Origin of the sequence: Alkalihalobacterium elongatum (assembly GCF_019024285.1) — a bacterium.
In the GTDB taxonomy this organism is placed as follows: Bacteria; Bacillota; Bacilli; order Bacillales; family Bacillaceae_F; genus Alkalihalobacterium; species Alkalihalobacterium elongatum.
This window is the reverse complement of the sequence record NZ_WMKZ01000005.1, coordinates 115123-158772: the sequence shown is the minus strand read 5'-3', so window position 1 is coordinate 158772 and position 43650 is coordinate 115123. Positions and strand designations below refer to the sequence as shown.

The window sequence follows — 43650 nt, the reverse complement described above, 5'->3', positions numbered from 1 at the left end:
TTCCATATATGAATTCAAGTATATAAAAAAATACCTGTAGATAAAACACTCTTTTTCAAGTGTCCTAACTACAGGTACCAGTTTATATAGCTGTCTCTTTTTTTATTGGAGAAATGTAAGGATGTTGTTAAAAAAATGAAGTCAAAAAGTAAATTTTTTATTTATTTAACATTGTACTTAATGCAGATCAATTACAAGTGAAGTTAATGCTCATTTGCTCGCACAAACATTGATAAATATTTGAAATAAAAGCCCTTGTTTTTACTTCTTTTCCTACATATTAACAGACTAAAAGTGATCTCAAAATGCCACTATAAGTGGTGAAAGGAGGAGATCAAATGCGAAAATTCGCGATTACAATAACTGCAGCAACAATGATTATAGGTGGTTTAGCTGGATGTGGCGTCGATAACCAAGCTAGAGATATGGGTGGCGCTGGAGCAGCTAACAGAGAAATTGGCTATACTGATGCAGGTAGACAAGGTGCTGCTGGAGCAGGAGCACGAGGGGAAGTTGGTTTATTTGGTCAAGGACGTGGCGCTGGTATGGCTGGACATGGAGCAGCTGGTGCTGGGGCTCATGGTGGAGCAGGTACTGGACTGTTCGGCGGTGCTGGATTTGGTGGCGCTGGAGCAGGAACTGGCGGTGGTCATGGAATGACTGGAGCTGGAGCAGCTGGTGGCCGTGGAGTAACTGGTGCCAGATGGACAGGTGAAGGTCCGATAACTGATATGTTCACACCAAATAATCGTGCTGGACGTCAAGGTATTACTGGTTATGGAGTTGAACAACGTCAAGGTCAAGGTATCCGTGGTGGTCAATTAGGTGTTAATGACCGAGGTGCTGGCCTAAGAGGTACAGGTAGAACGATGAACCAACGTATGACAGGTCCTAACTATGATATGCGCGGTACTGGAATCGGTGGAGCTGGTTTCACTGGTCGTGGCATGGCAGGTAGAACTGGGATGACTGGAACTGCAGTACCACACGGAACATTAGATGATGCTAATACAGGAATGGGTGGAGCTGCAACACGTGGAGCTGGCATTCAAGGTCAAGCTGGAACACGTGGTGGTGCTACAGGAATTACAGGTGGAAATCGTGAAGGTATGGTAGACCAACGTGGAGTATTACGTGGTCAAAATCGTACGATGAGAGGTCAAACTACGGCTAATTACCACCGTAATTATGATGGACAAACAGTTCAAGAAATCGAGCGTTCTGTAGAAAATATGGATGGCATTAGAGATTGCCGTGTTGTAATGCACGACGATCAAGTTGTAGTAGCTGTTGAGCCAACAAATAAAAAGAACGAAGCTAAACTAGAAGAAAAAGTTGAAAATAATATCGAAAACATGGTTCGTGGTAAAAACGTTCATGTTGTAACAGACAAAGATTCAATGACACGAGTACGTACTATGGACGATCGTTTACGTGGTGGAGAAGCATTTGATGAAGTAGGTGCTACATTCACTGAAATGATTAGAGACCTAGGTCGTGCAGCTGGTCGACCATTTGAACGTACACGTAACTAGTAAGGTTATGAGCAGGAGATCTACTCTCCTGTTCAAATACATATAGTTTCCAATCCTGTTCAATAGCATATTCAATAATAAAATTATTATACAAACAATTTTCATCTACTTCAGATAATTTATGAACGAAAGAACGAATTTCATCACTTTATGGATAAAAGCATTTATTGGTGGTAAAGATAGACATATAAATAAGTGCTTTTATTTTTTATATGGTGGTGATTTTATGAAGGACGGTCAAATCATTAAGAAAATTACGAAAAAACATATGGTTGTAGCTGTCCTATTTTCGTTAAGTTGTGTCTTACTTTTAGGCTTTCAATCAGAAAACGAAAAGATTATTCAATCTCATGCTTCTAAACAAGCTATTCCTGTAATGAAATTGGCAAATAACGAAGACGTGGGTCCAAAGACAATACAAGTTAAATTACAGCGAGTTTATTTAGATGGTGAAGTAAGTGAAGAAATTGTTAAGGAAACGATTTGGTCAATGGAAGATTTTTGGGCTTTCTACGATCAATGGTTACTTGTCGATCAAAATGAAGAAGAAATTCTTTTTAAGCAGGAGATAGATGACATATCACCTTTATTAAAAATTAACGGATATTTCGGTTTATCTGATGATGGTGTATTAAATATTTATGAGGGAAAACCAGATGAAAAAAAGATTATTCAATCCTTTTTCCAAATAAACACGCAAAAACTAAAAAGCCATCATGAGAGTGAACTGAAGAACGGAATTCCAGTGATGTCACGAGAGAATTACCAAGAAGTGTTAAAAACCTTTAAAAAGTATGCAGAAACGGAGATGTAGAAGACGTGATATTGACATCACGTCTTTTTCGTCGTCGCTTCAAAGCAATAAATTGTATGAAAACAGCTTATTTTATTATTAGCGTTTATTAGCGCTTTTAAAGAACCTTGCTGAATTTGGGCTCCGCTGCGTTTTCTTATCACTATATGAAAAAGGTTGGTTATGATAAAATAGAAATACATGTTCGTTTTTTACATAGAAGAAGGTAAAGGGAGAGATATGGTTGTTTGATTTTATTAAAGGAAAAGTTGACTTTATAGATATTCAATATATTGTTATAGAGGTAAATGGGGTTGGGTATCAAATTCATTGTCCAAATCCTTTTATATTCCAAAAAGAGTTAGAAGAAGAATGTAAGATCTATACATACCAACATGTACGTGAAGATTTAATTCGTTTGTATGGATTTAAAACGAGAAAAGAAAGACATTTATTTGAAAAATTATTAAATGTTTCTGGAATTGGTCCTAAGGGTGCTTTAGCGATCCTTGCTTCTGGTCAACCAGAACAACTTGTGAACGCAATTGAAGAAGAGGATGAGAAGTTCCTTGTTAAATTTCCAGGGGTAGGCAAAAAAACCGCCAGACAGATTATATTAGATTTAAAAGGGAAATTAGATGAATTTGCTCCAAACTTATTCCAGCAAGGTGTAGCAGAAGAGTTTAGCAAGCCTAAGGGCAATACTTACTCCAAAGAGCTTGAAGAAGCTGTCGAGGCTTTAAAAGCATTAGGTTATGTAGATCGTGAAATTAACAAGATCGTTCCGCAATTAGAAAAAGAAGAGACAACGACGGATCAATACATAAAAAAAGCACTCCAACTTATGTTGAAGCAGTAATATTAATCGGACAGGAGGAAAAGTCGTGGAAGAACGAATAATTTCTGCACATTCGCAGGTCGAAGAAGACATGATTGAGGGCAGTCTCCGTCCGCAGCAATTTTATCAATACATTGGACAGGAAAAAGTTAAAGATAACCTTAAAATCTTTATCGAAGCTGCTAAAATGAGGCAGGAGAGTTTAGATCATGTCCTTTTATATGGACCACCTGGTCTTGGGAAAACGACGCTTTCGGCAATAATTGCAAATGAAATGGGTGTTCAGATGAGAACAACCTCAGGCCCAGCCATTGAAAGGCCAGGTGACTTGGCGGCAGTCCTAACAGCACTTGAGCCTGGTGATGTGTTATTTATAGATGAAATCCACCGCTTAAATCGAGTAGTTGAAGAAGTGTTATATCCTGCGATGGAGGACTTTTGCATCGACATTGTGATTGGAAAAGGGCCGACGGCTAGGTCTGTTCGTCTTGACTTACCCCCGTTTACACTTGTTGGTGCAACAACAAGAGCAGGGTTATTATCAGCTCCGTTAAGAGATCGTTTTGGAGTGTTATCACGCTTAGAATACTACAATGAAAAAGAATTATCCCAAATTGTTATTCGAACAGCGGAAATTTTAGAAGCAGAGCTTGATGAAGATGCTGCCAGAGAAATTGCAAGAAGATCTAGGGGGACACCGAGAATTGCTAACCGTTTATTGCGTCGTGTCCGTGACTTTGCTCAAGTTCAAGGGGATGGACAAATTACTGCCTCGTTAGCACATCATGCATTAGAACGTCTACAAGTTGACCGTTTAGGATTAGACCATATTGATCATAAATTATTAATGGGGATTATTGAAAAGTTTCGTGGCGGTCCTGTTGGTATCGATACAATTGCAGCCACAATCGGTGAGGAACCAGACACGATTGAAGAGGTCTATGAGCCATATTTACTGCAAATTGGATTTTTACAAAGAACACCACGAGGAAGAGTCGTAACACCTTTAGTCTATCAACATTTTCATATGGAGGTGCCAGAAGCTTGAGCAATATGCCAAAGCTATTAATTACTATAGGTGTCATATTAGTTTTGATTGGAATATTGTGGCAAGTTGGCGGAAGAATTTTACCTTTAGGAAAGCTACCAGGTGACATTTTAATCAAGAGAGAAAATACAACTTTTTATTTTCCGATCATGACATCTATCGTTTTAAGTGTTGTCATCTCACTTATTTTATTTGTCATCGGCAGATTTCGTTAGGTTGTACTTGTGTTTAATATTTCGTTTATGTATGCTAATAAAGATTGACATCTGACCATTATGAAAAGGAACGAATTAAATGAATGTAAACGACTTTGACTTTTACTTACCAGAAGAATTAATTGCTCAAACTCCTCTGCTAGATCGAACCGCCTCAAGGCTTCTTGTTTTAGACAAAAAAACAGGTGAAATTAAAGACAGACATTTCTATGAGATTGTCGATTTTCTAAATGAAGGTGACTGTCTTGTCTTAAATGATACGAGGGTTTTACCTGCACGATTATATGGAGTTAAAGAAGATACTGGAGCCAAGGTTGAGTTACTCCTTCTTAAACAACTTGAAGGAGATACTTGGGAAACTTTAGTTAAACCAGGGAAGAAAGTGAAAGAAGGTACTACGCTTGTTTTCGGTGAAGGTAAACTTCGAGGGATTTGTAAACAGAGCCTTGAACATGGTGGGAGAATTATTGAATTTGAATATGAGGGAATTTTTCATGAAATTTTGGATTCTTTAGGAGAAATGCCGCTTCCACCTTATATTAAAGAACAACTAGAAGATCAAGACCGATATCAAACGGTTTTTGCAAAACATCGTGGTTCAGCTGCAGCGCCAACAGCAGGTCTTCACTTTACCGATGAACTACTTGAAAAGCTTCGTGAAAAAGGTGTACATATTGCATTTATTACACTACATGTTGGCTTAGGGACGTTTCGTCCAGTGAGCGTTGAAAGTATTGAAGAACACGAAATGCATGCAGAGTTTTACCAAATGACCGAAGGAACGGCGATGCTGCTTAACCAAGTGAGAGAACAAGGTGGAAAAATTGTTGCAGTTGGTACAACGTCAGCTAGAACGTTAGAAACTATTGCTAGTCAAAATGATGGGAAGTTTGCTACTGCATCGGGATGGACGGATATTTTTATTTATCCTGGCTACAAGTATCGTGGAATTGATTCTTTAATAACAAACTTTCATTTACCAAAGTCGACACTCGTTATGCTCGTATCGGCACTAGCGGGTAGAGATAATATACTCTCAGCATATGAACATGCTGTCCGAAATAAGTATCGCTTTTTTAGTTTCGGTGATGCAATGTTTATTAGAGAAGGAGGGCAACGTTAATTGTCTGCCGTAACATATGAATTAATTAAAACGTGTAAACAGTCTGGAGCACGTCTTGGAAAAGTACACACTCCTCATGGTGTAATTGAGACACCGATATTTATGCCAGTAGGAACGCTAGCTACTGTAAAGACGATGAGTCCTGAAGAATTAAAAGAAATGAATGCACAAATTATTTTAAGCAACACCTACCACCTTTGGTTACGACCAGGTCATGAAATCGTTCAAGAAGCAGGCGGCTTACACAAGTTTATGAACTGGGATCGCCCCATTTTAACGGATTCTGGTGGTTTTCAGGTCTTTAGTTTAAGTGATTTGCGTAAGATAGTAGAAGAGGGTGTCCATTTTAGAAATCATCTAAGTGGAGAAAAGTTATTCCTAAGTCCTGAAGGTGCGATGGAAATACAAAATGCATTAGGTCCAGATATAATGATGGCTTTTGATGAATGTCCTCCATACCCTGCAGAATATGATTATATGAAGAGTTCCGTTGAGCGGACGAGTCGTTGGGCTGAACGGTGTCTAAAAGCACATAAACGTCCAGAAGACCAAGCTTTATTTGGAATTGTTCAAGGTGGGGAATATGAAGAACTACGAAAGCAAAGTGCTGCTGACCTTGTTTCATTAGATTTTCCAGGCTATGCGATAGGAGGTTTATCGGTAGGTGAACCAAAGGATGTTATGAACCGAGTTCTTGAATTTACAACTCCACTTTTACCTACGAATAAGCCGCGATATTTAATGGGAGTTGGTTCACCAGACGCTTTAATTGATGGTGCAATTAGAGGAGTCGATATGTTCGATTGTGTATTACCAACACGGATCGCTCGAAACGGGACATGTATGACAAGTACAGGCCGTCTCGTTGTCCGTAACGCAAAATATGCAAGAGACTATCGTCCACTTGATGAAAACTGTGATTGCCATGTATGTAAAAATTACAGTCGTGCATACATTCGACACCTTGTAAAGTGTGAGGAAACGTTCGGATTTAGACTTACCTCTTACCATAATCTTTATTTCCTGATAAAATTAATGGAACAAGTGAGACAAGCAATACGTGAAGACCGTCTTCTTGATTTCAAAGAAGAGTTTTTCGAGAGGTATGGATTTAATAAACCTAATGCGAAAAACTTTTAAAGAGAACATGTCTTAAGAATATACTTTATAAAGGAGGGGAAATAAACATGGAAATGATAGGCACTATTTTACCGTTGCTACTAATGTTTGCAATCTTTTGGTTCTTATTAATTCGTCCACAGCAAAAGCGTCAAAAAGCAATCCGTGAAATGCATGCGGGCTTACAAAAGGGTGATAAGATTGTTACGATTGGTGGCTTACATGGAGTCATTGACTCGATTGATGAAGATATCATGGTTTTACTTGTCAATGATAATCGTAAGCTTACGTTTGACCGTAACGCGGTTAGAGAAGTTGTAAACCCTGATTGATGTACATAAAAAGAGACTGACACAGAGGTTCGGTTCCTTAACACGATGAGATCATCGTACTGTATAGGAGCTTTCTCTATTGTCAGTCTCTTTTTTTTGTTTAGTAGGTTGTCCATACACCGCTAACCGGGCACTTCCGCTTTTCTTAGTCTAGCTCCAGTGCCCAGCGGCTCGAGGTCGCTTCGGTCCATCAAACATGTCCAAAGGACAGGCCACTTATTGTTGGTCCTCCAGCGCTTGTCGCCGCTAAACGGGCGCCTTCCGCTTTTCTTATTTCCCTACATTTACTCCGATGATTCCTCCAATAACTGATGTGAGTAAGTATCCACCATGATATAAGTATTGTTCCATTGTGAACGCAGAGTTATAGCCTAAAAACTGAATGAAAAAAGTGATTGCTGTAAATAAAAGGGCAGTACCAGCTCCTACCATCCAACCTTTTTCTTTTGCTTTAACGCCAGCGATCATACCTCCAATAAATAATGCTAGGAAGGAAACAATAAGAATAAACCAAGAAAATGATGCTTCAGTTAAAGAACTAAATGACAAAATTAAAGAAATTACGAAACTGAATGCTACAGCTATAAACAATACTCCAATTAAACCGTAAAGCATTGACCCAAATATCCCACGATATGCCAAAGAAATCTCTCCTTTCAACCTTTCATTAATATGATTAATACAGCTTATTCAGGCTTGGCCAAACATAGAATAACTTTTAAAAAAATTTAGCTTATTTCGCAAGCTATAACGGTTAGAAAACGTACTCCACTTATAAAAGGAGTCAAAAATAAACATGAATGGGACATACCCGACATAGGATGATAGAAATAAGAGGGAGAGGAAAATTCAACATGGAAGTGACCTTAGCCTTTATCATTTTTATCATCAGTTACATATTCATCATCAGTGAGAAAATCAACAGGGCATTAGTAGCCTGTTTAGGTGGAGTGGGAATGCTTTTCGTAGGAATTATTGATTTAGACGGAGCATTTCTTCAATATATTGATTGGCATACGATCTCGTTACTGTTAGCAATGATGATATTAGTATCGATTACTAGCCAGAGTGGTTTTTTCGAATTTATTGCTCTTCATGTAGCTAAATACGTAGATGGAAAGCCTATTCCACTTCTTATCCTAGTATCGCTAATGACAGCTCTCGGTTCAGCTTTTCTTAACAATGTCACAATGGTTTTGTTAGTTGTCCCAATCATTTTAACTCTAACTAAATTACTTAAGCTCAATGCAGTTCCTTTCTTATTATCGATAATATTGGCATCAAACATTGGAGGAACAGCAACTTTAATTGGTGACCCGCCCAACTTGATGATTGGGCAAGCAGTAGAGCATTTAACTTTTAATGATTTTTTATTGCATCTGGGGCCAGTTGTACTCATTATTTTTATTGTTGTAATGTTTGGACTTGTGGCTTATTATCGAAGCTCCTTACACGTTTCATTAGAAGATCGAAACAAATTAGAGAGGGTTAACCCGAAAGAATATCTAAAAGATAAAGTATTGTTATATAAGTCAATCTCTGTTTTAAGTCTTACGACGTTAGGGTTTATTATTCAACCGCTATTAAATGTGGATATAACGAGCATTGCTATGGGTGGTGCGCTTCTACTCATGTTATTGACGTATCAACGACAAGATGTAGAAGAAGTGTTCAAGTCCATTGAGTGGGTTACACTATTCTTTTTTATCGGTTTATTTATGCTCGTCGGAGGAATTAAAGAAGTAGGTCTTATTGATGAGATTGCAAAATCCATTATTTACTATACTGAAGGTGATTTACCGAAGACGGCCATCTATATTTTATGGGGGTCAGGTATTTTATCAGGCTTTGTCGATAATATCCCGTTTGTTGCGGCGATGATCCCAGTAATTCTTGAATTTCAAAGTTATGGTATGACAAATTTAGATCCTTTATGGTGGTCGCTTGCCCTAGGTGCATGTCTAGGTGGAAATGCTACATTAATTGGAGCAACGGCAAACGTAATTGTAGCGGGATTAGCTGTTAAGGCGAAACAATCCTTTAGCTATCTTGAATTTTTAAAAGTAGGTGCACCAGTAGCTCTCGTTTCGTTTATTATTTCCACCATTTATATTTATTTTCGATATTTAATTTATTTTTAGCACATGACTATAACTTTTCTCTAGGGTTAATAAGGACGAGAAAGCTGCAGAAGATATGTTAATCATATTTCTTTGCAGCTTTTTTGTTGTAGGCACTTTTAAAATGGGTGTTGATTAAAGCACACCTGCTTCAAGTGGGTATAAAATAACTGGAAGCACATAAAGGAGATTGGCGATAAAACATTTGGACTTCTTGCCAAAAGCTTCATCTTATTTTCTAACTGTCTAAGGTAAAAATAAGCTTAAGATTATATTATAAGGTACGACTAGGTTCTTTTTCTTATCCTTTAGCTTTAGGTTTTGTGGTGTAGGAATGAGATGAAGGGAGGCGCGATCACTTGGATTTTTCAACGATAATTTTACGGACCATTTTTATATACTTATTTATCCTGTTTATTTTTCGTTTCATGGGAAAGCGAGAAATTGGTCAGTTATCTGTCCTTGACTTTGTCGTATCGATTATGATTGCAGAGTTGGCAGTAATTTCTATTGAAAATATTCGTGTCCCAATGCTACATACCATCATTCCGATCGTCATACTTTCATTAATTCAGATCATATTTGCATTTATTTCACTAAAAAGTGAAAATTTGCGAAAACTTGTAGATGGTAAGCCGTCTGTTTTAATAAACCAGGGTAAAATAGACGAAGGAGAAATGCGAAAACAGCGGTATAATTTTGATGACCTACTTATCCAACTTAGACAAAATAAAGTAAGTAAGTTGTCTGACGTGGAGTTTGCTATTTTAGAGCCTTCAGGGAAGTTATCGGTCATTGAAAAAGACAAAGATCGGCCCGATGATCAACAGCCGAGATTACCATTGCCTCTAATTCTCGATGGAAAAGTAAATGAAGAGCATTTGGAACAGATAAATAAAACACCACTGTGGTTAAGACAACAATTACGAAAACTCGGATATCGAGATGTAAAAAAAATATCCTATTGTACATTGCATGATGATGATACATTTTTTATTGATTTAAAGGATGAAAAATAATTAACAATAGTCCTCTTCTAATTACTTAATGAAAGGGGACTATTAATTGTTCTCGGGCTTGTACTATATAAAGAAAAAGAAACGTTGTAGTACATACGTACAAGCAATAGGCTTCTTTCTGCAATAAGATGCAGTAGTGACAGAAAGGAGGAGACAAATGGATTATTATCAAATGTGTTGTAAGCACAGAGGGCAAGTTGTAAATATTTTTGAAAAATGTGGGCGCAGACATTATGGCCGCATTGTTAATGTAGATCATCAATATGTGTATATTGAACCCGTCCAGCCACGTTCAGGGGGATTTGGTGGGTTTAGTTATGGATACTATGGAGGCTATTGGGGTTACCGCCCATGGGGATATGGAGTCGTTCCAATTGCATTAGCGGCAATTGGCGGATTTGCACTAGCGAGCGCATTCTTCTTATGGTAAGAAAGGCACCATAATGATGGTGCCAGGCACCTTTAACACATCAGTTCGTTAAAGGTGCCTGGCACCGAATTTTTTTATGTTCTTGTAAATGGGGCTAGCCATTTCCCGATAAATGGGATACGGATCATTTCTTCTCGTTTGATTAGGCCTAATAGAATGAGGAGTAATCCATAAAATAATCCGACGATCGTAATGGAAAGTAAAGTCTTAACAAGTAAGCTCATTGATAAAAATGCATGTTGATATAAGAGCATTCCGACAGCTCCAGAGGCAATCATCGCAAAAAGTGATTTACCAATTTCTCTAACATGTAACGTAAAGCTTAATACTTTAACAATCGAAGCAAAGTGTAATAGCGTAACGAGTACCATACCAATAACGATTGCTAATGCTGCTCCCATTATTCCAAGCTCTGGTCTAGTCGCAAGGACAAAAATGGCAGCAGTTTTAATGACGGCGCCGAATAAGCTATTCATCATCGCTGCTTTCGCTAAATTCAAAGCTTGCAAGGTGGCTTGTAACGGCCCCTGAAAGTATAAAAAGATACTAAATGGTGCCATGACTTGCAAATATATAGCTGTGTTAGGAGCATTGTACATTAATGACATGATCGGCTCTGCAAATATATATAAAACGACAACAGAGATCCCACCTGAAATTAGCGCAAGTCGTAGTGCTTGTTCTAAACGATGGTTAATGAGTTGATATCTTTTTTGTGCAGCTGCTTCACTGATCGCAGGGACAAGTGAAACCGACAACGAATAGGTAATAAACGTCGGTAGTAATAGCAATGGAATTACAAACCCTGCCAACTCCCCGTACTGTTTTGTGGCAACGACTGTTGCAACACCTGCAATTGCGAGACTTTGAGCAACAACGATCGGTTCAAAGAAAAATGCAATCGATCCGATTAATCTACTACCAGTTGTTGGTAGAGCAATACTCATTAGCTCATTAAACGTTGTTTTTCCTTGACGAAGATAGTCCATAAATCCTTTACGAATACGAATTCGCTTATTTGTTTTAAACATAAACAACATATAGAGAAGTGAAGCGAGTTCTCCAATAACAACAGAAATCATCGCTCCAGCTGCTGCGTATTCAACCCCATAAGGTAAGAACGCACTTGTCATTACCGCTACTAGTGTTATCCTTACGACTTGCTCAATCACTTGAGAAAATGCAGTAGGACGCATGTTTTGTCGGCCTTGAAAGTAACCTCTTAATACGCTAGATAACGCAACAATAGGAACAATAGGTGCAATCGCAATAAGTGGAAGGTAGGCTCGTTCATCTGTTAATAACGTTTTAGCAATGATAGGAGCAAAGGCAATCATTGCTGTAGTAAAAATACCACTTAAAATTCCTGTCGTTGCTAAAGAAACGACGAGGATCCTCTTTATTTTTCTTCTATCTTCCTTTGCTTCTGCTTCTGCAACAAGCTTTGAAATAGCAACTGGAAGCCCTAATTGAGTTATTGTAATAACGAGCAAAAGAGTAGGGACTGCCATACTATAAAGCCCGACCCCTTCAGCTCCCATAATTCTAGCAACTACAATTTTATTTATAAAGCCTAAAATACGTGTGATTAGTCCAGCTAATATTAAAATAACGGTACCTTGTATAAAGGTTTGTTTTGACATGTCAGAAGCCCTACTTTCTAATAAATGATCTATGTCTACACTCATTTATATGCTAGGAAGGTGGTCAAGCATGACAAGTTGTTCTGTCAAATAATAGCTTTAAAAATAAATTGACATATCTGTTAGAAAGTGAGAAGATGTCTTTTGATTTCATCTGTCAGATCATAAACTAAACAAGCTATACATAGATTGAAATATCTCATTATTGAAATACATCTCATTTGGGAAAAGAGGTTCATAAATGTTTGAATGGAAAAATATATTTCGCGGAATGATGATAGGGATATCAGACCTTGTTCCAGGTGTTAGTGGTGGGACGATCGCTGTTATATTGGGGATATATGATAGGTTAATTGCAGCAATTAGTGGTTTCTTTAGTCGAAAGTGGAAAGATTATCTAGGTTTTTTAGTTCCGTTAGCCATTGGAGCAGTTTTAGCAATTTTTCTCTTAAGTCATCTTATTAAATGGTTGTTAGAGTATTATCCACAGCCAACTTATTTCTTCTTTTTAGGTTTAATAGGCGGAATTATTCCTTATTTATTTAGCAAGATAGACTATAAAAATACGTTTAAGCCCGCACATTATTTTGCTCTAGTTGTAGCCAGTATTGCGATTGGATCAACTGTCTTCTTCGTTGAAAGAGAAAGTCATACGTTAATTGAAACGGTAACAGCTTCAACTGGACTAGTATTGTTTTTCTCGGGATGGATTGCAAGTATGGCGATGTTACTCCCTGGTATTAGTGGATCATTTGTCTTATTATTACTAGGTGTGTATCATTCGGTTATTCACGCGTTAGCCGAATTAAATATTCTTATTATCCTACTGGTCGGGTTTGGAGTCGGAGTTGGCTTAATTGTTAGTAGTAAAATCATTCGATTTTTACTAAAAACATTGCCAGTTCTCACATATGCGATCATTATTGGAATGGTAATCGGGTCAATCGTAGTCATTTTCCCTGGAATTGAAAATAACCTAATGTTACTGATTGTTAGTATTGTAACGTTTATTGCTGGATTTTTTGTTGCTACTTTTTTTGGAAAAATGGAAAATAATCGTAATGGAAATGGAAAACTGTCCTAATGGGCAGTTTTTTTATTTCTACATATTGTTGAGTTTAAAGTTGATTTGGGCTCATCGTTTGAATTAATTTCACACGACTTTCAGGAACCAAAAGGTCAATAATATAGTCTGGAATCAAAAAAGTAAAGTTCTTTAACATCGCTTAACATAAATGGACACTAGATTACTACTGACCAAAAACATATTTAAAAAGTAATTTGTATTTCCTAGAGGGAAAACCCTAAACATATTGAAATAGAAACTACATGAATATAATAGTTTTTTTACTGTTAAAAGGTTTATAATGGAAGAAATGAAAAAAGGAGAGTCGATTGAATGCAACAGCAGCAATTTGAGGTATGGAAAGATAACGTAATGCCTGCACTACAAAGTAAATTAGAAGAACTTCATATGTTTGGCTATAACAAAGCAACAATCGATACGATTTGGAAGAGTGTAATGTTTAAACTCCGCAAAAGAAAAGACTATATCCATTTACATGAGTTTGTCAATGTGATCTTAACGCTCCGTGCCCCAGAGTATATGAATTATTTGACGGTAGAAAATTATAATGCTGCGGATTGGTTTGCAAACGAAGGAGTCATTGAGGAATTGGTAGGAGACGATAGTTGAAAAGTCACTACTAACCTATAATTGACATGGAAAAAGTAACATAGCTATAATTGAACTATTGCTTATTTTAGGAAAAAGTATTTTTTGTTGTGATTGTTAAGGAGGAAGTTCGTACTATGGTGAAAAAAGGCCGTTTAATTACTTTTTTCCTCATTGTAATTATTCTAGGTGGTTTAATAAGTACGACCATTATGGGAATTGCAAAGGAAATTAAGTTAGGTTTAGATCTCCAAGGTGGATTTGAGATCTTGTATCAAGTAAAACCCGTTGATGAAGACGGTGTAATTGATGATGATGTATTAAATGCAACAGTTAGTGCTCTAAATCAACGTGTTAACGTTCTAGGTGTTTCAGAGCCATACATAACGATTGAAGGGGAAGACAGGGTTCGTGTTCAGCTTGCTGGTGTTGAAGATCAACAAACAGCACGTGATTTACTTGCAACTGAAGCACAGTTAACCTTCCGTGATGTTGATGATGTTGTTAAATTAGATGGAGCGGACCTTCAAGAAGGCGGCGCACGCGTAACATTTAACGAGGCAAATCAGCCAGAGGTTGCTGTTACTCTTAAAGATGCGAACCTGTTTGGAGAAGTAACGAGAGAGATTCGTGATCGAGCTCCACAGGGTGAAAACCTTCTTGTCATTTGGTTAGATTACGAAGAAGGCGATAGCTTCTATGAAGAAGTTACAAAAGAAAATCCTAAATTTTTATCAGCACCGACGGTAAGAGAAGTCCTAAATACAAGAAATGTCGTCATCCAAGGAAGCTTTACGATTGATGAAGCGACGTTTTTAGCTGATGTATTAAATGCTGGTGCTCTTCCTGTTCAACTAGATGAGCTTTATTCAAATTCAGTTGGAGCTTCACTCGGTGAACAAGCGATGAAAAATACGATCTTTGCTGGATTTATTGGCGTAGCGCTTATTTTCATTTATATGCTGATCTTTTATCGTTTTATGGGAACAATCGCAGTAATTACTTTATCAGTATATATTTTTCTTGTCCTCGTTATTTTTAACTGGATGAATGCCGTACTGACTTTACCAGGGATCGCAGCGTTAATTTTAGGTGTAGGTATGGCAGTTGATGCAAATATAATTACGTATGAACGAATTAAGGAAGAAATTCGTTCTGGTAAATCGATCATGTCAGCGTTTAAAGCTGGAAGTAGACGTTCATTATCGACGATACTTGATGCAAACATCACAACAATTTTAGCGGCTAGTGTACTATTTTACTATGGGACAAGTTCTGTTCAAGGCTTTGCGATTATGTTAATCGTAAGTATTTTAACGAGCTTTTTAACGGCGGTTTATGGTTCAAGATTATTATTAGGCCTTTGGGTAAACAGCCGCATTTTCAATAAGAAGCCTCGTATGTTTGGTGTAAAGGAGAGTGAGATCAGTGAGCTTTAATTTTCATGACCGAACGATTGATTTTGTTAAGCACCGTAAGAAGTTTTTCATCTTCTCTTTGGTCGCAGCTCTCGTTGGAGTGATCTTACTCTCAACAGTTGGATTAAATCTGGGTATTGATTTTGAAAGTGGTTCCAGGGTAGAAGTAGCCACGAATGATCCTGCTACAGCAGAACAAATCATGGAGGATTTTGCTAATATCGGAGAAGGGTATACACCTGATGATATTACGATGGCTGGAGAGCAAAACAACCTCGTCCATGCACGGTTCATTGGGCAGCTAGAGCCGAATGAAATTGCTGAAATTCAAGTTTATTTTAATGAGAAGTACGGAGCGGAACCGAATGTAAGTACAGTTTCACCGATGGTTGGTAAGGAATTAGCACGTAATGCTTTAATTTCTGTATTAATTGCATCTGTTGGGATTGTCATTTACGTTGCGATCCGTTTTGAATGGCTTTATGGAGTTGCAGCGGTTGTGGCGTTATTCCATGATGCATTCTTTATTATCGCGGTATTTAGTGTTGTTCAGTTTGAAGTCAACGTTCCGTTTATTGCGGCCGTATTGACGATTGTTGGTTATTCGATTAATGATACGATCGTTACCTTTGACCGGATACGTGAAAATATGAAAAATGCTAAACGAGTGAAGTCCTTTGATGACCTAGCTCATATCGTCAATGTTAGTTTGACACAAACATTAGCTCGATCAATTAATACAGTTGTCACCGTTATTTTAGCGGCTGCTGCGATCTTTATTTTTGGTGGAGAAGCAATTCGTTCTTTCGCGTTTGCGTTAGTTATTGGACTAGTAGCAGGAACGTACTCTTCCATTTTCCTAGCCGCTCAATTATGGCTCGTGTGGAAATCTAAACAATTAGAAAGAAGAAAATTCAAAAGTAAGCCTCAAGCTGAAGGTGAAGTTTAAATACTTAAGGTCATGGTGCATACCATGGCCTTTTTGTTGGTATAATTTACTTATGTGCAATTTTTACACAGACTGAACTAATACGTAATATTAATACGATATTAAGAAGGTGAAAGTATGGATGAAGATATTCGCTATCAGAAAGTGAAGACGGGTGCATGGGTTGGAATTATCGGTAATATCATTTTAGCTATAATTAAAGGGGTAGTCGGGTTTCTTTCAAACAGTCGTGCCTTAATTGCCGATGCAGTTCACTCTGCATCTGATGTGGTAGGTTCAGTTGCTGTGTTAATCGGTGTTCGCGCAGCAAAAATGCCACCTGACCGCGACCACCCGTATGGACATGGGAAGGCAGAATCGATTGCTGCTATTATCGTAGCTGTACTACTCTTTATCGTTGGGGTAGAAATTGCGATTGATGCCATAAAAGCTTTTACTGAACCAATCGCTGTCCCAAAAGTGATAGCCATCTATGCTGTCATTTTTTCAATCATTGTAAAAGAAATTATGTTTCGATATAAGTATCATTTGGGTAAGAAGTATAGGAGTGAAGCGTTAATAACGGATGCATGGCATCACCGTTCTGACGTTTTTTCGTCAATAGCAGCTTTACTAGGTATTGGTGGTTCAATTATAGGAGGAGCCGTTGGTATTCCTTGGCTCGTATATGCGGACCCTGTCGCTGGGTTATTCGTTTCAATACTGATCGTTAAGATGGCTTGGCAGCTTGGAAGCCAGTCGATCCACAATACATTAGATCACGTTCTCCATGAAGAAGATACTGTTGATATGAAGAAAGCGGTCACTTCGGTTGAAGGTGTTCTAAACCTTGATGAATTTCTTGCCAGAGAGCACGGTCACTATGTCATCATTGATTTAAAAATTGCCGTTAATCCAGACATTACCGTTAAGGAAGGCCATGCGATTGGAAAAGCGGTGAAAAAGAGGCTCCTTGAAGAAAACCATGTTCACGATGTATTGGTACATATTAATCCATATGAAAAAAAAGAGGAGGTAACATAATTGCGCGGTCAGTGGGGATTAATTTTAGGCATTATTGCTGCACTCATTATTGCTATCTTTGCTGTCATCAATGTGGAGGCTGTTCGTGTTAACTATTTATTTGGGACAGCTGAGTGGCCATTAATTCTAATCATTATCGGCTCTGTGTTAATGGGTGGAATTATTGTTGGTGCGGTAGGAATGGTTAGAGTTTATCAGCTCCAACAAGAAATTAAACGTTTAAAACAAACCAAAGGCCCTAATGCTAATGATAATGAAGCAGCTAAAGAAGGAAAAGGAAGGGCGCCTCTGCAAGAAGACAATAAAAAAGAAGAGCAGCAGCAAAGGAAAAATAACGCTAATAAATAGAAAACTACCAGATTATTATTCATTGCCCCTCTATGACCCCTCTTGTATAATAGGTAGGTCAAGGGGTGTTTTTTTATGCTTAAATCAAGGAAAAGATGGAAGTTAGCACAGCTAGAGCAAGAAAAAGTGGATCTGTTGATTCAAGAGTTGAATTTAACTCCAATTGTAGCCAAGCTACTCGTGTTAAGAGGAATTGACACTGCTGCGGCTGCATCACGTTTTTTATATAAAGAAGAAGTTTCTTTTTATGATCCTTTCTTATTAGATGGGATGAGAGAAGCCGTTGAACGAATTAAACTTGCGATCGAAAAAAACGAAAAGATCTTAATCTTTGGTGACTATGATGCTGATGGTGTCAGTAGTACATCCGTTATGATTTATTTGATGCGGGAGCTAGGAGCCAATTTTAATTATTACATTCCGAATCGTTTTACTGAAGGATATGGTCCAAATGAGGCAGCATTTCGCCAGGCTAAGCTAGATGGTTATGACTTAATTATTACCGTTGACACTGGGATTTCTGCTGTTCATGAAGCAGAGGTGGCAAAGGAGATTGAGATTGACTTAATTATTACGGATCACCACGAAGCTCCGCCCTTATTACCTGATGCTTACGCAATTGTAAATCCTAAAAAGCCAGGGTGTACATACCCGTTTAAAGGTTTGGCAGGAGTAGGGGTTGCATTTAAACTAGCACATGCGCTGCTAGAAGAAGTGCCCACTCATTTGTTAGATATTGTTGCGATAGGAACGATCGCTGACCTTGTGCCGCTAGTAGATGAAAATAGGCTTCTTGCAAAAAGGGGAATTGAGGCGTTACAGAGAACAACAAAGCCAGGTTTAAAAGCGCTAAAAAAAATAGCTGGTATTGATACACAGGTGATGAATGCTGAACATGTAGGTTTTGCAATAGGTCCGCGTATTAACGCCGCTGGTCGACTCGATTCAGCCGATCCTGCAGTAGAGCTTATGACAACAGATGATGAAATGACTGGAAAAGTTATTGCTGAAGAAATTGATCAGCTAAATAAAGAGAGAAAGGCCATCGTTGATGAAATGGCAAAAGAGGCAATTGCTCAAGTAGAAGCAATGTATCCACCTTCTGAAAATCACGTTTTAATTGTTGGAAAAGAAGGCTGGAATCCAGGAGTCATTGGGATTGTAGCCTCTAGACTAGTAGAAAAGTTTTATCGCCCGACGATCGTACTAAGTATCGATACAGAAAAAGGGGTTGCAAAAGGCTCTGCAAGAAGTATTGAAGGCTTCGATATGTTTGTAAATTTATCAGAAAGTCGAGATATCCTTCCGCATTTTGGTGGCCACCCGATGGCAGCTGGACTTACTATGCAAATAGAGCATATTGAAGAGTTAAGAACACGGTTAAATAAACAAGCGGGTGAACTGCTCACAGAAGAGGACTTTGTTCCAATAACGAAGGTTGATCTCGTTGCAAAACTAGATGAGATTACATTGGATGTCATCAATCAATTGGATGAGCTTTCTCCTTATGGTGTGAGTAATCCAATTCCTAAAGTGATGATTGACGATGTTAATATCGCACAAATGCGAAGAATAGGAAGCGATGAAAATCATTTAAAGGTTCTCTTTGAACAGGATGGTACAACATTGGATGGGATTGGTTTTCAACTAGGACACATTCATCCAGAAATAAACCCTGCCGCTAAAGTCTCTGCTGTTGGAACGATCTCGGTCAATGAATGGAATGGGCATTGTAAGCCACAGCTGTTTATTGAAGATGTTCAAGTGAAGGAATGGCAGCTATTTGATTGGCGAAATGCAAAAAAAATAGTAGAGAATATCGAGTCTTTACCAAAACAAAAACGGAAATTAATTGCATTTCAATCGACAACGATGGATAAGCTAGGTTTAGAAACTTTAAATGAAGAAGTTTGTTATATTGAAACAGATGAGATAAATATAGCTAATAAATATATCGTATTGTTAGATTTACCAAGTTCAACTAAGCAATTAGAACAATTACTTCTGAAGGAAACGACAAGTCCAGAACGAATCTATTCGGTGTTTTACCAAGAAGATTCACACTATTTTTCAACACTGCCAAAACGGGAACACTTTAAATGGTATTATGCTTTTTTATCGAAAAAAGGATCCTTTGATATTAAACGCTATGGTCAACAACTCGCCACACATAAAGGCTGGTCTAAAAATACGGTAGATTTTATGACACAGGTGTTTTTTGAATTAGATTTTGTTACAATAAACAATGGTATTATTAGCCTGCATCCTACCCCTTCAAAAAAAGGACTCGACGAATCTGAGACGTATCAGCGAATGACAGAGCAGTCGAAGCTAGAGCAGCAGTTTTTATATTCCTCTTATTATGAGTTGAAGCTCTGGTTCGATCAAGCAATAGACCAGGTAAGAAAAGTTAAGGAGACGGTGTAAGAGATGGATTTTAAACAGTATATAACGATTGTTGAGGATTACCCAAAAGAGGGTATTCGATTTAAGGACATTACAACTTTAATGCAAGATGGACAAGCATATAAAAAAGCGATTGAAGAATTAGCGAATTATGCTCGTGAAAAAAACGCAGATGTTATTGTCGGACCAGAAGCACGTGGCTTTGTTGTAGGTTGTCCAATTGCTTTCGAATTAGAAAAAGGCTTTGTTCCTGTTCGTAAAAAAGGAAAGCTTCCTCGTGAAGTAATTTCTGTGGACTATGGCCTAGAATATGGAAATGATAGTTTAACGATTCATAAAGATTCCATTCAAAAAGGTCAACGAGTTGTGATTGCTGATGATCTTCTTGCAACTGGAGGAACGATTGAGGCAACGATCAATATGGTTGAACAATTAGGTGGAGTAGTCGTTGGAATTGCATTCTTAATCGAGCTAACTTACTTGGATGGAAGAAACAAGCTAAAGAATTACGATGTATACACATTAACGCAATATTAATCTAAAACAGACTGGCTCAACTTTTGAGTCAGTCTGTTTTTATTTTGATGTCTAGTTTTGGGTGCTATAGGATTAATACCCAATAAATTCATCAAACGCCTCCCAAAACAAGACACAATTTTGGCTTTCAAAGTTTATTCATGTGAGATTACTGCAAACTTTTCTTAATTCAGGGCTATATTTCCTAATTCTCGTCAAAAATATAAATGGAGTTCGACATTTTTCGTATTTTATCTTTACACATATAGGCTACTTAATGATAATATAAAGAAATATAGAAAAAATGGGACCAATTATGTAGGGATAAAAAGGTGATTCCATGACGATAGATCAATTATTCGAAAAAGCAGAACGATATCTTTCAGAAAAAGATATGGTGTTTATAAAAAAAGCATATGCATACGCTGAAGAAGCGCATAGTGAGCAGTACAGAAAATCGGGTGAGCCATATATTCATCACCCTATACAAGTTGCTGGAATTTTAGTTGAATTAGGGATGGACCCTGATACGATTGCTGCCGCTTTTCTTCATGATGTCGTTGAAGATACAGATGTGACTATTGATGAGTTAAAAGAAGCTTTTAACAGTGAAGTCGCAATGCTTGTAGACGGCGTTACGAAGCTTGGGAAAATTAAATATAAGTCTAAAGAAGAGCAACAAGCAGAAAATCATCGAAAAATGTTTGTAGCGATGGCAAAAGATATTCGAGTGATCCTCATTAAATTAGCTGATCGTCTTCATAACATGAGAACATTGAAACATTTACCGCCAGAAAAACAACGTCGTATTTCTAATGAAACATTAGAGATTTTTGCTCCATTAGCCCATCGTTTAGGGATTTCAACGATTAAGTGGGAGTTGGAAGATACAGCCCTTCGCTATTTAGACCCGCAGCAATATTATAGAATTGTAAACTTAATGAAGAAGAAACGCGCAGAGCGTGAGCAATATGTTGACGAAGTAGTAAATCGAATAAGAGCCAATTTAAATGATATTAATGTATCCGCTGATATTTCTGGTAGACCGAAACACATTTATAGTATTTATCGAAAGATGGCTCTTCAAAATAAACAATTCAATGAAATATATGATTTGTTAGCTGTTCGGATCATAGTAAAGAATATTAAAGATTGTTACGCAGTTCTTGGTGTAATTCATACGTGTTGGAAGCCGATGCCAGGACGGTTTAAAGACTATATTGCTATGCCAAAAGCAAATATGTATCAGTCTTTACACACGACTGTACTTGGTCCAAATGGCGATCCATTAGAAGTACAAATTCGTTCAGAGGAAATGCACCGGATTGCAGAATTTGGGGTTGCTGCTCACTGGGCTTATAAAGAAGGAACACACGTAGGAAATGATGATGAATCATTAGAAACTAAATTAACATGGTTTCGAGAGATTATTGAATTCCAAAATGATTCCCAAGATGCTCAAGAATTTATGGAATCACTTAAGATTGATTTATTCTCAGATATGGTTTTTGTCTTCACACCAAAAGGTGATGTGATTGAACTTCCTAGAGGATCAGTGCCTTTAGATTTTGCCTACCGTATCCATTCAGAAATAGGTAACCGCTGTATTGGGGCTAAGGTTAATGGTAAGATGGTTCCGCTCGACCATGAACTAAAGACTGGTGACATCATTGAAATAATGACGTCGAAACATTCTTATGGCCCTAGTCAAGATTGGATTAAAATTACACAAAGTTCGCATGCAAAAAATAAAATTAGACAGTGGTTTAAAAAGGAACGCAGAGAAGAAAACGTCACTAAAGGTAAAGAAGTGATTGAAAGAGAAGTTAAAGCGCTAGACTTAGATCCTAAAGATGTCATCACTGCTGATAATCTTGCTGAAGTTGCACAAAAATTCAGTTTTGCTGGTGAAGAGGACATGTTTGCGGCTGTTGGCTACGGTGGTATGAGCCCAAAACAGATTGTAAACCGTTTAGCAGAGAAGTTTAAAAAAGAGCTTGGTCAGGAACAGGAAGAACGATCGCTTGCCCAAGCTGTAGCTGAAATACAAACATTGGCCCCTAAGAAAAAAACGAGTACAGGTGTGACGGTAAAAGGTGTCGATAATTTACTTATTCGTTTATCAAAATGTTGTAATCCTGTACCGGGTGATGACATCATCGGCTACATTACAAAAGGACGGGGAGTATCGATTCACCGCACCGATTGTCCTAATGTATTAACTGAAGAAGCTAAGACTCGTTTGCTAGAAGTTGAATGGGAAGCCAATCACTTAGAAAATAAAAACTACAACGTCGATATTGAAATAACGGGCTTCGATCGCAACGGTCTTCTCAACCAAGTATTGCATGCTGTTACTGAGTCAAGGACGACCATAAATGCCGTTTCAGGACGTTCAGACCATCGCAATAAAGTTGCAACTATTCATATGACGATATTAATACAAAATGTAGACCATCTACACAAAGTCGTAGAAAAAATAAAGCAATTACCTCATATTTATTCGGTACGTAGAATTATGCATTAAAGGTGCAGTAATGATAGGAGTTTGAGGGTTATTATGAAAGTCGTATTACAAAGGGTAAGTGAAGCTTCTGTGAAGGTTAATGAAGAAGTTGTCGGAAAGATTAACTCAGGTTTGATGCTTCTCGTTGGCATTACACACGAAGATACAGTTGAAGATGTCCAATATGTTACTGAAAAAATTGCGAATCTCCGAATTTTTGAAGATGAAGACGGAAAGTTGAATCGTTCTTTATTGGATGTAGGCGGACAAATTTTATCGATATCACAATTTACTTTGTACGGTGACTGTAGAAAAGGACGTAGACCGAACTTTATGGCAGCTGCTAAACCAGATGTTGCGGCTCCACTTTATGAAACCTTTAATGAGGCGCTACGTGAAAAAGGAATACAAGTAGAAACAGGGGTATTTGGTGCGATGATGGATGTACAGCTCATTAATCATGGTCCAGTTACCCTAATTATTGATAGTAAACAAAATTAACATTGTTTTTCTTCCCAAACTTGAAAGAAAAGCTCCATTTTTGGTTATGCTAGTTCTTGATGTTACTAGGGAAGGAAGATTCTATGCGTACAAGTATGAAGCAAGAAGGTAGCGGAAGAAATGAACACCAGCTATTTCATGTGAATTTTCATGATTTTGTGGAAAAGGAACATAGCAGTACAAGTATGGAATTAGCAGATGAATTTGGGCTGTCTTTAAGAGAGGTAAAGCAATTAAAGAAAAAGCTTGGCCGAAACTAATAAAGTTATTGACAACTTTGTTAAACATTCGTATGATAAAAAACAAATGCAAAGACCGTAACAAACCGATGATGGAGAATAGTAGTTAAGGTGGCACATGTTAAGAGAGGAAATGTCGTGGCTGTAAGCATTTCTACATGGACCTTGATGAACGAACACTCCGTAGGTTTTTTTCTGAAAGCCATGGATGGTTAATAGGAAAGAACGTAAGCAAGGCGTTAACTGCTTAAAGTGGAAGCTTAGGCTTCAAAAAGGGTGGCACCACGGGTATAACTCTCGTCCCTGATTGTTTTTTGATCAGGGATGGGAGTTTTTTGTTGTTTTTAATAGCTTAGCTCATACTTAAAGAAGTCTAAAGTAAAGTTTAATAGATGTTTTTTACAGGAGGATCATAATGAGTATACATATTCCAAGAGGAACACAAGACATATTGCCTGGAACTTCAGAGTTGTGGCAATATGTCGAAGCGAAGGCACAAGATATTTGCCGTCGTTATAATTATAAGGAAATTCGTACACCTATTTTTGAACATAGCGAACTTTTTCAACGTGGTGTTGGTGATACAACGGATATCGTTCAAAAGGAAACCTATACATTTAAAGATCGAGGCGACCGTAGTCTGACGCTAAGACCAGAAGGAACAGCATCAGTTACAAGAGCGTTCGTTGAGAATAAATTATATGGTAACCCTGGCCAACCGACTAAATTGTATTATATTGGCCCTATGTTCCGGTATGAACGACCACAATCAGGCAGAATGCGTCAATTCGTTCAATTTGGAGTCGAAGCGTTAGGAAGTAATGATCCTGCAATCGATGCAGAAGTAATGGCGCTTGCAATGGAGTTTTATCGTGAATTGGGCCTAACAGGCTTAAAGCTTGTAATCAACAGTCTTGGAGACACAGAAAGTCGTATTGCACACCGTGAGGCTTTAATCAACCACTTTAAACCAAGAATTAATGAATTTTGTTCAGACTGTCAGCAACGATTAGAGAAAAATCCATTAAGGATCTTAGATTGCAAAAAAGATAGAGAGCATGAGCTAATGACTTCAGCTCCTTCGATTCTTGAGTATTTAAATGAGGAGTCAGTAGCTTATTTTGAGAAAGTAAAACAACATTTAGATGCAATGGGAATCGCATATGTAGTTGATCAGACGTTAGTTCGTGGATTGGATTATTACAACCATACTGCCTTTGAAATCATGATTGAAGGAGAAGGCTTCGGAGCCATTACGACTTTATGTGGTGGTGGCCGATATAATGGACTCGTTGAAGATATTGGTGGTCCAGAAACACCTGGAATTGGCTTTGCCCTTAGTATTGAGCGTTTGCTTATGGCATTGAAAGCATCTAATATCGACATCCCTGTAGAACAAACGATTGATTGTTACCTTGTTGCTCTAGGTGACCAAGCAAAGGATAAGGGTGCTAATCTTTTATTTGAATTACGTAAAGCTGGACTGTCTGCTGAAAAGGATTATTTAGATAAGAAGATTAAAGCACAGTTTAAAGCAGCAGATCGCCTTGAAGCAAAGTATACAGCCGTATTAGGTGAAGATGAATTAGCAGCTAATAAAATTAATGTAAAAGAAATGAGCACTGGAGAACAAGTCGAAGTATCACTCGATAATTTTATTACATACATGCAAGACAAGTTGAAGGAGGAGTAAGGATGATAGGGAGAACACATCATTGTGGCCAAATTTTAGAGAATACAATTGGTGAAAGAGTACAATTAAAAGGGTGGGTACAGACTCGTCGCGACCTTGGACAAGTTATTTTCATTGATTTACGAGACCGTTCAGGTATTGTACAAGTTGTATTTAATCCTGAAGTGTCAGCAGAAGCACATGCGATTGCGGATCGTGTCCGCGGGGAGTTTGTGTTAGATGTAGAGGGTATGGTTGTTAAGCGTGAAGCTGAAACTGTTAACGAAAAAATTCCAACAGGAAAAGTAGAGGTACATGTCGATAAAATTACTATTTTAAATACTTCAAAGCCGCTACCTTTCCAAATTGAAGAAGATACAGATGCATCAGAGGATGTCCGTTTACGTTATCGTTATTTAGATTTACGTAGACCTGATATGCAAAATATTTTTAAGCTACGCCATCAAACAACAAAATTAATTCGCGAAACTCTTGATAATGAACAGTTTTTAGAAATGGAAACACCAATGCTAACGAAAAGTACACCTGAAGGAGCACGTGACTACTTAGTACCTAGCCGAGTACACCATGGAGAATTTTATGCACTTCCACAATCACCACAACTCTTTAAACAGTTATTGATGGTATCTGGGTTTGAGCGTTACTATCAAATTGTTCGTTGTTTCCGTGATGAAGATTTACGAGCAGACCGCCAACCTGAATTTACTCAAGTCGATATTGAGACATCATTTATGGATAAAGAAGACTTACTGGCAATGATGGAAAGCATGATGGCAAAAATCATGAAGGAATTAAAAGGAATTGAGATTACAACTCCATTCCAACGCTTAACTTACGATGAAGCGATGAACCGATATGGATCTGATAAGCCAGACACACGCTTTGGTTTGGAACTGTCTGAGCTAACTGATGTAATGAAAAACTCACAGTTTAAAGTTTTTGCCAATGCTATTGCAAATGGTGGAATTGTGAAGGGATTAAACGTTAAAGGTGCTGCCACAAAACTTACACGTAAAGAAATTGATGATTTAGCGCACTTTGTAGCTATTTACGGAGCAAAAGGTTTAGCGTGGCTTAAAGTTGAAGAAAACGAGCTTAAAGGACCAATCGCGAAGTTCTTAAGCGAAGAAGAAACGATTGGTATGCGTGAAGCGATGAATGCAGAGCCAGGAGATTTATTATTCTTTGCTGCAGATAAAAAACAAGTTGTGTTTGATAGCTTAGGAGCACTACGCTTGAAGTTTGGTAAAGATTTAGACTTAATTGATAAGTCTAAGTATAACTTCTTATGGGTTGTAGACTTCCCGCTTGTTGAATTCGATGAAGATGCAGATCGTTATGTGGCTCTTCACCATCCGTTTACTAGTCCTAAAGCAGAAGACTTACATTTACTTGGTACAGATCCAGGTCAAGTACGAGCTGAAGCTTATGACCTTGTTTTAAACGGCTATGAGCTTGGTGGAGGATCTCAACGTATTTATCAAAGGGACGTACAAGAAAAAATGTTTGCTACACTTGGGTTTTCACAAGAAGAAGCTAGAGAGCAATTCGGTTTCCTTTTAGATGCCTTTGAATATGGTACACCACCACATGGAGGAATTGCATTAGGATTAGATCGTCTCGTTATGCTTCTAGCAGGAAGAAACAACTTACGTGATACAATCGCATTCCCGAAAACTGCAAGTGCTAGTTGCTTGTTAACAAATGCACCGAGTTCAGTTAGTGATGCACAATTACGTGAGCTAAATTTATCAGTTGTTCCTAAAAAAGAAGAAGAGAAGAAAATTCAAGTTTAGTTTGTAGTTGACAAAAATAGAATAATCGCATTATAATCATAACTATTAAAATTCGAAAAATTCATTGTAAAAATATAACTTATCACGAGAGGCTGAGGGACTGACCCAATGACGCCCGGCAACCGGTTTGTATGCCATACAAACAAAGGTGCTAATTTCAGCAGAGCGATTGCTCTGAAAGATAAGTGGAGGCGTTTTAAAAAAACCTTTCCCTTATCGGAAAGGTTTTTTTTATTTAATGCACAACTACTTCGTGTAGATGTTTAAAGAATAGAATAGAGCTAGTACTCAGTATAAAAGAACGGTAGTGCGGAGGAGTTAACGGGGGGCAAGTGAGTGTTATATACAAGGAGGAGCTTAGGATGTTAAATGTTGGGGTTATCGGGTTCGGAACAGTTGGTTCTGGTATTTATGAGCGGTTATTGAATTCAAGCGAGGAATTAAAGGAGATTTTTCAAACTGAAGTTCAGGTAACAAAAATTCTCGTGAAGGACGATACAAAAGATCGTGGTTATACTCAAGTAAAAACACTTACAACATGTGACCCTAATGAGTTTTTTAATCAACAGTACGATATTGTCTTTGAAGCAATAGGCGGGGTTGAACCTGCTAAAGGTTATATTGTGAAACTCATTCAATCAGGTACAGCGATTATTACAGCAAACAAAGAATTAATTGCTAAGCACGGTAAAGAGCTTGAAGAGCTTGCTCGCCAAAACGGAGTTTATTTAGGGTTCGAAGCAGCTGTTGGCGGTGGAATACCGATTGTGAATAGCTTCAAAACATTATTTTCGACAACACCGATTCATTCTGTGACGGGAATATTAAATGGGACAACCAATTATATTTTAACGGAAATGAAAGAGAAAAATCGGAGTTTTGCTGATGTGTTAGTAGAAGCAAAACAATTAGGTTATGCCGAGGCGGATCCTACAGATGATATTGAAGGATATGATGCATTATATAAACTCCAAATTTTAAGTCGGCTTGCGTTTAACTCATGGCCAAATGAAAATAACTTTTCCTGTAAGGGGATGAATATCATTGAGGAGGAGGCGATTGATTTTGCGGAAAGAAATGAATTAGCAATAAAATTGATTGCCAGAACCTCCATCGAAAATGGGGTTATCCATGGCTTTGTATCACCTGCATTCGTCACAAAAGATCATCCGTTATATAATATTAACGGAGTAACGAATGGTGTCTGTATTGACGGTGCAACCATCGATCGTATTACGATGAGCGGTCCAGGTGCTGGAAAGGATGCAACAGCAAACAGTATGGTAGAAGATTTTGTTTTGCATGAGCAATTTCAAGGGTTTAATCGTCCATTAAGTAAACAACATAACGATAGAGCCAACGATGAAATGAGTATAATTGTCTTTGTTTCCCAACTAGAAAAGGAACAATTCCATGCGGATTTACTCAGTATCTCAAGTGAGATAGAATTCGAAACTGGTTTTAACGAAATGCAAGCGGTGATTCTTAAATTAAAGAAAGGCAAGTCGTTGAATGACTTACCTCCTTTATGGCAGCAGAAAAGCTACCCGTTATTAGGTAAGGTAGCTGTTAATAAAATTGCTTTACCTTTCTAAATGTATCAATAAAAGGAGTTGGGTTGGTTTTCACAAGATGAGGTAAAACACCTTGATTCGTATGCAAATACAAAAAGCCAATCTTTTCTGTTGCTTGACGATAAGAAATATCAAATACATGTTCTAATAGAAACTCTTTGTCTCGTGAACGAATTTTATCATTAAAGAGCTCCATGTCGAAGTTTCTTTCGACTGTGTACTTCTTGGTGTATTCGATTTTTTGTTCCACTTCAATGCAAACTTGAGTTGTAATGGGCTTCATGGAAAACATCCTTTATTAAAAAGATAAAAACTTTGATTTGTAAATAATGTATAGCTCCAGCTTGAGTGTCTAGTTGACCTCGTTCCCTCCTTACGTTCAAAGGGCACCATCAGGAACTAATTTAAAAGTTGAAAAACTTTTGCTTGTATAAATAAAATTAGTGGATTCCAAGGGCTCTTATTTCATAGTATTTGTAGTCATTTTTAGTGATTTTAAGCAAATAGGGTCCTCACAGTTCCCTAATCCCTTAAAGTTGCCTTATTTCGTTGAAATAAGGGCTTCTGAGTGATCTAATACAAAATAGAGCGTGTATCCTTTATCTCATGCGGACGCTAAAAGGGTACTTCCACCTTTCATGTCTAGTTCCAGGTGCCATCGGCTCGAGGTCGCTTCATTCCATCAAACGTGTCCAAGGTCGGGCCACTAATTGCTGGACCTCCAGCGCTTGTCGCCGAAAGGCGGGCACCTTCCACCTTTCAATGTCTAGTTCCAGGTGCATAGCGTCTAGTGGACTTCGCTCTCCTCCTTACGATAAGTCAACATCGGCTCGGTCCTCACCGTGTATCCTTTATCTCATGCGGAGGGCTCCAGTCCATGCGTCGCTAAACGGGCACCTTCCACCTTTCATAATTCCTATAGACACTTTAGCATAGCTTCTTTTATTTCGCAAAAATACACTTAATAGAAAATTCAGAAAAGTTTATTTTTTTACTTGAACCCAGTATCTTTTTATGCTATGATTTCCTTAAGAAAAGTAAGAGTCCTAGCGTGTTCGTGAGCGACTGACAGTTTTGAGCCAACACTTTTTTATTGGGAGTATTAGTCTTCTTTTGGAATACATGCCTTCATTTGTGAGGACGTATAAAGAAGGAAGCTGGACACCCACCTGCGAGAGCAGGTTCAAAACTAGGGAGTTACGGCACTTTGGGTCTCTTATTTTATTTGCACGAAAAGTGAGTTGACTTTGGTGTTCACCTCCATCCATACGATATTAGGCTTTAGCCTATGCTAAAGGATATTATGGAGGGAAAGGATACCTAGAGTCAGCTTTTTTCTTATGTCTGCTACTCTTTTTGTACATAATAGTAAGGATGGGAATTAGGTTACATGAACATATAGATTTTTTTTAGTAGCTATGGTATATTTTACCCCGACTACTTTTATAGGTATAATCAGTAAATTGTTCCAACCGACAGCTAATAATATGCTTTGTTATAGAAAGAAAGGAAGAGAAAAGATGTTGTATCAATTTTCAAGAAACGAATTAGCAATTGGGAAAGATGGGGTGCAAGCTCTAAAAGATAGTACGGTTGCGGTACTTGGCATAGGTGGAGTTGGATCATTTTCCGCTGAAGCACTAGCTAGGTCAGGTGTAGGGCGTCTAGTATTAGTCGATAAAGACGATGTTGATATTACAAATGTGAACCGCCAAATTCATGCTTTATTATCAACTGTTGGGAAGCCTAAAGTAGAGTTAATGAAAGAACGAATTAAAGACATTAATCCTGATTGCGAAGTTATTGCGTTAAAAATGTTTTATACAGAAGAAACTTATGAGGAATTTTTTAATTATGGTTTGGATTTTGTCGTCGATGCATGCGATACAATCACATATAAAATTCATGTAATTAAGCAATGTTTACAAAGGAACATCGGTGTTATTTCCAGTATGGGTGTTGCTAATAAAATGGATCCAACTCGATTACGAATTGCTGATATCTCTAAAACAAGCTATGACCCAATTGCAAAAGTAGTTCGTACAAAGCTTCGTAAAGAAGGAATTCATAAAGGTGTAAACGTTGTCTTCTCTGATGAACGTCCTGTCAAAATTCGCGAAGAAATTCGAAAAGAAATTGTTCCAGAAGCGGCAGAGGAAGGGCCTATTCGAAAAGCCAAGCTACCGCCATCGTCAAATGCATTTGTACCGTCAGTTTCAGGCCTCATTATGGCAGGTCATGTCATTACAAAAGTTCTTGAACAAAATAACATTACTATTGAGCGTTAATCCGTTGAATTATCTGTATACAAAATCACGATATTTACACGAATATCGTGATTTTTTTTGCACTTATTAGGTATTAAATGTATGGATAGGAGTAATATCCTTAATTTACCATATGAGCAATTGAAATCATTTTAAAAAATATATTGAATAATTTATGAACTTTTCATATAATGAAAGCACTTACAACTAAAGACATCTGATGACCATAAGATATGATAATAAGGTTATTAGATAATTGACGTTTAGTATGAGAGAAAGATCTATTTTAGGGGGAAGACGAACTATGGGTTTAGGGGTATTGTCATTATTAGCATTAGTACCTATTTTAACTGTATTACTTTTTCTTGTTATATTAAGATGGCCTGCAAGTCGTGCTATGCCGTTAGCATTTGTTGTTACAGCGGCTGTTGCGTTACTAGTTTGGAAAGTGCCATTTAACCAAGTAGCTGCTGCTAGTTCCCGCGGCTTAGTTACGGTTATTGAAGTGTTATTTATTGTTTTTGGTGCCATCCTTCTTTTAAACACTTTAAAGGAAAGTGGAGCACTCTACTCGATCCGTGAAGGTTTTACAAATGTATCACCTGACCGCCGTGTTCAAGCAATTATTATTTGTTGGTTATTTGGTTCATTTATTGAAGGAGCTTCTGGGTTTGGAACACCAGCAGCTATTGCTGCTCCACTATTAGTAGCAGTTGGGTTCCCAGCTATGGCTGCGGTCATGGTTGCCTTAATTATTCAATCAACACCAGTTACATTCGGAGCGATTGGAACGCCAATTTTGATTGGTGTTAATAACGGAATTGGAGCAGATGAGAAAGTTTTAGCTACTGCTGCAGAATTAGGAATGACATACGAAGCGTACTTAAATTCAATTGGTGCACAGACAGCTATTTTTCATGCAATTATCGGTACCTTAATTCCATTATTCATGGTTGCAATGTTAACTTGGTTCTTTGGTAAGAACAAATCTATTGCAGAAGGCTTAGCGATTTGGAAGTTTGCTATCTTTGCAGGACTTGCGTTTACGGTTCCTTATGCATTAATTGCTAATTTGTTAGGACCAGAATTCCCGTCACTCTTTGGTGGGTTAATTGGTTTAGCAATCGTTGTACCAGCAGCAAAACGTGGTTTATTTATGCCGAAGAAAACGTGGGACTTTGACCGTAAAGAAAATTGGGATCCTGAATGGGTTGGTAAGTTGAAAATCACAAACGAAGCACCAGCTAAAAAGGTTTCAGTATATAAAGCTTGGATTCCATATGTACTAGTTGGACTTCTATTAGTATTAACTCGCTTAAACGAACTTCCAATTAAAGGGTGGTTAACTAGCGATGTTGTGAAAATTAATTTCACAGAAGTGTTTGGTACATCGATTTCATTTGCAAGTACACCGCTATACCTGCCAGGTACAATTATGGTTGTTGTATCATTAATCTGTATCTTTTTATTCGGAATGAACGGTCAAGCTTATGGACGAGCAGTAAAAGACTCGTTTATGACAACTGTAAGTGCTGCAGCAGCTTTACTATTTGCAGTACCAATGGTTCAAGTTTTTATTAACTCAGGGGTTAATGCAGCAGAATTAGCCAGTATGCCAATTTTATTAGCAGAAAGTGTTTCGATTATGATTGGTGATAATTGGCCAGCAGTTGCACCTTTAATTGGTGCACTTGGAGCTTTCGTTGCAGGTAGTAATACGATTAGTAATATGATGTTCTCGTTATTCCAATTTGGAGTGGCGGATAATATCGGCGTCACACCTTCTACTATTATTGCTTTACAAGCAATTGGTGGTGCTGCAGGTAACATGATTTGTGTGCATAACGTTGTAGCTGCTTCAGCTGCTGCAGGATTAGTAGGTCGTGAAGGAACACTAATTCGTAAAACGATGATCCCAACGCTATACTATATAGTTTTTGCTGGTGGCCTTGGGTTTATCTTCCTATACGGAGTAGGATTTAATCTTGGAACATTCATGGTATTAGCCGTAGTTGCAGGTATTGTATATGCGATTCTAAAGGGAAGTAAACAAAGTAAAAAAGATCAGGACGATCAGATCGCCGCTTAAAGTCATTGTATATAAAGAACATCTTGATTATAATTTAATGTAAATGTTGAAAGAGCGTTAGAGGTCGACTCATAAGTGTTCAGACACTTTTTCTATGAGTTGGCCCCAATACGCTTTTTCAATTGTAGTAAACTAAAAATAGATATATTATTTATAAGTTAATGATCTGATGACCAGATAACCTATAAGGGGATGAGAATGTATGAAAGTATCATTATTTATTACTTGCCTTGCTGATGTCTTCTATCCAGGTGTTGGCAAAGATACAGTAGAAATTTTAGAGCGACTTAACTGTGAAGTTGTTTTTCCAGACAATCAAACTTGCTGTGGTCAGCCAGCTTACAATAGTGGCTATCATAAAGAGGCAAAAGATGTCGCAAAGCATATGATTGAAACCTTTGCAGCATCTGACTATGTTGTGTCACCTTCAGGGTCGTGTGTATCTATGATCCACGAATATCCTCATTTATTTAAAGATGAGGAAACGTTGAAGGCTAAAGCTGATGCTTTAGTGGCTAAAACGTTTGAGTTAACACAATTTATTGTCGACGTCTTAAAAATTGAAGATGTTGGAGCGTCGCTACCAACAAAAGCTACGTACCATACCTCTTGCCACATGACTCGTTTATTAGGAGTAAAAGATGCTCCAATGAAGTTATTAGAAAATGTTGAAGGACTTGAGTTTGCAAGTTTACCAAATAAAGAAACGTGCTGTGGGTTTGGAGGGACGTTTTCAGTAAAAATGGTTCCAATCTCTGAACAAATGGTCAATGAAAAGATTGAGCATATTGAAGAAACGGAAGCTGAAGTTTTAATTGGTGCAGACTGTGGCTGTTTAATGAATATCGGTGGTAGAATTGAACGTCAAGGCAAACCAATCAAAGTGATGCATATTGCGCAAGTGTTAAATAGTAAGAAATAATAAACGGTAGGGTGGTGAAATAAATGACCATGAAAATAAGTGATGAAAAGTTCTTTGATCGGGTTGATAAAGGGCTAAAGAATGAGTTTATGAGAAATGCAATGGTGTCAGCTCAGGAGCGTCTGAAAAACAAAAAGTTAGAAGCCCAGGAAGAGTTAGGAAACTGGGAAGAGTGGAGAAATCTTGCTGAAGAGATTCGTCAACATACGTTAGAAAACCTAGACTATTATTTAGAACAGTTAACTGAAAATGTAGTTAAACGTGGTGGCCATGTCTTTTTTGCACAAACAGCAGAAGAAGCAAATGAGTATATTACGAATATTGCAAAACAGAAAAATGCTAAAAAGGTTATTAAGTCAAAATCGATGGTGACCGAAGAAATTAGTATGAACGAAGCTCTTGAAAAAGCAGGCTGTGAAGTTATTGAATCAGACTTAGGAGAGTATATCCTCCAAATTGATGATCATGACCCTCCATCTCACATCGTTGCTCCAGCTTTGCATAAAAACAAGGAGCAAATTCGTGATACTTTCTCTGTAAAACGTGGTTATACCCAATCTTCTAAACCAGAAGAACTAGCTTTATTTGCTAGAGAACAATTGCGTAATGAATTTTTAGAAGCAGATATTGGCGTCACAGGTTGTAACTTTGCTGTTGCAGAATCAGGAAGTATTTCACTTGTCACGAATGAAGGAAATGCTCGTCTATCAACAACACTTCCGAAAACCCAAATTACAGTGATGGGTATGGAACGTATCGTACCTACTTGGGAAGAGTTAGATATTTTAGTAAGTATGTTATGTCGCAGTGCAGTCGGACAAAAGCTAACGAGCTACATTACTGGATTAACTGGACCAAAGGATGAAGGGGATGTCGATGGCCCTGAAGAGTTTCATCTTGTCATCGTCGACAACGGACGTTCAAATATTTTAGGAACTGAATTCCAATCAGCACTTCAATGTATTCGATGTGCAGCCTGTATTAATGTTTGTCCAATTTACCGCCACATTGGTGGACACTCTTACGGCTCAATATATCCTGGACCGATTGGAGCGGTACTATCTCCACTACTTGGTGGCTATGAAGATTATAAGGAGCTACCTTATGCTTCGAGTTTATGTGCGGCATGTACTGAAGCGTGTCCAGTGAAAATACCATTACATGACCTCCTTGTAAAACATCGTCGTAATATCGTTGAAGAACAAGGAAAGGGTGGATTTGGTGAAAAGTTAGCGATGAAAGGATTCGCAATGGCTGCTAGTTCACCAAAGTTATATAATATGGGTTCAAAGATGGCACCAACGATGATGGGGCCTTTTGCAAAAGAAGGGAAAGTAACGAAAGGACCAGGTCCAATTAAGCCATGGACAGATATCCGTGACTTCCCAGAACCAAGTAAAGAGAGCTTTCGAAATTGGTTTAAGGAACGTGAAAAGGGGGAGAACAACTAATGGCGAACGGTACAGTACAAAACCAAGAGAAATTCTTAAATCAGATAGCTAAAAGTCTTGGGCGAAGCCGCCAAACGCATCCCGTTACACGTCCAAATTGGAAGTACCAACCCCAGTGGGATGTCTTTAAAGATTTATCTCAAGATGAACTACTTGATGTGCTCAAGGAGCAATGTACTCGTATCCATACACAAGTGGCGACAGCAACAACGGATACGTTAACGAATGTATTAGCTGAGGTTGTTAGCAGCTATAAAGCAACATCTATTGTAAGCTGGGCAGATCCACGTTTTACGGAGTACGGAATTGATGGTTATTATGAGAAATCAAAAACGACAGGAATAGATGTTCATATATGGGATACAGAAGCTGGAGATGAAAATATAAAAATAGCTGAAAAAGCAGATATTGGTATTACATTTGCAGATCTAACGCTTGCAGAATCAGGTACCGTTGTATTACTTAGTGATAATGGCAAAGGTAGATCAGTAAGTTTATTGCCGAAGTTTTATGTGGCACTTATTCCGAAAAGTACAATCGTTCCGCGATTGACCCAAGCAACAAAATATATTCATAAACTTCAAGAGGAAACAGGAAAAGTGCCTTCATGTGTAAACTTTATTTCTGGCCCAAGTAATAGTGCCGATATTGAAATGAATTTAGTTGTAGGTGTTCACGGCCCTATAAAAGCTACGTATATTATAATAGAAGATAAGTAGATATAAGAAAAAAGCAACAGAAGTATAATCTGTTGCTTTTACTTTGCTACTTTTTCTAAATTACCGTTCTTATCCATACGGAAGGTAGCATTAGATAGAGGCTCTTCTTCTTGTAAGATCGCCATACGTCTTGCACGGTTCATAATCTGAATAAGTGATTGATAGTCCTCTTCAATTGTCATATGTTCATCTCTAATAGTCTTTAATTCAGCTTCAAGCTCTTTATTTTGTGTTAATAGCTCGAGGTTCTCTTTTAATAGCTTTTCATTCTCTTTTTTCAAGTGATCAGCTGGAAGTTGATTTGAAGTCAGAGAACGAAGGTATGAAATAACAGTTTCAATGTCTAAATTTTCTAAATTTAAAGATTGTGCCGAATTCATAACAGGATAGTAAATAGAAGCGTTCCTTACAGGTCGACGATTAGTTGCAAACGCAGCTGCTCTCTTGCGCTCTTTTCGTTCCTTTTTTGCCTCTCTAATCTGATCTACATACTTTTGGCGTACGACTGCATTCCATCTAAATCCGCAAGCTGCGGAAGTTCGGTGTAATTCATCTCCAACTTCATCAAAAGCAACTAATTGTGTACTTCCTTCTTTAATGTGGCGTAATACCGTTTCTGCTAATAAGACATCATCTTCATGTGACCAAGCATCTTGGCGTACTTTCATAATACCATCTCCTTATCTTTCTGGGTTAACAAGTAAATTCATATTTTAGTGAAATTTACTATTAATATTTCCAAGAAATCTAGGATCTATACATTAGATATGAAAATACTAGTATTGTTAATAAATATAAACTTGAAGTAATAAAGTTTTGTTTTAAGCATGTTATTGATAAAGGGTGATTTTGGGCTCATCGTGTGATTGTTAATTTCTAACGCCTTTCAGGAATAGGCCCAAAAATCAACAGCTTCAATAATAACTTCTTTTTAATAAGGAGCCTAAAATCAACACTCAACGCTAACAGGGCGCTTCTATAAGAATTTAAAGTTGTTCAGTTTGCAAAGTTGGATACGATAGTATATATAATAGAACTATTAATATTTAGAACTATTATTAGGAAAAGTACATAAAAATATCCCAAATATAATGATCTATTAAATATCGAATGGTAAGAGAAGAATAATCTAGAGACTGCTAGATTTGTTTCAACGAAAGTGTTATTGGAGTTGATATTAGTGGAAAATTATTTTAAAGAACCACTCGCCTACAGAATGCGCCCTAGTTCATTAGAAGAAATTGTTGGTCAAAAACATATTGTGGGTGAAGGAAAATTACTGCAACGAATGATAAAATCTAACCGATTATCATCTATAATCTTATACGGCCCACCAGGTACAGGAAAAACAACGATCGCAAACGTTATCGCGCAATTAACTTCCTTACCCTATCATGAAATAAATGCCGTTTCATCGGGGAAAAAAGAAATGGAAGCGGTTGTACAAGAAGCGAAGCTATTAGGGAAGTCAATCTTATTTGTCGATGAAGTTCATCGCTTCAATAAAAGTCAACAAGACTTTTTACTTCCATATATGGAAAGCGGAATTATTATCCTTATCGGGGCGACAACAGAAAACCCTCATTTTGAAATTAACAATGCAATCAAATCACGCTGTACAGTATTAGAGTTAACTCATCCCAAGCCAAATGAGATTAAAGAAGTGTTAGAGAGAGCTTTGCATGACGAGAAAAAAGGCTTTGGCAAACAAAGCTTCCTCATTGAGGACGGAGTCATAGATGAGCTGGCACATCATTGTGGTGGTGATATTCGCTCTGCTCTTAATGGATTAGAGATCGCAGTATTATCTACCGACCCAAATGAAGAAGGACAAATTCCAATAACTTTGGAAATCATAAAAGAATGCCTACAGAAGAAAAGTTTACATTATGATAAAAAAGGAGATCACTTTTATAACATAATTAGTGCATTTCAAAAAAGTATGAGGGGTTCAGACGTAGACGCTGCCCTTCACTATTTAGCTAGATTAATTGAAGCAGGGGATTTAGATGTGATCTGTCGCCGACTGCTTGTAACAGCCTGGGAGGATGTTGGTTTAGCTAACAGTCAAGTTCCACAGATGGTATTGGCAGCAATCCAGTCGGCAGAGCGACTTGGGTTACCAGAAGCTAGGATCCCTTTAGCCGTCGCCGTTACTGAGTTGTGTCTGTCTCCAAAATCGAATAGTGCCTATAAAGCATTAGATCAAGCATTAAATGATGTCCGCTCCACAAATATTGGAGAAGTACCTGATCATTTAAAGGATGCTCATTACAGAGGAGCAAAGGAATTAGGTAGAGGCGTTGATTATAAATACCCACATGATTTTGGTGGCTGGGTTAAGCAACAATATTTACCTGATAATTTGAAGGGAAAGACGTATTATAAGCCTAAAGAAAGTGGCCAAGAAAAGAGGCTAGCTCAATTTTACAACCGAATACAGGAATTGAAGAATAGTTAATTTTCTTTCAATGCAAATAAAATCCAATTCATGCTATAATGGGCAAAGTATTTATGTTTGAGTAGAGAATAGAGAGAAGGAATCAACATGAACATAGAGGAGCATAGAAATTGGAGAACAAAGAAGCTAGGCTTACGCTGGGGAATTTTTATGCTAGGTTTAGTGATCATGTCTTTTGGAATTGCGTTAATGATAACTGCGGATTTAGGAAGTGCTCCATGGGATGTACTTCATATTGGTTTAACATTACAGCTAGGGTTAACAATTGGTACTTGGTCAATTATCATGGGTTTTGTCATTATCGGGGTTACGATTTTACTTACAAAAGAATGGCCTCAAATCGGTGCGTTTGTTAATATGGTGCTAGTTGGAGTTTTTATTGATATTTTTTTATTTCTTTTAATTACGCCAAACTCATTCATTGGCAAACTGATAATGCTTTTAAGTGGGATCGTTATCATTGGATATGGAATTGGACTCTATATTGCTCCAAAATGTGGAGCAGGACCTAGAGATAGCTTAATGTTGGCAATAACAGAAAAGACAAAGCTTAAAGTACAATGGGTTCGTAGTGCAATGGAAGTTGTCGTTCTTTCAACGGGATGGCTGTTAGGGGGACCTGTTTTTATCGGTACATTAATTTTTTGCTTTGGGATAGGAAGTGTTGTTGGTATAACGCTTCCGCAATGCCAACGGTTAGTAGATCGATTGATAGAAAGAGGGGTAAATAATAATGAAGATATCAACAAAGGGACGTTACGGGTTAACCATCATGATGGCGTTAGCAAAGAAATACGGTGAAGGACCTATTTCTTTAAAATCAATCGCAAAGGATCATGAACTGTCAGAACACTATCTAGAGCAATTAATTGCACCACTAAGAAATGCAATGTTAGTTAAAAGTGTAAGAGGTGCATACGGTGGCTACATGCTTGCAAAAGAACCAGTAGACATAACGGCTGGTGATATTATTCGTGTCCTTGAAGGACCGATAAGTCCTGTTGAGGTGCTTGATGATGAAGAGCCAGCTAAACGAGATCTTTGGATAAAAATCCGTGATGCGGTAAAAAATGTATTAGATAATACAACACTACAAGATTTAGCGGATTATGAGGATAAAGGTAATCAGGAATATTATATGTTCTACATATAAGAGGTAGATCAACATATGTGAATGAAAAAGTAGGTGTAAGATTTGAAACCGATATACTTAGATCATGCAGCGACCTCACCACTACATCCAAGAGCATTAGAAGCAATGATGCCTTACTTCAGTGAGCATTTTGGAAATCCTTCTAGTATTCACAGTTTTGGGCGTAGAACGAGGCAAGCTTTAGATGAAGCGAGAATATCGTTAGCACAAACAATAGGTGCTCATCCAGATGAATTAATATTTACAAGCGGTGGGACAGAAGCAGATAATATGGCGATTATTGGTTATGCAATGAAAAACAAAGCAAAGGGCAATCATATTATCACTTCTGTCATTGAGCATCATGCTGTTCTTCATACGTGCAAAGCATTAGAGGACCAAGGGTTTGAAGTCACTTATCTTCCTGTGGATGAAAAGGGAAGAGTCTCGCTATTGGATTTACAAGAACATGTTCGGGAAGAAACAATCCTCGTTTCAATCATGTACGGAAATAATGAAGTTGGTACCCTTCAACCGATTGCTGAGATTGGCTCATACTTAAATGAAAAGGGGATTACCTTCCATACGGATGCTGTACAAGCATACGGATCAATACCTATTGATGTTGATCAATTAGGTGTTCATTTTCTGTCTGTATCTGCTCATAAAATAAATGGTCCAAAAGGAATAGGCTTCTTATATGCTAAAAAAGGCTATAGCTTAAAACCTCAATTATATGGCGGAGAACAAGAAAGAAAACGCCGGGCAGGAACAGAAAATGTTGCAAGTATTGTTGGTTTCGCAGAGGCGGCTAAAATGGCAAAGGCTGATGTGGAAGAGAAAAGGCAGCGTTATATTCAATTTCGTGAGCAAATGATTCGTATTTTCCATGAAGAGGGGTTAGACTTTTCAGTTAACGGGCATGAAACAGATGTTCTTCCTCATGTACTAAATATTAGTTTTAAAGGCGCAAACGTGGAGTCACTTCTCGTTAATTTAGACCTTGCTGGAATAGCAGTTTCAAGTGGTTCGGCTTGTACAGCAGGTTCACTTGAACCATCCCACGTTCTTACAGCTATGTTTAATGATGATGAAAAAGCTAAATCTTCAGTTAGATTTAGCTTTGGTTATGGAAATACTAAAGAAGATATAGAGAAAGCAGCTAAGGAAACAGTAAAAATTGTGAAAAGAATTACATCACTTTAAAAACAACTTTTTTCTTTAGCTTTGTAGGTGGTGAGTAGTATGAATAGACAACTAGATAAAAAACCAGAAGAGACCCGTGTTGTTGTTGGAATGAGCGGAGGGGTTGATTCGTCTGTTACAGCACTCGTTTTAAAAGAGCAGGGCTATGATGTAATTGGCATCTTTATGAAAAACTGGGATGATACAGATGAGAATGGGGTTTGTACCGCAACGGAAGATTATAATGATGTCATAAAAGTATGTAATCAAATTGGTATTCCGTACTATGCTGTTAATTTTGAAAAAGAGTATTGGGATAAGGTCTTTACTTACTTTCTTGATGAGTATCGTGCAGGGAGAACTCCTAACCCAGATGTTATGTGTAATAAAGAAATTAAGTTCAAAGCCTTTTTGCAGCATGCGCTAACATTAGGAGCTGATTATGTTGCGACTGGGCATTATGCTCGTGTTGATTATCAGGAGGGTGAACATCGATTAATTCGTGGTCTTGATAATAATAAAGATCAAACATATTTCCTAAATGCGCTGAGCCAAGATCAAATTTCTAAGGCGATGTTTCCTATTGGACATATGGAGAAAAAGGAAGTCCGTGAAATTGCTGAACGCGCAAACCTAGCGACAGCTAAAAAGAAGGATAGTACAGGTATTTGCTTTATTGGTGAGAGAAATTTCAAAGAGTTTCTAAGCTCATATTTACCTGCTCAACCTGGTGAAATGCAGACGTTGGATGGAGAGGTCAAAGGAAAACATGATGGTCTCATGTACTATACACTAGGACAGCGTCAGGGACTAGGTATTGGTGGTGCAGGTGAGCCTTGGTTTGTAATCGGTAAGAATATCGAGAAAAACATATTATACGTTGGACAAGGTTACCATCATCCAGGACTATATTCTTTAGGATTATACGGTGTTAATCTTAACTGGATTAGTCCTAACCAACCAACGGAGCAGTTTAAATGTACAGCAAAATTCCGATATCGTCAGCCAGATCAAGGAGTGAAAGTGATCCCACTTTCCGATGGTAGAGTAAAAGTGATCTTTGACGAACCACAACGAGCAGTAACACCTGGTCAAGCTGTCGTTTTTTATGATGGGGATGTATGTCTCGGAGGCGGAACGATAGACGTTATTTTGACAGATGAGGGAGAACTTTAATCCAAGTTCTCCTTTTATTTTTGTCTAGAACAATCAGAGTGAAATTAGTAGCTAGGATCATAAGTGGTCGAGTTTGGCTCATAAATCGAAAGTTAGGATCATAAATGGTTGAGTTTGGCTCATAAATCGAAAGTTAGGATTATAAGTGGTCGAGTTTGGCTCATAAATCAAAAGTTAGTCTCATAAATAGTCGAGTTCGGCTCACAATCGAAGTCACCAATTACAAAAGCAGTCAATTGCAGTTGTTTTGGGTGACAGTCACAATTCTTTGTTATACTAAATAAAACAGGACAACTCTATATTAAGTTAGATAAGGATGGTAGAAAATGAAAGATTACATACAACTTGGATTACAAGCAATGCAGGAAAGAGATTATGAAAAAGCGGCATCATATTTTAATCAAGCAATTGAAGCAAACCCTAATGATCCAGTTGGGTTTATTAACTTTGGGAATTTATTAGCCATCGTAGGTGAACTAGAAAAAGCTATTGTATTTTTTGAAAAAGCATTATCCTTAGATGAGACTGTAGCAACAGCTTATTATTGTGCTGGGAATGCATTTTACCAATTGGAGAAATTTGAAGAGGCCATTAAAATGTTTAACCAAGCCATTCAGTACAAGCTAAAAGAAGCTGATGTATATTATATGATTGGGATAAGCCATTACCACTTAGGGCAATTAAGCCATGCGCTCGTTCATTTTCAAACAGTAACAGAAATGAATCCAGAAGACATTGATGCACGTTTCCAATTTGGTCTTTGCCTAGCCCAACTTGAACAAATTGATGAAGCTATGAAACAATTCAAGAAAGTTATTGCACAAGATGAAAATCATGCGGATGCTTTCTTTAACATCGGTGTAGCACATGCTTATAAAAATGAACCAAAGGAAGCGTTAGAAGCTTTTAATCAAGCGCTTGAAATTCAACCAGATCATCTCCTTGCAGGAAACGGTAAAAAGAAAATGGAGGAACTGCTATTGCATTAGGGGGCAGATAAAATGGAGAACCGAGGAAGTCAAGAAGACCAATCTCCTTACATAAAAGGTGAGGTTACCCACGTTATTTTCCATAACGAAGATAATTTTTATACTGTAGCAGCTGTGAAAGTTCTAGAGTCGACAGAAGAGCTTGATGATCCCCAAGTTACAGTTGTTGGCACGTTGCCAAAAGTAGAGCCTGATGATGTATATATCTTTTTCGGAAGACTTCATGATCACCCCAAATTCGGTTTACAATATGTAGTCGAACAATTTAGACGGGACATCCCTCAAACGGCTCAAGGAATTATACAGTATTTATCTAGTGATCGATTTCCAGGTATTGGTAAAAAAACGGCAGAGACTATTGTCAAAAGTTTAGGTGAGCGAGTTATCACGTTAATATTGG

The 43650-nt window shown here is 37.8% G+C and carries 41 protein-coding genes, 1 other RNA gene, 1 riboswitch and 1 other annotated feature (1 of these 44 only partly in view); of the genes, 38 read left to right on the top strand and 4 right to left on the bottom strand.

Features of this window, described 5'->3' with window-relative positions:
* Positions 1-338: 338 nt before the first annotated feature.
* From GKP30_RS09190 to yajC, 8 genes are all read left to right on the top strand, one after another.
* Positions 339-1535 (top strand): YhcN/YlaJ family sporulation lipoprotein, encoded by a 1197-nt coding sequence (locus tag GKP30_RS09190; RefSeq protein WP_216829129.1) that lies wholly within the window; start codon positions 339-341, stop codon positions 1533-1535.
* A 226-nt stretch (positions 1536-1761) separates the two neighbouring features.
* Positions 1762-2349: an intercompartmental signaling factor BofC gene (locus tag GKP30_RS09185; RefSeq protein WP_216829128.1), complete on the top strand. Its 588-nt coding sequence runs from the start codon at positions 1762-1764 to the stop codon at positions 2347-2349.
* 223 nt (positions 2350-2572) lie between these two features.
* Positions 2573-3187, top strand: coding sequence for a Holliday junction branch migration protein RuvA (ruvA, locus tag GKP30_RS09180; RefSeq protein WP_216829127.1), 615 nt, complete (start codon positions 2573-2575; stop codon positions 3185-3187).
* A gap of 70 nt (positions 3188-3257) precedes the next feature.
* Positions 3258-4214, top strand: coding sequence for a Holliday junction branch migration DNA helicase RuvB (gene ruvB / locus GKP30_RS09175; RefSeq protein WP_236034991.1), 957 nt, complete (start codon positions 3258-3260; stop codon positions 4212-4214).
* On the top strand, positions 4211-4429 hold the full coding sequence (locus GKP30_RS09170) for a DUF2905 domain-containing protein (protein WP_216829125.1): 219 nt from the start codon (positions 4211-4213) through the stop codon (positions 4427-4429). The genes ruvB and GKP30_RS09170 overlap by 4 nt, the downstream gene beginning before the upstream one ends.
* A gap of 79 nt (positions 4430-4508) precedes the next feature.
* Positions 4509-5552, top strand: coding sequence for a tRNA preQ1(34) S-adenosylmethionine ribosyltransferase-isomerase QueA (queA, locus tag GKP30_RS09165; protein WP_216829124.1), 1044 nt, complete (start codon positions 4509-4511; stop codon positions 5550-5552).
* A complete protein-coding gene (gene tgt, locus GKP30_RS09160; protein WP_216829123.1) occupies positions 5553-6692 on the top strand; it encodes a tRNA guanosine(34) transglycosylase Tgt in 1140 nt (379 codons plus the stop codon).
* Positions 6693-6739: 47 nt separating this feature from the next.
* Positions 6740-7003 carry a preprotein translocase subunit YajC gene (gene yajC / locus GKP30_RS09155; RefSeq protein WP_216829122.1) on the top strand — a complete coding sequence of 88 codons (264 nt, stop codon included), beginning with the start codon at positions 6740-6742 and terminating at the stop codon, positions 7001-7003.
* Positions 7004-7273: 270 nt separating this feature from the next.
* Here the strand turns inward: yajC and GKP30_RS09150 are convergent, their stop codons facing one another.
* The gene (locus GKP30_RS09150; protein ID WP_236034984.1) at positions 7274-7645 is read right to left on the bottom strand and encodes a TIGR04086 family membrane protein; all 372 of its coding nucleotides are present in this window, start codon (positions 7643-7645) and stop codon (positions 7274-7276) included.
* A gap of 212 nt (positions 7646-7857) precedes the next feature.
* On the opposite strand from GKP30_RS09150, the gene GKP30_RS09145 reads away from it, so the two are divergent.
* The 3 genes from GKP30_RS09145 (at position 7858) to GKP30_RS09135 (ending at position 10572) form a co-directional block, all read left to right on the top strand.
* Entirely contained in the window at positions 7858-9144 is a 1287-nt protein-coding gene (locus GKP30_RS09145; protein ID WP_216829121.1) for an ArsB/NhaD family transporter, read from the top strand.
* A gap of 338 nt (positions 9145-9482) precedes the next feature.
* Positions 9483-10142 (top strand): DUF421 domain-containing protein, encoded by a 660-nt coding sequence (locus GKP30_RS09140; protein ID WP_216829120.1) that lies wholly within the window; start codon positions 9483-9485, stop codon positions 10140-10142.
* A 157-nt stretch (positions 10143-10299) separates the two neighbouring features.
* Positions 10300-10572 (top strand): hypothetical protein, encoded by a 273-nt coding sequence (locus GKP30_RS09135; RefSeq protein WP_216829119.1) that lies wholly within the window; start codon positions 10300-10302, stop codon positions 10570-10572.
* 74 nt (positions 10573-10646) lie between these two features.
* Here GKP30_RS09135 and spoVB read toward each other — a convergent pair whose 3' ends face one another.
* Complete coding sequence (gene spoVB / locus GKP30_RS09130; protein WP_216829118.1) at positions 10647-12215, bottom strand: stage V sporulation protein B; 1569 nt, start codon at positions 12213-12215, stop codon at positions 10647-10649.
* A gap of 241 nt (positions 12216-12456) precedes the next feature.
* Here spoVB and GKP30_RS09125 point away from each other — a divergent pair, with 241 nt between their 5' ends.
* The 14 genes from GKP30_RS09125 (at position 12457) to GKP30_RS09060 (ending at position 28880) form a co-directional block, all read left to right on the top strand.
* Positions 12457-13299, top strand: coding sequence for a DUF368 domain-containing protein (locus GKP30_RS09125; RefSeq protein WP_216829117.1), 843 nt, complete (start codon positions 12457-12459; stop codon positions 13297-13299).
* A gap of 315 nt (positions 13300-13614) precedes the next feature.
* Positions 13615-13911, top strand: coding sequence for a post-transcriptional regulator (locus tag GKP30_RS09120; protein ID WP_216829116.1), 297 nt, complete (start codon positions 13615-13617; stop codon positions 13909-13911).
* Positions 13912-14027: 116 nt separating this feature from the next.
* Positions 14028-15329: a protein translocase subunit SecD gene (gene secD, locus GKP30_RS09115; RefSeq protein ID WP_216829115.1), complete on the top strand. Its 1302-nt coding sequence runs from the start codon at positions 14028-14030 to the stop codon at positions 15327-15329.
* Positions 15319-16257, top strand: a complete 939-nt coding sequence (secF, locus tag GKP30_RS09110) for a protein translocase subunit SecF (RefSeq protein WP_216829114.1) — start codon at positions 15319-15321, stop codon at positions 16255-16257. Before secD ends, secF begins: the two co-directional genes overlap by 11 nt.
* Positions 16258-16374: 117 nt before the next feature.
* Positions 16375-17280, top strand: a complete 906-nt coding sequence (locus GKP30_RS09105) for a cation diffusion facilitator family transporter (RefSeq protein WP_216829113.1) — start codon at positions 16375-16377, stop codon at positions 17278-17280.
* Positions 17281-17628, top strand: a complete 348-nt coding sequence (locus GKP30_RS09100) for a LapA family protein (protein ID WP_216829112.1) — start codon at positions 17281-17283, stop codon at positions 17626-17628.
* 75 nt (positions 17629-17703) lie between these two features.
* Positions 17704-20055, top strand: a complete 2352-nt coding sequence (recJ, locus tag GKP30_RS09095) for a single-stranded-DNA-specific exonuclease RecJ (RefSeq protein ID WP_216829111.1) — start codon at positions 17704-17706, stop codon at positions 20053-20055.
* Positions 20056-20058: 3 nt separating this feature from the next.
* On the top strand, positions 20059-20571 hold the full coding sequence (locus tag GKP30_RS09090) for an adenine phosphoribosyltransferase (RefSeq protein WP_216829110.1): 513 nt from the start codon (positions 20059-20061) through the stop codon (positions 20569-20571).
* A 319-nt stretch (positions 20572-20890) separates the two neighbouring features.
* Complete coding sequence (locus GKP30_RS09085; RefSeq protein WP_216829109.1) at positions 20891-23077, top strand: RelA/SpoT family protein; 2187 nt, start codon at positions 20891-20893, stop codon at positions 23075-23077.
* Between the two features lie 33 nt (positions 23078-23110).
* Positions 23111-23557 carry a D-aminoacyl-tRNA deacylase gene (gene dtd, locus GKP30_RS09080; protein ID WP_216829108.1) on the top strand — a complete coding sequence of 149 codons (447 nt, stop codon included), beginning with the start codon at positions 23111-23113 and terminating at the stop codon, positions 23555-23557.
* An 83-nt stretch (positions 23558-23640) separates the two neighbouring features.
* Entirely contained in the window at positions 23641-23817 is a 177-nt protein-coding gene (locus GKP30_RS09075; protein ID WP_216829107.1) for a hypothetical protein, read from the top strand.
* Positions 23818-23876: 59 nt separating this feature from the next.
* Positions 23877-24104, top strand: a binding site (T-box leader).
* A 107-nt stretch (positions 24105-24211) separates the two neighbouring features.
* Entirely contained in the window at positions 24212-25489 is a 1278-nt protein-coding gene (gene hisS / locus GKP30_RS09070; protein ID WP_216829106.1) for a histidine--tRNA ligase, read from the top strand.
* A 2-nt stretch (positions 25490-25491) separates the two neighbouring features.
* The gene (aspS, locus tag GKP30_RS09065; RefSeq protein ID WP_216829105.1) at positions 25492-27285 is read left to right on the top strand and encodes an aspartate--tRNA ligase; all 1794 of its coding nucleotides are present in this window, start codon (positions 25492-25494) and stop codon (positions 27283-27285) included.
* A gap of 76 nt (positions 27286-27361) precedes the next feature.
* Positions 27362-27473, top strand: a riboswitch (SAM riboswitch).
* 174 nt (positions 27474-27647) lie between these two features.
* Positions 27648-28880: a homoserine dehydrogenase gene (locus GKP30_RS09060; protein ID WP_216829104.1), complete on the top strand. Its 1233-nt coding sequence runs from the start codon at positions 27648-27650 to the stop codon at positions 28878-28880.
* Here the strand turns inward: GKP30_RS09060 and GKP30_RS09055 are convergent.
* Entirely contained in the window at positions 28855-29142 is a 288-nt protein-coding gene (locus tag GKP30_RS09055) for a hypothetical protein (protein ID WP_216829103.1), read from the bottom strand. The genes GKP30_RS09060 and GKP30_RS09055 overlap by 26 nt on opposite strands.
* Before the next feature lie 757 nt (positions 29143-29899).
* Between GKP30_RS09055 and ssrS the strand changes: the two genes are divergently transcribed.
* From ssrS to GKP30_RS09025, 6 genes are all read left to right on the top strand, one after another.
* Positions 29900-30077, top strand: a non-coding RNA gene (gene ssrS, locus GKP30_RS09050) — 6S RNA.
* 302 nt (positions 30078-30379) lie between these two features.
* Complete coding sequence (locus GKP30_RS09045) at positions 30380-31147, top strand: tRNA threonylcarbamoyladenosine dehydratase (RefSeq protein WP_216829102.1); 768 nt, start codon at positions 30380-30382, stop codon at positions 31145-31147.
* Between the two features lie 283 nt (positions 31148-31430).
* Positions 31431-33215 (top strand): L-lactate permease, encoded by a 1785-nt coding sequence (locus tag GKP30_RS09040; protein ID WP_216829101.1) that lies wholly within the window; start codon positions 31431-31433, stop codon positions 33213-33215.
* 202 nt (positions 33216-33417) lie between these two features.
* Positions 33418-34137 (top strand): (Fe-S)-binding protein, encoded by a 720-nt coding sequence (locus GKP30_RS09035; protein ID WP_216829100.1) that lies wholly within the window; start codon positions 33418-33420, stop codon positions 34135-34137.
* A gap of 23 nt (positions 34138-34160) precedes the next feature.
* Positions 34161-35588 (top strand): LutB/LldF family L-lactate oxidation iron-sulfur protein, encoded by a 1428-nt coding sequence (locus GKP30_RS09030; protein WP_216829099.1) that lies wholly within the window; start codon positions 34161-34163, stop codon positions 35586-35588.
* Positions 35588-36307, top strand: coding sequence for a LutC/YkgG family protein (locus tag GKP30_RS09025; RefSeq protein ID WP_216829098.1), 720 nt, complete (start codon positions 35588-35590; stop codon positions 36305-36307). Before GKP30_RS09030 ends, GKP30_RS09025 begins: the two co-directional genes overlap by 1 nt.
* A 38-nt stretch (positions 36308-36345) precedes the next feature.
* Here GKP30_RS09025 and GKP30_RS09020 read toward each other — a convergent pair whose 3' ends face one another.
* Positions 36346-36975, bottom strand: coding sequence for an RsfA family transcriptional regulator (locus GKP30_RS09020; RefSeq protein WP_236034983.1), 630 nt, complete (start codon positions 36973-36975; stop codon positions 36346-36348).
* Between the two features lie 548 nt (positions 36976-37523).
* Here GKP30_RS09020 and GKP30_RS09015 point away from each other — a divergent pair.
* The 7 genes from GKP30_RS09015 to recD2 all read left to right on the top strand — a co-directional run.
* Entirely contained in the window at positions 37524-38768 is a 1245-nt protein-coding gene (locus GKP30_RS09015) for a replication-associated recombination protein A (RefSeq protein ID WP_216829139.1), read from the top strand.
* An 87-nt stretch (positions 38769-38855) separates the two neighbouring features.
* Positions 38856-39569, top strand: a complete 714-nt coding sequence (locus GKP30_RS09010; RefSeq protein WP_216829097.1) for a YczE/YyaS/YitT family protein — start codon at positions 38856-38858, stop codon at positions 39567-39569.
* Positions 39502-39921, top strand: a complete 420-nt coding sequence (gene cymR / locus GKP30_RS09005) for a cysteine metabolism transcriptional regulator CymR (RefSeq protein WP_216829096.1) — start codon at positions 39502-39504, stop codon at positions 39919-39921. The genes GKP30_RS09010 and cymR overlap by 68 nt, the downstream gene beginning before the upstream one ends.
* 42 nt (positions 39922-39963) lie before the next feature.
* Positions 39964-41106: a cysteine desulfurase family protein gene (locus GKP30_RS09000; RefSeq protein ID WP_216829095.1), complete on the top strand. Its 1143-nt coding sequence runs from the start codon at positions 39964-39966 to the stop codon at positions 41104-41106.
* 39 nt (positions 41107-41145) lie between these two features.
* A complete protein-coding gene (gene mnmA / locus GKP30_RS08995) occupies positions 41146-42261 on the top strand; it encodes a tRNA 2-thiouridine(34) synthase MnmA (protein WP_216829094.1) in 1116 nt (371 codons plus the stop codon).
* Positions 42262-42587: 326 nt separating this feature from the next.
* Positions 42588-43250 carry a tetratricopeptide repeat protein gene (locus tag GKP30_RS08990; RefSeq protein ID WP_216829093.1) on the top strand — a complete coding sequence of 221 codons (663 nt, stop codon included), beginning with the start codon at positions 42588-42590 and terminating at the stop codon, positions 43248-43250.
* A gap of 12 nt (positions 43251-43262) precedes the next feature.
* On the top strand, positions 43263-43650 hold the start of the coding sequence (gene recD2 / locus GKP30_RS08985) for an SF1B family DNA helicase RecD2 (RefSeq protein ID WP_216829092.1). It continues 1883 nt past the right edge of the window; 388 of the gene's 2271 nt are visible here — the first part of the coding sequence; its start codon is at positions 43263-43265; its stop codon lies beyond the right edge, outside the window.

Coding starts and splice junctions, on each gene's coding strand:
- GKP30_RS09190 (WP_216829129.1), top strand. CDS start 339: ATGCGAAAATTCGCGATTACAATAACTGCAGCAACAATGATTATAGGT.
- GKP30_RS09185 (WP_216829128.1), top strand. CDS start 1,762: ATGAAGGACGGTCAAATCATTAAGAAAATTACGAAAAAACATATGGTT.
- ruvB (WP_236034991.1), top strand. CDS start 3,258: ATGATTGAGGGCAGTCTCCGTCCGCAGCAATTTTATCAATACATTGGA.
- queA (WP_216829124.1), top strand. CDS start 4,509: ATGAATGTAAACGACTTTGACTTTTACTTACCAGAAGAATTAATTGCT.
- yajC (WP_216829122.1), top strand. CDS start 6,740: ATGGAAATGATAGGCACTATTTTACCGTTGCTACTAATGTTTGCAATC.
- GKP30_RS09145 (WP_216829121.1), top strand. CDS start 7,858: ATGGAAGTGACCTTAGCCTTTATCATTTTTATCATCAGTTACATATTC.
- GKP30_RS09135 (WP_216829119.1), top strand. CDS start 10,300: ATGGATTATTATCAAATGTGTTGTAAGCACAGAGGGCAAGTTGTAAAT.
- spoVB (WP_216829118.1), bottom strand. CDS start 12,215: ATGTCAAAACAAACCTTTATACAAGGTACCGTTATTTTAATATTAGCT.
- GKP30_RS09125 (WP_216829117.1), top strand. CDS start 12,457: ATGTTTGAATGGAAAAATATATTTCGCGGAATGATGATAGGGATATCA.
- GKP30_RS09120 (WP_216829116.1), top strand. CDS start 13,615: ATGCAACAGCAGCAATTTGAGGTATGGAAAGATAACGTAATGCCTGCA.
- secD (WP_216829115.1), top strand. CDS start 14,028: ATGGTGAAAAAAGGCCGTTTAATTACTTTTTTCCTCATTGTAATTATT.
- GKP30_RS09105 (WP_216829113.1), top strand. CDS start 16,375: ATGGATGAAGATATTCGCTATCAGAAAGTGAAGACGGGTGCATGGGTT.
- recJ (WP_216829111.1), top strand. CDS start 17,704: ATGCTTAAATCAAGGAAAAGATGGAAGTTAGCACAGCTAGAGCAAGAA.
- GKP30_RS09090 (WP_216829110.1), top strand. CDS start 20,059: ATGGATTTTAAACAGTATATAACGATTGTTGAGGATTACCCAAAAGAG.
- GKP30_RS09085 (WP_216829109.1), top strand. CDS start 20,891: ATGACGATAGATCAATTATTCGAAAAAGCAGAACGATATCTTTCAGAA.
- dtd (WP_216829108.1), top strand. CDS start 23,111: ATGAAAGTCGTATTACAAAGGGTAAGTGAAGCTTCTGTGAAGGTTAAT.
- GKP30_RS09075 (WP_216829107.1), top strand. CDS start 23,641: ATGCGTACAAGTATGAAGCAAGAAGGTAGCGGAAGAAATGAACACCAG.
- hisS (WP_216829106.1), top strand. CDS start 24,212: ATGAGTATACATATTCCAAGAGGAACACAAGACATATTGCCTGGAACT.
- aspS (WP_216829105.1), top strand. CDS start 25,492: ATGATAGGGAGAACACATCATTGTGGCCAAATTTTAGAGAATACAATT.
- GKP30_RS09060 (WP_216829104.1), top strand. CDS start 27,648: ATGTTAAATGTTGGGGTTATCGGGTTCGGAACAGTTGGTTCTGGTATT.
- GKP30_RS09055 (WP_216829103.1), bottom strand. CDS start 29,142: ATGAAGCCCATTACAACTCAAGTTTGCATTGAAGTGGAACAAAAAATC.
- GKP30_RS09045 (WP_216829102.1), top strand. CDS start 30,380: ATGTTGTATCAATTTTCAAGAAACGAATTAGCAATTGGGAAAGATGGG.
- GKP30_RS09040 (WP_216829101.1), top strand. CDS start 31,431: ATGGGTTTAGGGGTATTGTCATTATTAGCATTAGTACCTATTTTAACT.
- GKP30_RS09035 (WP_216829100.1), top strand. CDS start 33,418: ATGAAAGTATCATTATTTATTACTTGCCTTGCTGATGTCTTCTATCCA.
- GKP30_RS09030 (WP_216829099.1), top strand. CDS start 34,161: ATGACCATGAAAATAAGTGATGAAAAGTTCTTTGATCGGGTTGATAAA.
- GKP30_RS09025 (WP_216829098.1), top strand. CDS start 35,588: ATGGCGAACGGTACAGTACAAAACCAAGAGAAATTCTTAAATCAGATA.
- GKP30_RS09020 (WP_236034983.1), bottom strand. CDS start 36,975: ATGAAAGTACGCCAAGATGCTTGGTCACATGAAGATGATGTCTTATTA.
- GKP30_RS09015 (WP_216829139.1), top strand. CDS start 37,524: ATGCGCCCTAGTTCATTAGAAGAAATTGTTGGTCAAAAACATATTGTG.
- GKP30_RS09010 (WP_216829097.1), top strand. CDS start 38,856: ATGAACATAGAGGAGCATAGAAATTGGAGAACAAAGAAGCTAGGCTTA.
- cymR (WP_216829096.1), top strand. CDS start 39,502: ATGAAGATATCAACAAAGGGACGTTACGGGTTAACCATCATGATGGCG.
- mnmA (WP_216829094.1), top strand. CDS start 41,146: ATGAATAGACAACTAGATAAAAAACCAGAAGAGACCCGTGTTGTTGTT.
- GKP30_RS08990 (WP_216829093.1), top strand. CDS start 42,588: ATGAAAGATTACATACAACTTGGATTACAAGCAATGCAGGAAAGAGAT.